At 68.8% G+C, this 53,866-nt stretch carries 60 protein-coding genes and 1 tRNA gene (2 of these 61 running past the window's edge); 24 read left to right on the top strand and 37 right to left on the bottom strand.

Annotation, left to right across the window (positions count from 1 at the left end):
* Both IC605_RS24990 and guaA read left to right on the top strand, forming a co-directional pair.
* Positions 1–957, top strand: partial view of a hypothetical protein gene (locus IC605_RS24990; protein WP_216319817.1) — the 3' portion only. It extends 555 nt beyond the left edge of the window; only the last 957 of its 1,512 coding nucleotides appear in the window; the start codon falls outside the window, past its left edge; the stop codon is at positions 955–957.
* A gap of 58 nt (positions 958–1,015) precedes the next feature.
* Positions 1,016–2,548, top strand: coding sequence for a glutamine-hydrolyzing GMP synthase (gene guaA, locus IC605_RS05035; RefSeq protein ID WP_216319814.1), 1,533 nt, complete (start codon positions 1,016–1,018; stop codon positions 2,546–2,548).
* 374 nt (positions 2,549–2,922) lie between these two features.
* On the opposite strand, the gene IC605_RS05030 is transcribed toward guaA, so the two are convergent.
* The 8 genes from IC605_RS05030 to IC605_RS04995 form a co-directional block, all read right to left on the bottom strand.
* The gene (locus tag IC605_RS05030) at positions 2,923–3,222 is read right to left on the bottom strand and encodes an antibiotic biosynthesis monooxygenase family protein (protein WP_216319811.1); all 300 of its coding nucleotides are present in this window, start codon (positions 3,220–3,222) and stop codon (positions 2,923–2,925) included.
* A gap of 456 nt (positions 3,223–3,678) precedes the next feature.
* A complete protein-coding gene (locus tag IC605_RS05025; RefSeq protein WP_216319808.1) occupies positions 3,679–3,975 on the bottom strand; it encodes a DUF1330 domain-containing protein in 297 nt (98 codons plus the stop codon).
* Between the two features lie 83 nt (positions 3,976–4,058).
* The gene (locus tag IC605_RS05020; protein WP_216319805.1) at positions 4,059–5,609 is read right to left on the bottom strand and encodes a 2-isopropylmalate synthase; all 1,551 of its coding nucleotides are present in this window, start codon (positions 5,607–5,609) and stop codon (positions 4,059–4,061) included.
* 192 nt (positions 5,610–5,801) lie between these two features.
* Positions 5,802–6,812, bottom strand: coding sequence for a ketol-acid reductoisomerase (gene ilvC, locus IC605_RS05015; protein WP_216319802.1), 1,011 nt, complete (start codon positions 6,810–6,812; stop codon positions 5,802–5,804).
* A gap of 331 nt (positions 6,813–7,143) precedes the next feature.
* Positions 7,144–7,761, bottom strand: a complete 618-nt coding sequence (gene ilvN / locus IC605_RS05010; RefSeq protein WP_216319798.1) for an acetolactate synthase small subunit — start codon at positions 7,759–7,761, stop codon at positions 7,144–7,146.
* Positions 7,758–9,479 carry a biosynthetic-type acetolactate synthase large subunit gene (ilvB, locus tag IC605_RS05005; RefSeq protein WP_216319795.1) on the bottom strand — a complete coding sequence of 574 codons (1,722 nt, stop codon included), beginning with the start codon at positions 9,477–9,479 and terminating at the stop codon, positions 7,758–7,760. The genes ilvN and ilvB overlap by 4 nt, the downstream gene beginning before the upstream one ends.
* Positions 9,480–9,867: 388 nt before the next feature.
* Positions 9,868–10,383, bottom strand: a complete 516-nt coding sequence (locus tag IC605_RS05000; RefSeq protein WP_216319793.1) for a hypothetical protein — start codon at positions 10,381–10,383, stop codon at positions 9,868–9,870.
* Positions 10,384–10,503: 120 nt separating this feature from the next.
* Entirely contained in the window at positions 10,504–12,312 is a 1,809-nt protein-coding gene (locus IC605_RS04995; protein WP_216319790.1) for a DEAD/DEAH box RNA helicase, read from the bottom strand.
* A 218-nt stretch (positions 12,313–12,530) separates the two neighbouring features.
* Between IC605_RS04995 and IC605_RS04990 the strand changes: the two genes are divergently transcribed.
* Positions 12,531–12,929, top strand: a complete 399-nt coding sequence (locus IC605_RS04990) for a hypothetical protein (protein WP_216319787.1) — start codon at positions 12,531–12,533, stop codon at positions 12,927–12,929.
* A 3-nt stretch (positions 12,930–12,932) separates the two neighbouring features.
* Here the strand turns inward: IC605_RS04990 and IC605_RS04985 are convergent, their stop codons facing one another.
* The gene (locus tag IC605_RS04985; protein WP_216319786.1) at positions 12,933–13,901 is read right to left on the bottom strand and encodes an RluA family pseudouridine synthase; all 969 of its coding nucleotides are present in this window, start codon (positions 13,899–13,901) and stop codon (positions 12,933–12,935) included.
* Positions 13,902–14,069: 168 nt separating this feature from the next.
* On the opposite strand from IC605_RS04985, the gene tatA reads away from it, so the two are divergent.
* The 3 genes from tatA to IC605_RS04970 all read left to right on the top strand — a co-directional run bounded on the left by tatA (position 14,070) and on the right by IC605_RS04970 (position 15,674).
* A complete protein-coding gene (gene tatA / locus IC605_RS04980) occupies positions 14,070–14,351 on the top strand; it encodes a twin-arginine translocase TatA/TatE family subunit (protein ID WP_216319785.1) in 282 nt (93 codons plus the stop codon).
* Between the two features lie 61 nt (positions 14,352–14,412).
* Positions 14,413–15,006 carry an RNA polymerase sigma factor gene (locus IC605_RS04975; RefSeq protein WP_216319784.1) on the top strand — a complete coding sequence of 198 codons (594 nt, stop codon included), beginning with the start codon at positions 14,413–14,415 and terminating at the stop codon, positions 15,004–15,006.
* Positions 15,003–15,674 (top strand): anti-sigma factor, encoded by a 672-nt coding sequence (locus tag IC605_RS04970; RefSeq protein ID WP_216319783.1) that lies wholly within the window; start codon positions 15,003–15,005, stop codon positions 15,672–15,674. Before IC605_RS04975 ends, IC605_RS04970 begins: the two co-directional genes overlap by 4 nt.
* Before the next feature lie 61 nt (positions 15,675–15,735).
* On the opposite strand, the gene IC605_RS04965 is transcribed toward IC605_RS04970, so the two are convergent.
* Together IC605_RS04965 and prfA are read right to left on the bottom strand one after the other, a co-directional pair.
* Positions 15,736–16,239, bottom strand: coding sequence for an NUDIX hydrolase (locus IC605_RS04965; protein ID WP_102127072.1), 504 nt, complete (start codon positions 16,237–16,239; stop codon positions 15,736–15,738).
* On the bottom strand, positions 16,226–17,347 hold the full coding sequence (gene prfA / locus IC605_RS04960) for a peptide chain release factor 1 (RefSeq protein WP_343216507.1): 1,122 nt from the start codon (positions 17,345–17,347) through the stop codon (positions 16,226–16,228). Before prfA ends, IC605_RS04965 begins: the two co-directional genes overlap by 14 nt.
* A gap of 158 nt (positions 17,348–17,505) precedes the next feature.
* Here prfA and IC605_RS04955 point away from each other — a divergent pair, with 158 nt between their 5' ends.
* The gene (locus IC605_RS04955; protein WP_216319782.1) at positions 17,506–18,468 is read left to right on the top strand and encodes a homoserine dehydrogenase; all 963 of its coding nucleotides are present in this window, start codon (positions 17,506–17,508) and stop codon (positions 18,466–18,468) included.
* A gap of 417 nt (positions 18,469–18,885) precedes the next feature.
* On the opposite strand, the gene IC605_RS04950 is transcribed toward IC605_RS04955, so the two are convergent.
* Both IC605_RS04950 and IC605_RS04945 read right to left on the bottom strand, forming a co-directional pair.
* Entirely contained in the window at positions 18,886–20,334 is a 1,449-nt protein-coding gene (locus IC605_RS04950) for a glycoside hydrolase family 13 protein (protein WP_216319781.1), read from the bottom strand.
* Positions 20,335–20,392: 58 nt separating this feature from the next.
* A complete protein-coding gene (locus tag IC605_RS04945) occupies positions 20,393–21,691 on the bottom strand; it encodes an HD domain-containing protein (protein WP_216319780.1) in 1,299 nt (432 codons plus the stop codon).
* A gap of 95 nt (positions 21,692–21,786) precedes the next feature.
* Between IC605_RS04945 and IC605_RS04940 the strand changes: the two genes are divergently transcribed.
* Positions 21,787–21,861, top strand: a tRNA-Ala gene (locus IC605_RS04940).
* 458 nt (positions 21,862–22,319) lie between these two features.
* Here the strand turns inward: IC605_RS04940 and IC605_RS04935 are convergent.
* Positions 22,320–23,540, bottom strand: a complete 1,221-nt coding sequence (locus tag IC605_RS04935; RefSeq protein ID WP_216319776.1) for a tyrosine-type recombinase/integrase — start codon at positions 23,538–23,540, stop codon at positions 22,320–22,322.
* A gap of 4 nt (positions 23,541–23,544) precedes the next feature.
* Complete coding sequence (locus tag IC605_RS04930) at positions 23,545–23,751, bottom strand: helix-turn-helix domain-containing protein (protein WP_246580382.1); 207 nt, start codon at positions 23,749–23,751, stop codon at positions 23,545–23,547.
* A gap of 128 nt (positions 23,752–23,879) precedes the next feature.
* Here IC605_RS04930 and IC605_RS04925 point away from each other — a divergent pair, with 128 nt between their 5' ends.
* From IC605_RS04925 to IC605_RS04915, 3 genes are read left to right on the top strand one after another with little or no spacing between them, the layout of a single operon-like run.
* Positions 23,880–24,326 carry a hypothetical protein gene (locus IC605_RS04925; RefSeq protein ID WP_216319769.1) on the top strand — a complete coding sequence of 149 codons (447 nt, stop codon included), beginning with the start codon at positions 23,880–23,882 and terminating at the stop codon, positions 24,324–24,326.
* Positions 24,323–24,622: a hypothetical protein gene (locus IC605_RS04920; protein ID WP_216319766.1), complete on the top strand. Its 300-nt coding sequence runs from the start codon at positions 24,323–24,325 to the stop codon at positions 24,620–24,622. The genes IC605_RS04925 and IC605_RS04920 overlap by 4 nt, the downstream gene beginning before the upstream one ends.
* An 11-nt stretch (positions 24,623–24,633) precedes the next feature.
* The gene (locus tag IC605_RS04915) at positions 24,634–24,969 is read left to right on the top strand and encodes a hypothetical protein (protein ID WP_216319764.1); all 336 of its coding nucleotides are present in this window, start codon (positions 24,634–24,636) and stop codon (positions 24,967–24,969) included.
* A 47-nt stretch (positions 24,970–25,016) separates the two neighbouring features.
* Here IC605_RS04915 and IC605_RS04910 read toward each other — a convergent pair whose 3' ends face one another.
* Positions 25,017–25,373 (bottom strand): hypothetical protein, encoded by a 357-nt coding sequence (locus tag IC605_RS04910; RefSeq protein ID WP_216319761.1) that lies wholly within the window; start codon positions 25,371–25,373, stop codon positions 25,017–25,019.
* A gap of 99 nt (positions 25,374–25,472) precedes the next feature.
* On the opposite strand from IC605_RS04910, the gene IC605_RS04905 reads away from it, so the two are divergent.
* Positions 25,473–25,898: a hypothetical protein gene (locus tag IC605_RS04905; protein ID WP_216319758.1), complete on the top strand. Its 426-nt coding sequence runs from the start codon at positions 25,473–25,475 to the stop codon at positions 25,896–25,898.
* Positions 25,899–26,195: 297 nt separating this feature from the next.
* Here IC605_RS04905 and IC605_RS04900 read toward each other — a convergent pair whose 3' ends face one another.
* The 10 genes from IC605_RS04900 to IC605_RS04855 all read right to left on the bottom strand — a co-directional run bounded on the left by IC605_RS04900 (position 26,196) and on the right by IC605_RS04855 (position 32,672).
* A complete protein-coding gene (locus IC605_RS04900; RefSeq protein ID WP_216319755.1) occupies positions 26,196–26,552 on the bottom strand; it encodes a terminase small subunit in 357 nt (118 codons plus the stop codon).
* A gap of 224 nt (positions 26,553–26,776) precedes the next feature.
* Positions 26,777–27,460 (bottom strand): hypothetical protein, encoded by a 684-nt coding sequence (locus IC605_RS04895; RefSeq protein WP_216319753.1) that lies wholly within the window; start codon positions 27,458–27,460, stop codon positions 26,777–26,779.
* Positions 27,457–27,663 (bottom strand): hypothetical protein, encoded by a 207-nt coding sequence (locus IC605_RS04890; RefSeq protein WP_216319751.1) that lies wholly within the window; start codon positions 27,661–27,663, stop codon positions 27,457–27,459. The genes IC605_RS04895 and IC605_RS04890 overlap by 4 nt, the downstream gene beginning before the upstream one ends.
* Before the next feature lie 68 nt (positions 27,664–27,731).
* On the bottom strand, positions 27,732–27,962 hold the full coding sequence (locus IC605_RS04885; RefSeq protein WP_216319748.1) for a helix-turn-helix domain-containing protein: 231 nt from the start codon (positions 27,960–27,962) through the stop codon (positions 27,732–27,734).
* On the bottom strand, positions 27,959–28,225 hold the full coding sequence (locus IC605_RS04880) for a hypothetical protein (protein WP_216319745.1): 267 nt from the start codon (positions 28,223–28,225) through the stop codon (positions 27,959–27,961). The genes IC605_RS04885 and IC605_RS04880 overlap by 4 nt, the downstream gene beginning before the upstream one ends.
* Positions 28,222–28,611 (bottom strand): hypothetical protein, encoded by a 390-nt coding sequence (locus IC605_RS04875; protein ID WP_216319742.1) that lies wholly within the window; start codon positions 28,609–28,611, stop codon positions 28,222–28,224. Before IC605_RS04875 ends, IC605_RS04880 begins: the two co-directional genes overlap by 4 nt.
* On the bottom strand, positions 28,608–31,388 hold the full coding sequence (locus IC605_RS04870) for a DNA primase family protein (protein ID WP_216319740.1): 2,781 nt from the start codon (positions 31,386–31,388) through the stop codon (positions 28,608–28,610). The genes IC605_RS04875 and IC605_RS04870 overlap by 4 nt, the downstream gene beginning before the upstream one ends.
* Positions 31,385–31,741: a hypothetical protein gene (locus tag IC605_RS04865; protein ID WP_216319738.1), complete on the bottom strand. Its 357-nt coding sequence runs from the start codon at positions 31,739–31,741 to the stop codon at positions 31,385–31,387. The genes IC605_RS04870 and IC605_RS04865 overlap by 4 nt, the downstream gene beginning before the upstream one ends.
* On the bottom strand, positions 31,741–31,962 hold the full coding sequence (locus IC605_RS04860) for a helix-turn-helix domain-containing protein (RefSeq protein WP_216319736.1): 222 nt from the start codon (positions 31,960–31,962) through the stop codon (positions 31,741–31,743). Before IC605_RS04860 ends, IC605_RS04865 begins: the two co-directional genes overlap by 1 nt.
* A gap of 65 nt (positions 31,963–32,027) precedes the next feature.
* Positions 32,028–32,672 (bottom strand): hypothetical protein, encoded by a 645-nt coding sequence (locus IC605_RS04855; RefSeq protein WP_216319734.1) that lies wholly within the window; start codon positions 32,670–32,672, stop codon positions 32,028–32,030.
* 349 nt (positions 32,673–33,021) lie between these two features.
* On the opposite strand from IC605_RS04855, the gene IC605_RS25535 reads away from it, so the two are divergent.
* Both IC605_RS25535 and IC605_RS04845 read left to right on the top strand, forming a co-directional pair.
* Positions 33,022–33,672, top strand: a complete 651-nt coding sequence (locus IC605_RS25535) for an HNH endonuclease signature motif containing protein (protein ID WP_216319732.1) — start codon at positions 33,022–33,024, stop codon at positions 33,670–33,672.
* Positions 33,669–35,489, top strand: a complete 1,821-nt coding sequence (locus IC605_RS04845; protein ID WP_216319731.1) for a glycoside hydrolase family 13 protein — start codon at positions 33,669–33,671, stop codon at positions 35,487–35,489. Before IC605_RS25535 ends, IC605_RS04845 begins: the two co-directional genes overlap by 4 nt.
* Before the next feature lie 6 nt (positions 35,490–35,495).
* Here IC605_RS04845 and IC605_RS04840 read toward each other — a convergent pair whose 3' ends face one another.
* Positions 35,496–36,101: a TetR/AcrR family transcriptional regulator gene (locus IC605_RS04840; RefSeq protein ID WP_216319729.1), complete on the bottom strand. Its 606-nt coding sequence runs from the start codon at positions 36,099–36,101 to the stop codon at positions 35,496–35,498.
* A gap of 147 nt (positions 36,102–36,248) precedes the next feature.
* Between IC605_RS04840 and paaA the strand changes: the two genes are divergently transcribed.
* From paaA to IC605_RS04815, 5 genes are all read left to right on the top strand, one after another.
* Positions 36,249–37,211, top strand: coding sequence for a 1,2-phenylacetyl-CoA epoxidase subunit PaaA (gene paaA, locus IC605_RS04835; protein ID WP_216319726.1), 963 nt, complete (start codon positions 36,249–36,251; stop codon positions 37,209–37,211).
* A 68-nt stretch (positions 37,212–37,279) separates the two neighbouring features.
* Complete coding sequence (locus tag IC605_RS04830; protein WP_216319723.1) at positions 37,280–37,915, top strand: phenylacetic acid degradation protein; 636 nt, start codon at positions 37,280–37,282, stop codon at positions 37,913–37,915.
* Positions 37,912–38,721 (top strand): 1,2-phenylacetyl-CoA epoxidase subunit PaaC, encoded by an 810-nt coding sequence (paaC, locus tag IC605_RS04825; RefSeq protein ID WP_216319719.1) that lies wholly within the window; start codon positions 37,912–37,914, stop codon positions 38,719–38,721. Before IC605_RS04830 ends, paaC begins: the two co-directional genes overlap by 4 nt.
* Positions 38,722–38,725: 4 nt before the next feature.
* A complete protein-coding gene (gene paaD, locus IC605_RS04820) occupies positions 38,726–39,220 on the top strand; it encodes a 1,2-phenylacetyl-CoA epoxidase subunit PaaD (RefSeq protein ID WP_216319717.1) in 495 nt (164 codons plus the stop codon).
* Between the two features lie 39 nt (positions 39,221–39,259).
* Positions 39,260–39,643 (top strand): hypothetical protein, encoded by a 384-nt coding sequence (locus tag IC605_RS04815; RefSeq protein ID WP_216319714.1) that lies wholly within the window; start codon positions 39,260–39,262, stop codon positions 39,641–39,643.
* An 85-nt stretch (positions 39,644–39,728) separates the two neighbouring features.
* On the opposite strand, the gene map is transcribed toward IC605_RS04815, so the two are convergent.
* Positions 39,729–40,472 (bottom strand): type I methionyl aminopeptidase, encoded by a 744-nt coding sequence (gene map / locus IC605_RS04810; protein ID WP_216319712.1) that lies wholly within the window; start codon positions 40,470–40,472, stop codon positions 39,729–39,731.
* 345 nt (positions 40,473–40,817) lie between these two features.
* Here map and paaZ point away from each other — a divergent pair, with 345 nt between their 5' ends.
* The 4 genes from paaZ to IC605_RS04790 are packed head-to-tail and all read left to right on the top strand — an operon-like array spanning position 40,818 to position 45,468.
* Positions 40,818–42,890, top strand: coding sequence for a phenylacetic acid degradation bifunctional protein PaaZ (gene paaZ, locus IC605_RS04805; RefSeq protein ID WP_216319711.1), 2,073 nt, complete (start codon positions 40,818–40,820; stop codon positions 42,888–42,890).
* A 19-nt stretch (positions 42,891–42,909) separates the two neighbouring features.
* Positions 42,910–44,190 carry an AMP-binding protein gene (locus IC605_RS04800; RefSeq protein WP_216319710.1) on the top strand — a complete coding sequence of 427 codons (1,281 nt, stop codon included), beginning with the start codon at positions 42,910–42,912 and terminating at the stop codon, positions 44,188–44,190.
* Complete coding sequence (locus tag IC605_RS04795; RefSeq protein WP_216319709.1) at positions 44,187–45,011, top strand: enoyl-CoA hydratase/isomerase family protein; 825 nt, start codon at positions 44,187–44,189, stop codon at positions 45,009–45,011. The genes IC605_RS04800 and IC605_RS04795 overlap by 4 nt, the downstream gene beginning before the upstream one ends.
* Before the next feature lie 46 nt (positions 45,012–45,057).
* The gene (locus IC605_RS04790; protein ID WP_216319708.1) at positions 45,058–45,468 is read left to right on the top strand and encodes an META domain-containing protein; all 411 of its coding nucleotides are present in this window, start codon (positions 45,058–45,060) and stop codon (positions 45,466–45,468) included.
* Here the strand turns inward: IC605_RS04790 and IC605_RS04785 are convergent.
* From IC605_RS04785 to pyrR, 4 genes are all read right to left on the bottom strand, one after another.
* Complete coding sequence (locus IC605_RS04785) at positions 45,465–46,316, bottom strand: metallophosphoesterase (RefSeq protein ID WP_343216506.1); 852 nt, start codon at positions 46,314–46,316, stop codon at positions 45,465–45,467. The two genes, IC605_RS04790 and IC605_RS04785, sit on opposite strands and share 4 nt — an antisense overlap.
* Complete coding sequence (locus tag IC605_RS04780) at positions 46,313–47,569, bottom strand: dihydroorotase (protein WP_216319706.1); 1,257 nt, start codon at positions 47,567–47,569, stop codon at positions 46,313–46,315. Before IC605_RS04780 ends, IC605_RS04785 begins: the two co-directional genes overlap by 4 nt.
* Before the next feature lie 187 nt (positions 47,570–47,756).
* Positions 47,757–48,695, bottom strand: a complete 939-nt coding sequence (locus IC605_RS04775) for an aspartate carbamoyltransferase catalytic subunit (RefSeq protein ID WP_216319704.1) — start codon at positions 48,693–48,695, stop codon at positions 47,757–47,759.
* Positions 48,692–49,240 carry a bifunctional pyr operon transcriptional regulator/uracil phosphoribosyltransferase PyrR gene (gene pyrR / locus IC605_RS04770; RefSeq protein ID WP_216319701.1) on the bottom strand — a complete coding sequence of 183 codons (549 nt, stop codon included), beginning with the start codon at positions 49,238–49,240 and terminating at the stop codon, positions 48,692–48,694. The genes IC605_RS04775 and pyrR overlap by 4 nt, the downstream gene beginning before the upstream one ends.
* Before the next feature lie 313 nt (positions 49,241–49,553).
* Here pyrR and IC605_RS04765 point away from each other — a divergent pair, with 313 nt between their 5' ends.
* Positions 49,554–50,066, top strand: coding sequence for an Hsp20/alpha crystallin family protein (locus tag IC605_RS04765; RefSeq protein ID WP_216319698.1), 513 nt, complete (start codon positions 49,554–49,556; stop codon positions 50,064–50,066).
* 77 nt (positions 50,067–50,143) lie between these two features.
* Here the strand turns inward: IC605_RS04765 and IC605_RS04760 are convergent, their stop codons facing one another.
* From IC605_RS04760 to IC605_RS04740, 5 genes are all read right to left on the bottom strand, one after another.
* Positions 50,144–50,971: an ATP-binding cassette domain-containing protein gene (locus tag IC605_RS04760; RefSeq protein WP_216319695.1), complete on the bottom strand. Its 828-nt coding sequence runs from the start codon at positions 50,969–50,971 to the stop codon at positions 50,144–50,146.
* A 2-nt stretch (positions 50,972–50,973) separates the two neighbouring features.
* Positions 50,974–51,969, bottom strand: a complete 996-nt coding sequence (locus IC605_RS04755; RefSeq protein ID WP_216319692.1) for an ABC transporter permease — start codon at positions 51,967–51,969, stop codon at positions 50,974–50,976.
* Between the two features lie 93 nt (positions 51,970–52,062).
* Positions 52,063–53,085, bottom strand: a complete 1,023-nt coding sequence (locus IC605_RS04750; protein ID WP_216319689.1) for a sugar ABC transporter substrate-binding protein — start codon at positions 53,083–53,085, stop codon at positions 52,063–52,065.
* 87 nt (positions 53,086–53,172) lie between these two features.
* Complete coding sequence (locus IC605_RS24430; protein ID WP_216319686.1) at positions 53,173–53,670, bottom strand: ureidoglycolate lyase; 498 nt, start codon at positions 53,668–53,670, stop codon at positions 53,173–53,175.
* Positions 53,667–53,866: the 3' portion of a LacI family DNA-binding transcriptional regulator gene (locus tag IC605_RS04740; protein ID WP_216319683.1), read on the bottom strand. 829 nt of this gene lie beyond the right edge of the window; only the last 200 of its 1,029 coding nucleotides appear in the window; its start codon lies off the right edge, out of view; its stop codon occupies positions 53,667–53,669. The genes IC605_RS24430 and IC605_RS04740 overlap by 4 nt, the downstream gene beginning before the upstream one ends.

The raw sequence follows: 53,866 nt of genomic DNA, 5'->3' as shown, positions 1-53,866 counted from the left end.
GCCCACGTCCACGACGGCACGCCCATCGTGCTGGGTCAGGTGGACCCGGGTGAGGCGACGCCGGAGGAGCCGGGACCGTCCGGCCGCAAGGGGGGCCAGAGCGCGTGGCGGCTGCCGAATCTTCATCGGTCGTCCGGGGCGGAGGTCGCCCCACGGGAGTCCGGTCCGGCGGACGGCCCCGCCGCCGTTCGGGTGCCGGTGGTCGAGCCCGTGGCGCCCGAGGTCCCCAGGGTGGTCCGGGTGGCTGCCCGGGGTGAGGAAGCGGCCCGCGAGGTCGTCACGGCGCCGCCCCTGGTGGACATTCAGCTCGGGGAGGCCGACCTGGAGGCGCTGGCCGCCGATCAGCAGGACCTGGCGTCCGTGCGCGAGAGCCTGCGCGAGACGGCGGGGCTGCCCCCCGAGCCCGACTCGCTCATCGCCGCCGCGATCCGCCACCAGGCGGAGGGGCATACCCGCCCGGCCGCGAGCGGGGGCGCCACGCCCCGGCGCGTGGTGGACAAGCCCATCCGCATCGGCTGGGAGGACGACCACTCGTGGCGGGTGGTCCGGGCCGGGCAGAACCCGTCCTCCCGGGCCCGGGGCGCGCCGCGCTGGCTGGGCCCCGCCCTGGCGCTGGCGGCCCTGCTGCTGCTCGTGGTGCTGGTGTGGGCGCTGCTCGCCGCCCGGGCCTCCCGCGCTGAGGTCGCTGCTCCCCAGGCGCAATTGGCGCAGGCCTGCTGCGACGTGCGCTTCACCGTGCGCGGCGGGGCGGGCGTGCCCGTGCGCCTGAGCGTCGTGGCGGCCCCCGGGGGCTCGGGCGTGCCGTCCGGGGCTCACGTCGGCACCGTTCCCGGCCCGGTGCGGCTGCCCGGCCCCGGCACCTACACCCTGCGCGTCGCCGCGGAGGGCTACGCGCCCAGCACGGTCACGGTCACCGCCCCGACCTCGCAGCCCATCGCCATCGACCTCGGGTTCTGAGGGTGGGTCCTGCTGGCCCGGGCCGCGCTCCCCGGGCCCCCGTGAGAGAATCGCGGGCGTGAGCGTCGTCATCCTCGACTTCGGCAGCCAGTTCACGCGCCTGATCACGCGGCGTTTTCGTGAACTCGGCGCATACAGCGTGATCCTCCCCGGCACGGCCACTCTTGAGCGCATCCGGCAGGAAAACCCCCAGGGGATCGTCTTGTCGGGGGGCCCGAGCAGCGTGTACGACCCCGGGGCGCCTCACCCCGCCCCCGGCGTCCTCGACCTCCCCGTGCCCATCCTCGGCGTGTGCTACGGGATGCAGTTCCTCGCCCACGAGGCGGGCGGCGAGGTGCAGCGGGTGGGCAAGCGCGAGTACGGCAAGGCCGACCTGACCCGGTACGGCGGGGGGCTCTTCCGGGGTATCCAGGGCGAGTTCGTCGCCTGGATGAGCCACAGCGACTCGGTGACGCGGCTGCCGGGGGGCTACGAGGTCGTCGCCGAGACGGAGGACACCCCCGTCGCCGCCATCGAAAACCCCGTCGCCCGGCGCTACGGGGTGCAGTTCCACCCGGAGGTCGTCCACACGCCCAAGGGCGGGCAACTGCTGGCGAACTTTCTGGAGATTTGCGGGGTGGCCCGCGACTGGACCGCCGAGCACATCGTCGACGATCTCGTGGAGGGGGTGCGGGCGCAGGTCGGGGACGGGCGGGTCCTCCTCGCCATCAGCGGCGGCGTGGATTCGAGCACGCTGGGGCTGCTCCTGGCGCGGGCCGTCGGCGAGCGCCTCACCGCCGTCTTCATCGACCACGGCCTGCTGCGGCTGGGCGAGCGCGAGCAGGTGGAGGCGGCCCTGAAACCCCTCGGCGTCAACCTCATCACGGTGGATGCCCGCGCCGAGTTCCTGGGCCACCTGGAGGGCGTCGCCGACCCCGAGGAGAAGCGCAAGATCATCGGGCGCGAGTTCATCCGGGCCTTCGAGCGCGAGGCGCGGGAGCACGGCCCCTTCGACTTCCTCGCCCAGGGCACCCTCTACCCGGACGTGATCGAGTCGGCGGGCGGCCTGGCGGCCGACAAGCACGGCGCCGCCAACATCAAGAGCCACCACAACGTCGGCGGCCTGCCCGAAGACCTCCAGTTCAAGCTGGTCGAGCCCTTCCGGACGCTGTTCAAGGACGAGGTGCGGGAGATCGCGCGGCTGCTGGGCCTCCCCGACGCGATCCGGATGCGTCACCCCTTCCCCGGCCCCGGCCTCGCCATCCGCTGCCTGGGGGCCATCACCGAGGAGAAGCTCGACATCCTGGGGCGGGTGGACGATATCTTCATCTCGGGGCTGCGCGAGTTCGGCCTCTACGACGGCTGCTCGCAGGCCCTCGCCATCCTGACGCCGATCCAGTCGGTCGGGGTGATGGGCGACGGCCGCACCTACTCCTACACCGCCGCTCTGCGCGCCGTGACCACCGACGACTTCATGACCGCCGAGTGGGCGCGGCTGCCCTACGACTTCCTGGCGACGATGAGTAGCCGCATCGTCAATCAGGTCCACGAGGTCAACCGCGTGGTCTACGACATCACCGGCAAGCCGCCCGCCACCATCGAGTGGGAGTGAGGGGCCGGGAGCGGACGAGCCATGCGAAACCCGCAGCCCGTGGGCTGTCCACTGGAGGAGCTGTAGGACGGGAACGGCCTCGTCGGCCAGACGTGTGAGGGCCCCGTGGGAGCCGAGGCCGTCCGGGCTCTGCTCGGGCGGGGGCCGGTCCGCTTCGCGGTGGGTCGCGCCCGATGCCTGTTTCGTCTTCTGGAAAGAGGAAGTCCAGTCCCGGCTGATCGAGCCGTCCGTGGCTGAGGCGGGTGTGGACCTCGGAGGTTGGCCGGGTGGGTGTGGCCTCCTCGCCTCAGTCTGGCTGTCCGAGACCATTCCCGCCGTGCTTCTCCAGAAATGGCGCCGCTGGGGGCTGTCCAAGGGCGAGCCTCCGACAGTTTTTAAGCCAGCACCTCCACGAAATGCTCCACCGTCGGGAAGGGGTCGTAGAAGTGGTGCAGCAGCGAGCGCCATTCTTGATATTCTGCACTCCCGCGAAAGCCGACCGTGTGGTCCTCCAGCGTCTCCCACCACACGAGCAGGGCGTATTTATGGTCGTCTTCGAGGCACCGCCGCAGCTCGTGGCGGACGTAACCCTTCATGCCCGAGATGAGGGGCTGAGCTTGGCGGAAGGCGGCCTCGAACTCCCCGGTCTGACCGGGGCGGATGGTAAGGAGGGCGATTTCAAGGATAGGGGTCATTCTCTTACACCGTCCATGAGGACCGCAATGCCGAGCAAGATCGGCAGAGGGGTGAATAGGGAGGAGGTAAAACGCATTGAAACCCGAAACTTATGTATTCATCGAGTTGTAAGGCTTTGTGCGGAGCACTGAAGAGTATGAGCACCAAGGCAAACCCGCTCCATCTGAACAGCCGGCGCCTCCACCGTAGCCGTTGAGGAGTCGCGCGGTTCACGAATTGAAACCCCAGGATGGTTGTGAGCGCCGTAGCGGGAGCCGCGCCGAAATACCACAACGGCAAGGCTGTGATTCCACCCGCTAACGATATTCCATCCCACAAGAGCGCTACCACAACAAACAGCAACAGCCCGATTTTGAACCGAAGCCACATCCCTACACAGAAAAGACAGAAGGCGGGGTTTCCCCACCGTTTGCGCGCCGCCTTATGTGCGCCAGCGTTGAACTGACCGGGCGGTGCTAGGAGGGCACGTCCACGCCGTGGACCAGAACGAGGTGACCGCTCGCCATCTGCTGCCGCAAGGGGCGAAGGCGCGCGTACTCCTCGGACTCGTACCAGCCGCGGGCCTGTTCGGCGGAGGGAAAAGCGAGGACGACCACCCGCTCCGGCGCCGTGCCCTCCAGCGCCTCGGGCTGGCCGCCCCGCACGAGAAACTGGCCGCCGTAGGGTTCGAGGGTCGCGGGCACCTGCTGTGAATAGGTGGGATAGCCTTCCGGGTCCTGCACGTCGATCAGGCCGATGATGTAGACGCTCACGCTTCCTCCTGAATTTTCAGCCGTGTGCTCTCCTTGCAGAGCAGAAGGCGGAGTTGCCCCCGCCCCCCGCTGTTCGCCCCTGCTTATACCGTCGTCTGGCTCACCTGACGGCTCTTGCCCACGCCCGCGACGATCTGGTTGATCACCCGCAGCCACGCCCGCGCCGACGCCTCCACCACGTCCGGCGCGACGCCCGTGCCGTGAATGCTCATCTCGCCGTAGCGCGTGTTCACGCTGACCTCGCCCAGCGCCTCGGCGCCCTTGGTGACGGCCTGCACCCGGTAGATTTCCAGCTCGGGCTTGATGCCCGTGACCCCGTTGAGCGCGTTGAAGACGGCCTCGACCGCCCCGTCGCCGCTCGCCGTCCCCTCGCGTGGGCCGTCCGGGGTGGTCAGGCGCACGAAGGCGAGGGGCTGCATGTCGGTGCCGCTCGTGACCTGGAAGCGTTCGAGCACGAAGGTCTGCGGCACGTCGGTGCGGCTTTCGACGAGGGCGCGCAGGTCGTCGGCGTAGATCTGGCCCTTGCGGTCGGCGAGGTCCTTGAAGCGGGCGAAGAGGTCCTTCACACGCTCTTCCGGCACCTCATATCCCAGGTCGGTCAGCGCCTTGCGGAAAGCGGCGCGGCCCGAGTGCTTGCCCATGACGAGGACGGCGGCCTCGCGGCCCACCAGCTCCGCGTTCATGATCTCGTAGGTCTCGCGGGCCTTGATCACCCCGTCCTGGTGGATGCCCGACTCGTGCGCGAAGGCGTTGTCGCCCACAATGGCCTTGTTGGGCTGCACCGGCATCCCGCTCAGGCGGCTCACCATCCGGGAGGCGCGGTACAGCTCGCGGGTGCGGATGCCCGTCGCGAAGCCGTACACGTCCCCCCGGGTGTGGAAGGCCATCACGATCTCCTCCAGCGAGGCATTCCCCGCCCGCTCGCCGATCCCGTTCACCGTGCACTCGATCTGCCGCGCCCCCCCCTGCGCCGCCGCGACCGAGTTGGCGACCGCCATCCCCAGGTCGTCGTGACAATGGGCGGAGAGGATGACGTGCCCCGGCAATTCGCCCTTCAGGTACGCGAACAGGGCGCGCATTTCCTCGGGGGTCGTGTAGCCCACCGTGTCGGGCACGTTGATCGTCGTGGCGCCCTCGGCCACCACCGCCCGGAAGATGCGGGCCAGGAACTCGGGCTCGCTGCGGGTGGCGTCCTCCGCGCTGAATTCCACGTCGTCCACGAAGGAGCGGGCCAGGCGCACGGCTTCCACCGCGCGTTCGATCACCGCGCCCGGCTCCAGGTTCAGCTTCTTCGCCATGTGGATCGGGCTGGTGGCGATGAAGGTGTGGATGCGGGGGCGCTCGGCCAACTCCACCCCCTTCGCCGCCGCTTCGATGTCCGCCCGGTTCGCCCGCGCCAGCCCGGCGATGATCGGCCCCCGGACCTCACGTGCAATCCGGCTGACCCCTTCCAGGTCGCCGGGGGAGGCGATGGGGAAGCCCGCCTCGATCACGTCCACGCCCAATCGGGCGAGCTGGTGGGCGATCTCCAGCTTCTGCGTGTGGTTCAGCGCCACGCCGGGTGACTGCTCGCCGTCGCGCAGGGTGGTGTCGAAGATGCGAATGGGTTGGGGCTGGTGCTCTTGCTGGGTCATATCGCGGGCTCCTGTGGGGTGAGGGGGCGGGACAAAGAAAAACCCCGGAGGGCGGTTCCTCCGGGGGATTCGGCGAACTCCTTCGCGCCGCTCACTCCACCGGAGGAACGCCAAGAAGAAGCAGGCCGAACGCTTTCATAGGGGGCATCGTAAGGGGGAGCACGCTGCGGGGAAGCGCAGGTGTCTAGACCCTCAGACCTCCAGCTCCTTCTTGCTGATGAAGGGCATCTGGTCGCGCAGCTCCTTGCCCACCACTTCCAGCGTATGGTCGCGCATCTTGCTCCGCTGCTCGTTCATGTACGGGAAGCCGCTTTCGGCGTCCTGAATGAAGCTCTGCGCAAACTTGCCGGACTGGATATCGCCCAGCACGTCCTTCATCGTCGCCTTCGTCTCGTCCGTGATGATGCGCGGGCCGGTCACGTAGTCGCCGAACTCGGCGGTGTTGGAAATCGAGTGGCGCATCCCCTCGAAGCCCTTCTCGTAGATCAGGTCCACGATGAGCTTGACCTCGTGCAGCGTCTCGAAGTAGGCAATTTCCGGCTGGTAGCCCGCCTCCACCAGCGTCTCGAAGCCCGCCTGGATCAGGTGCGTCACGCCGCCGCAGAGGACCGACTGCTCCCCGAAGAGGTCCGTCTCCGTCTCCTCCTTGAAGGTCGTCTCCAGCACGCCCGCCCGGGTGCCGCCGATGCCACGGGCGTAGGCCAGCGCGATCTCGCGGGCCTGCCCGGTCGCGTCCTGCCCCACCGCGAAGATGCTCGGCATCCCCGCCCCGTCCACGTACACGCGGCGCAACATGTGGCCGGGGCCCTTGGGAGCGACGAGGAACACGTCCACGCCCGCAGGTGGCTTGATGCGCCCGAAGTGGATATTGAAGCCGTGCCCGAAGGCGAGCGCCTTGCCGTCCGTCAGGTTGGGCGCGATGCTCTCCTCGTAGACCTTCGGCTGCGTCTCGTCGGGGATCAGCAGCATCACCACGTCCGCCTCGCGCGTCGCGTCCTCGATGCTGGTCACGCGCAACCCCGCCTGCTCAGCCTTGATGCGGCTGCCCGACCCCTCCCGCAGGCCGACGACCACGTTCAGGCCGCTGTCCCGCAGGTTCTGCGCGTGCGCGTGCGCCTGTGAGCCGTAGCCGATGATGGCGATGAGCTTGTCCTCGATGGGGGAGAGGGAAACGTCGCGGTCGTAGTACATTTTTGCGGCCATTCGGGGATTCTCCTACAGAGTGTGAGGTGAGGGGGAATGTGGGCTAGGGGAGGCCCCGGGAGTAGAGTTCGTCGTGTGCATGACGTTGACGCACCAACAGTCAAGCTGTGTGTCGTTCTAGAAGTAGAGGCCCTATCACAGCATCGTGCTTTCGTGGACTGGGCGGAACGCTTCGGGGTGGACGTAGAGGCGTTGGCAAACGAGGGCTGTGGGTGCTGCGTGGATATTTACACGTTCTTCGCTACGCCCGCCTCTGCCGCAGCCCTGGAGGCTAACCTCGGAGCGGTGGGAACTGGAGTCGAATACTTGACCGACTCAGCCTGATGTACCCCTAGAACAGATTCGGCACCCCGCCCGCCTGCGTCTCGCGCGCCTCGGTAGCCTCCACCACAGGTCTCAGCGCCTCCGTCTCCCCCTCGTGGTAGACGTGGCTGGGAATGTCGGCGTTCGAGCCGCGCGTGAGGGCCACCCGCCCCGTCCGCATCGTCTCCAGGATGCCGAAGGGGCGCATCTGCTCGATAAAGGCGGTGATCTTGCCCTCGTCGCCCGTCACCTCGAAGGTCAGGGCGTGGCGGCCCACGTCCACGATGCGGGCGCGGAAGTCCTCGGCGATCTGGCGCACTTCCACCCGGCTCTCCGGCGTGATGGCGACCTTCACGAGCACGAGTTCGCGGTCCACGAACTTCTCCAGGCTGTGGTCGATGATTTTGACGACATCGTGCAGCTTCTCAAGCTGGCGCATCGCCTGTTCCACCACGCCCCGGTCGCCCGTCACCACGAAGGTCATGCGGCTGAGGCCGGGGTGTTCGGTGGAGCCCACACTGAGGCTCTTAATGTTGTAGCCGCGCCGCCCGAAGAGCGAGGTAATGCGGGTCAGCACGCGCGGCTCGTCACGCACGAGGGCGGAGACGAGGTGATCTTTTTGGGTGGAATCGTAGGGGGCGGTCATGCGTTCTTCGCCTCCTCGGCGGCATCGTTACGTTCGATCCCGGGCGTGGGCGCGCGCGGCGGTTCCGTCTCGATCATCTCGCTCAGGGAGGCCCCGGCGGGCACCATCGGGAAGACGCCGTGTTCGTTGGGCACCACGATCTCCAGCAGCGAACTCTTGGGGTCGTTCAGCCACGCGTCGATGGCCTCTGGCAGTTCCTCGGCGCAGTCGGCGCGGTAGGCGGGCACCCCGTAGGCGTCGGCGAGCTTGAGGAAGTCGGGGTTGGAGTCGCCGAGGTAGACCTCCGAGTAGCGGCGCTCGTGGAAGAGTTCCTGCCACTGGCGGACCATTCCCAGGAAGGAGTTGTTGATGATGCAGATTTTGACGTTCCGCACGTCGTACTTCTTCAGGGTGGCGAGTTCCTGGGCGGTCATCTGGAAGCCGCCGTCTCCGGCAACCACGATGCTCCGCACGCCGGGTTCCGCCATCCCTGCCCCGATGGCCGCCGGGAAGCCGAAGCCCATTGTGCCCAGGCCGCCCGAGTTGATCCAGCGCCGAGGTTTCTCGAAGCGGGCGAGCTGCGCGGCGAGCATCTGGTGCTGGCCCACATCGGAGGAGAGGATGTCGTCGGGGCGCAGGCGGTCCACCACGGCCTTCACCGCGTACCCGGCGCCCCAGTGGTCGGGGTCCTGGGTGCGGGTCTTCCACTCGGCGACCCTTTCCCGCCACTCGGGCAGGTCGAGCTTCTGCGCCCCTTCCGCGAGAAGCTGGGCGGCCACCCGCGCGTCCCCCCGCACCGGAACATGCGTCCGCACGATCTTGCCGATCTCGGCGGCGTCGAGGTCCACGTGAATGATCGAGGCGTTCGGCGCGAAGCCGTTCACCCGGCCCGTCACCCGGTCGTCGAAGCGGAGCCCGATGCCGAGAAGCACGTCCGCCTCGGAGATGGCCCGGTTCGCCGCAACCGAGCCGTGCATCCCCGGCATCCCCAGCCAGAGGGGGTCGGAGGACGGAAAGGAACCCAGCCCCATCAGCGTCGTAATGACGGGAATGTCCCAGGCGCGGGCGAGGGCGGTGATCTCCGCCGCCGCGTCCAGCGAGCCGCCGCCGACCATGATGACGGGCTTTTTCGCGCTTTGGAGGAGTTCGCGGGCCTTCTCGATGGCCTCAGGCTTGGGCGCGGGAATCTCGGGCCGGGCGTGTGGGACGGCGATCTCCCCGTGGTAAGGCGCGAGCTGGATGTCCTTGGGAATGTCCACGAGCACGGGACCGGGCCGCCCGCTGCGCGCGATGCGGATGGCCTCGGCGATCACGCGGGGCAGCTCCTCCACGTCGCGCACGACGTAGTTGTGCTTCGTGACGGGCAGGGTGATGCCGGTGATGTCCGCCTCCTGAAAGGCGTCCGTGCCCATCAGGTGCCGCGCGACGTTGCCCGTGATCGCCAGGATGGGCACCGAGTCGAGCATCGCGTCGGCGAGCCCGGTCACGAGGTTGGTCGCCCCCGGTCCTGAGGTGGCGATACACACGCCGATCTCGCCCGTCGCCTTGGCCCAGCCCTCCGCCGCGTGGATGGCGCCCTGCTCGTGTCGCGCGAGGACGTGCCGCACTTCGGGGTAGAAGGTCAGCGCGTCGTACACGGGCATGATCGCCCCGCCGGGGTAGCCGAAGACCGTGCTGATGCCGTGCCCGGCCAGGGTGGACCAGAGGGCCTTGGCGCCCGTCAAATCCGTCTGCGTCATGCATTCCTCCTCAGGGTCCCGCTCACCGCTTCTCCAGAAAGACGCGCGCCACGCTCACCCGAAGGCGGCGCGGCGCGAAGTGACAGCCCGTTTCGGGCGGCCTTCCATTGTCCCTGCTCTCCCCTGATCCCCATGCCTGGTCACTCCTTTGTTCCCATTGAAAAACCCCCGCCCTGTGGTCGGCGGGGGGTGGCACGCGCTCGCGCTCAGCAGCCATCAACCCCCGGCGCCAAGAAGTACCACCACGAGAATGCGGCTCATGGGTTCACCCTACGGCGTGATCAGGTGGAGGATCAAGGCGCGTCTAGATGAGGAGGGTGGTACGGGAGGGGGAACAAACGGGCGTTAGGAGAGGAGAGAGGGGCTCGCTGGTGAACCGTGCAGGACCTTACTTCGTTCGGGCCAGCGTGCAGGTGCGCTCATCTTTGAGGTCGCCCGTCGTCACGTATTTCTCAATCGCGTCATCCTTATCCTTAAACAGGGTGTCGGGGGATATTCCCTGACGGTAGAGCCCCACTTGCGCAACATTGAGCTGCGCGTTAGGTGTGCGTACAACACAAGCATATGCCATACTAAAGCCAAGGACATTCTTGGTCTGAATAGCTGCCACGAACTCAGGTTCAGAGTCCAGAGGGTCATAAAAGAAATAATCCCCTGTTGTACTTGCTGCTACATTGCGTGAAGAAGTTTTGAACGCCACACTGCTGCCAAGACGCTCTGGTGTTCCAACCAGCAACGTCAGGGGCAGTGTGATGCGGCCATCAGCATCGGGCGGAACAGTCATGGTCCATTCCTGACCCTGAGCCAGAATGGGGGTCGTAAGGGTGGCATTGCTGGCTGCCGGTGCGCACCCTACCAAAAGCCCAAAGGCAAGAGCTGGCGCAATCAAGGTAAATAAGTTCACCGCATAAAGATAACGTCTGTATTCGATGGGTTGAGTGAAATTCTTTGCTATGCCACTGCAACCCGGAAGTGAAAGTACGAAGCCCCCGCGCTTGACGGGGGCATCATCTGACATCTGGCTTTATCGCCCGCTCGGTACGAACTCGCGGTCGGCGAAGTCCTCGCGGCGACGCTCACCGCCCTGGTTGGCGCCGTCACGCTCGCGGCTCCAGCGGCCTTGACCGCCACGGTTGCCCTGATAGCCGCCCTGACCGCCGTCGCGGTTGCCGTAGCCGCCGCGCCCGCCACCCTGGTAACCACCCTGGCGTCCGCCACGGGAGCCACCCTCGTCGCGGTAGCCGCGTCCGCCGCCGTAACCGCCGCCCTGACGACCCTCGCGGGCAGGCTGCTCGAACAGTTCGGGGAGTTCCTCGGCGACTTCCACGCCGACCTCGCCGTCGAGGGGAGAAGCGGCGAGCAGCTTCTCGACGTACTCGCTGGGCACGTCCGCCACCGCGCCGCCGCGCCACTGGCGCACTCGGCCCAGGCGGCGGGTGTCCACGTCGCTGCCCCGGGCGAGCAGGGCCACCGCGCGGGCCACGCTCAGGCGCTCGCCGTGCAGGATCAGGGTGGTCAGCCCCTCCTCACCGCTCAGCAGGCTGGCGGCCTTGACGGGCTCGCTCACGCCGCTGACCTTGGCGAGTGCGCGGGTCAGCGCCTCCAGGCCGAGTTCGCTGAAGAGGCGTTCGGCCTCTGCCTGGAAGCTCGTCGCCACCTCGGGGTCCACCTTGCGGATGAGGTCGGCGGCGGACTTGGCGCTCGCGGCCTGCACTTCCCTGGGGGTGGGCAGGGGACGCTCGACGAACTGCACGCCCGTGCGGTACTCCAGGCCCCGCAGCTCGCGGCCGTCGCGGTCGCCGTACATCACGATGGCGGTGCCGGTGCGGCCCGCGCGCCCGGTGCGGCCCGAGCGGTGGATGTAGCTCTCGTGGTCCTGCGGCAGGTGGTACTGCACCACGAGGTCCACCTCCGGAATGTCCAGCCCGCGCGCCGCCACGTCGGTGGCGACGAGCACGCCCACCCGGCCCGCGCGGAAGGCGCCCAGCGCCCGCTCACGCTGGCTCTGCGCCAGGTCGCCGTGCAGCGCCTCGGACTCGATGCCGCGGTGGATCAGCTCGTTCGCCAGCTCGTCCGCCTCGCGCTTGGTGCGGGTGAAGACGATGGCCTTCTCGGGGTTGTAGACGGTGAGCAGGTCGGCCAGCACGCGGGTGCGGGTGCGGCCCACCTTCACCTTGAGGTGCTCGACGCTCTGGGCGGCCTGGCTGCGGCCCTCGCCCACGAGGTCCACGACCACGGGGTCCTTGAGGTACTTGCGCGAGATGCGGCGGATGTCGTCGTTCAGCGTGGCGCTGAAGAGCATGGTCTGGCGCGTCTCGGGCGTCGCCTGGAGGATCGTCTCGATGGCGTCCGCGAAGCCCACGCTCAGCATCTCGTCGGCCTCGTCGAGCACGGCGTACTCCACCCGGCTCAGGTCGATGTTGCCGCGCTCCAGGTGGTCGATCAGGCGCCCGGGGGTGCCCACGATCACGTCCACGCCCCGGCGCAGCGCACCTTCCTGCGGGCCGTAGGCGGCGCCGCCGTACACGGTCGCGGTCACGAGGTCGCCGCCGCTCTTGGCGAACTCCTCGGCGACCTGCTTGGCGAGTTCGCGGGTGGGGGCGAGCACCAGGGCACGGGGCGCGCGGCCCCGCTCGCGGCTGGGTTCGAGGTTCTGGATGATGGGCAGCGCGTAGGCGAGCGTCTTGCCCGTGCCCGTGCGGGCGCGACCGATCAGGTCCTTGCCCGCCAGCGCGTGGGGCAGACTCTCGGTCTGAATAGGGGTGGCTTCGGTGATGCCGCGCCCTTGCAGACGCGCCGCGAGTTCGGGCGCGATCAGTTGATCAAAGTTCATTTGTGGTCCTTTCGGGAAAGCACGACCCCAGTGACCAGCAAACGCCTTGACTCGGCATCCGTCATGTCCTGAAAGTGGGGGCACCTTCCAGCCGCCGGGCACATCCCGAGCGGCGCACGAAGAGAAAGTGTACACGGTACGCTTGGAAATATCAAGTGGGGGAGGGCGTGCCCTACGAGGAAAACTGCGACTGGGTCTGTCGCTGGTAGCGTTGAGCTATGGCTCCCAAGCTCAACCCTCGCATGAGTCAAGCTGCCGCTGATCTCGGTCTGCCTGACCTCGGGGATCACCAGGACTGGGGGATTGAGTTCGCTGACCCGGAGCGCCTGCCAGAGTTCGTCGCGTACTACCGGGAGCACCAAGCCGGGTTCGGCGAGTGGGCGCAGGAGTATTACCTGGGTGAACTGCTTCTGGAGTCGGCCAACGATGCGCTCCGCGATGGAGGCCAACCCCGTTCTTTAATCGAAGAAGCCGTGTCCTTGATTGCCGCACGGCGCGAGCACGAACCGACTCAATTTCTGCTTGAGTATTGGACCAACATGGATTCGCTCGAGTGGATCGACGGAGAGGCACATTACCCCATTGCTCGTGTTCTCCGGCAGGCGTTGGGGACGTAGGTTTCACTTGGGTGGCGTCTCCAACTCCGCAGGCACCATCCCCCCCAACGTCACCCACGCGTTCAGCATGTCGTCGGGCACAGGCGCATGGAGGTTCAGCCCCTCGCCCGTAACGGGATGGGGCAGGGTCAGGAAATGCGCGTGCAGCGCGTGCCGCCCGATCACGGCACTCTCCCGCCCATACACCGGGTCGCCCAGAATCGGACTGCCCAGGTGCGCGAGATGGACGCGAATCTGGTGGGTGCGGCCCGTGCGCGGCTGGGCGCGGACGAGGGTGAGGGTGCGCCCGTGCCCGTCCCCGTGCGCGGCGAGCGGGGTGAACATAGTCTGTGCTTCGCGGGGGCTCACGCCGCCGACAGTCATGCGTTGCCTCGCGGTGGGATGGCGGCCAATCGGGGCGTCCACCCGCACTGGCCCCTCGGCCCTCCACGTCCCAGCGGCAATCGCCAGGTACGTCTTACGGGTGTCACGGTCCTTGAAGGCGGCGGCAAGCCGCGCGTGCGCCTGCACGGTCTTGGCGACGACGATCACGCCGCTGGTGTCCTTGTCGAGGCGGTGGACGATGCCGGGGCGGTAGCCGTCCGGGCCCAGGGCGCCCTCCTGCTCGGGGAGAGTCATGCGGCCCAGCAGCGCGTTGACGAGGGTGCCGCTGGAGACGCCGGGCGCCGGGTGAGTCACCATGCCGGGCGGCTTGTTCACGGCGATGAGGGCAGGGTCCTCGTACAGCACGTCGAGGGGCACGTCCTCGGGCGAGACGGTGGCGTCCGGGGGAGGGGGGACCTGTACGGTCAGCGCCTCGCCCCCCTTCAATTTCAGGCTGGCTTTCTGGACGATCACGCCCTCCACCGTCACATGCCTCCCCCCGATCCACCCGGCGACCTGTGAGCGGCTCTGGCCCGTCAGTTCCGCAAGCACCGTGTCCAGACGGCCCAGCGAGGCGGTGAGGTGGAGGGAACTCGGGCGGTCGGTCACGGCGGGCAGTGTAGCGCCGCGCTGAGCGAGTCTTGAGGAAGGGGAGGCGGGCAATCCGAACCGGGGCGGGCGGCATATGACCGGGTGAGGGCACAGACGGCTCTGGCCCGCAGACTAACCCCACGCCTCCTCTTCCGGCACCGCCGGTCGCCCCCAGGGAGAACCCCCATGCCCAACATCGGCCCCGGTGAATTGCTCGTCGTCCTCCTGATCGCGCTGCTCGTCTTCGGGCCGCGCAAGCTGCCGGAACTCGGCAAGAGCCTCGGCCACGGCCTGCGCGAGTTCCGCAAATCCACGGGCGCAGTGACGGACGAACTTCGCCGCGGCCTTGAGACCACCCCCGACGTGCCCGCGCCGGTCCCCGTCCTGTCTCCTGCGAGCGCGGCGGCGACAAGGCCTCCGGGCCCCGAGACCGCCGCTGCCGCACAGCAGGACGCCCGGCGGTCCTGACTCCCGGCCCAGTCGAGTCGGGACGTGCCGCCCCCACGCCTGTTAGGCTGAGCTTCACCCCATGACCCCATCCCCCCCGCCCGCCGACGACGCCTCCGACGAGGCCCTTATGCAGAGGGTGGCGGGTGGGCACGAGGACGCCCTGCAAGAACTCCACCGCCGCCACGCCCGGCTGCTCTACGCCCTCGGCCACCGGATGCTGCGTCAGCGCGAGGACGTGGAGACGTGCGTGCAAGACGCCTTCATGAATGCCTGGCGCCACGCGGCCCGCTTCGACCCCTCGCGGGCGAGCGTCAAGACGTGGCTGGTGAGTATCGCCCACCACCGCTTCCTCCAGGAGTTGCGTGACCGGCCCGACACGGCGCTCGAACTCGAAGACTGGGACGCGCCTGTCGCGGCGCCCGATCCCCTGGGCCGTATCCTGGCGGGCCGCGCCGTGCAGGCCCTCGATCCCTCCCAGCGAGAACTCGTCGAACTGGCCTACTACCGGGGCCACTCCCACTCCGAACTCGCCACGCTGACGGGGTTGCCGGTGGGCACGGTCAAATCCCGCCTGCGCGCGGCGCTCGACCGGATGCGCCGTCACCTCGGCGGCAAGGCCCAACCCGACCCCTCGCCCTCACCGGACGCCCTGGAAGGAGGTGAGCACCCGTGACCAGCCCCGACCGCGACCAGCTCACCGCCTACGCCCTGGGCATCCTGCCCCCCGAGGAGGAGGCCCGCGTCCGCGCCGCGCTGGAGGCCGACCCCGAGTTGCGCGCCGGGGTGGACGCCGACCGGGAAGCCCTCGCCGCCCTGGCCGAGGTGTTGCCGCAGGAGCCGCTGCCCGACGGGGCGGAGGAACGGTTGATGGCCCGCCTCGCCCGGGAGAGGGCGGCGACGGCGGCCCCGGGGGTGTCCACCCCTCCACCCTCTCCCGCCCGCAGGCCGAACCGGACCTGGCTCCCTCTCGCCGCCCTGGGGCTCGCGGCGGCCCTCGCGCTCGTCTTCGTCCTGTGGCCGGAGGGTGACCCGCTGCGGCGCTACGCGAACACGCCGGGGGCGACCGTTCAGCGGCTGGAGGCGAACGGGGGCGACCTCGGGCAACTCGTGCGCCTGCCGGACGGCCGGGCGTACGTGTACCTGGCGCGGCCCGCCGAGGCCGGGCGGGTCTACCAGATGTGGCAGATTCGGGGCGGCGTCCCCGTCTCGCTGGGGGTATTCGAGGGACAGGGCTTCCTGCTCACGGGGCTCACGCCCGGCGCGACGGTTGCCGTCAGCGTCGAGCCCCCCGGCGGCAGCCCCCAGCCCACGACGACGCCGATTCTGGTGCGGCAACTCTGACTCGTACGAACGACACGGCCCGCCCGGACGCAGGAAGGTCCGGGCGGGTCGCTTCTCCGTCTCAGCGCGACGACGTTTCCGACTTCAGAGGCGGCACACGCAACCCCCCGCGCCCGTCCCAGCCCTTGAAGGCGTAGAAGCGGCCCGGCTCGCCCGTGCGCAGGTAGTCGCTCAGCGGCTCGCGCATGGGGGGCGACTCCAGCCTTTCGAGCGCCTCGTCGGGCGTGCAAAACCGCGCCTCCACGATGAAGCCGTCGGGGTCGGCGGGGTTGAGCAGCCCCTCCCAGGTCGCCTCGAAGGCGACGGCGATGGCCCGCTCGCCCCGGCGTTCGTCCTCGATGTGGACCGTGTACGCCATGTGCTTGATCCCGGTGAGCTTGAGGCCCGTCTCCTCGGCGATCTCTCGGTAGAGGGCCTCGAGCAGCGTCTCGCCCGACTCCACCACCCCGCCCGGCAGCGTGTAGCGCACCCGCCCGAGGCCCTGCCAGTCGTTCCCTACAAGGAGCACCCGCCCGAAGCGGTCGCGCAGCACCCCGGCGGCGACGAGAAGGTCACGCCGCCCCATATTGCCCGCCCCCGTCCGCGCCGCCCATCTCCAGCAGTTGCCGCTCGCGCTCGTCTCTCGCCAGGGCCGCCACGACGGGAGCGAGTCCCCCCGCCATCACGCCCTCCAGCGCGAAGTTCTTGACCTCGCCCTCCAGGCGGTGATCCGTCACCCGGTTTTGCGGGTAGTTGTAGGTGCGAATCTTCTCACTGCGTTCGCCCGTCCCGACCTGGGAGGCCCGCGTCTGGCGTTCCTGCTCCTCACGCGCGGCCCGCTCCCGCTCGGCGAGGCGCGAGGCGAGGACGAGGAGGGCCTTCTCACGGTTCTTGATCTGGCTTCTGCCGTCCTGGCACACGACCACGATCTCGTCCGGGGTCCCGGCGCGGTACACGGCGCGCACGGCGGAGTCGGTCGTGTTCACCCCCTGCCCGCCCGCCCCCTGGGAGCGGAACACGTCGATCCGCACCTCCGAGAGGTCGAGCTGCACCTCCCCCTGCTCGGCCTCGGGCAGCACGGCAACCGTCACCGTGCTCGTGTGGATGCGGCCCTGGGATTCGGTTGCGGGCACGCGCTGGACTCGGTGGACGCCCCGCTCCCACTTGAAGGCGCGGAAGGCGAAATCGCCCGTCACCTCGGCGACCACCTTGCTCGCGCCGCCCAGATCGCTCTCGGAGGCGTCGAGGACGTTGAGCTTCAGGCCGAGCCCTTCGGCGTAGCGGGTATACATCCGCAGCAGATCGACCGCGAAGAGGCCCGCCTCCGCCCCCCCCGCCCCCGCTCGCAATTCCAGGATCACGTCCTTGGCATCGTCGGGGTCGGTGGGGAGGAGCAGCACCTCCAGCTCGGCGTCGATCTCGGCGAGGCGGCCCGTCAGGGTCTCGACCTCGCCCGCCGCCAGCTCGCGCATGTCGGGGTCGGTGAGGAGGTCACGGGCACCTTCGAGGTCGCCGAGCACCGTCTCCCGCTCGCGGTGGAGGGTGACGAGCGGCAGGAGTTCGCGGTGGCGGCGGGTCAGGCGGGTGTATTCCCGACCGTCGGAGAGGGCCGCCGGGTCGCCCAGCGCCCGCTCGACCATGCCGAATTCGGAGGCCAGCTCCTCCAGGCGGCCTCCACGTCTGGCGTCCCTCACCACGGCGGACGCGACCAGAGAAAAAACGGGGTGGACACAGGCATCATGAACCCAGTCTAGCGCCCGCCCCGGCTAGACGACCGGAAGGCCCCCCCAATTTCCGCCTCGGTCTAACCCGCCCCCCGCCCGCCGCCGCGCCCGACGTTACATTCCGGGGGATGAGAACCGTCACGGTGGGCGTGCTGGGCTGCGGCACGGTGGGACAGGACGTGCTGCACCTCCTGAAGCGCCGCAAGGACATCTTCGACAACCTCGGCGTGCGGGTCGAGGTGGCGGGCGTGCTCGTGCGCGACACCGCCAGGGCGCGCACTGTTCCCGACGGCACACCGCTCACCACCGACCCCACCTTCCTTCAGGAGTGCGGCGTGGTGATCGAGGCGCTGGGGGGCATCGACTCCCCCCTCGCGCTGCTGCGGCCCTACCTGCGCTCGGACCGCCCGGTCATCACCGCCAACAAGGCCCTCCTCGCCGAGCGGTGGGAGGAACTGCGCGAGCATGCCCTAGACGGTCGTCTCTACTACGAGGCCAGTGTGATGGCGGGCACCCCGGTCATCGGCCCGATGAGCACCGTGTTGCGGGCGAGCACCTTCGTGCGGCTCCAGGCCGTGCTGAACGGCACCTGCAACTACATCCTCACCCAGATGGAGGGGGGCAAGACGTACGCGCAGGCGCTGGAGGAGGCCCAGGCGCTCGGCTACGCGGAGGACCCCCCCACCCTCGACGTCGGCGGCTTCGACACCGCCCACAAGCTCACGGTGCTCGCCCGCTTCTGCGCCGACGGGAACTTCCCCTACGAGGCCGTGCAGGTCCAGGGCATCGAGGGCGTGACGCTGGAGGAGGTGGCCGGGGCGCGGGCGGCGGGGCAGCGGATCAAGCTCGTCGCCGAACTCGCGCGGGATGGGGAGGGCTGGCACGCGCGTGTCGCCCCGCAGCGTCTCCCCGAGACCCATCCCCTCTGCACGGCGGGGGCGAACCGCAACGCGCTCGTGTACGAGGGGGAGGAGAGTGGCACCCTGATCTTCGCGGGAGGTGGGGCGGGGGGGATGGTCACCGCCTCGGCGATGGTGGGGGACCTGCTGGACTGGCTGATCGGGTTTCCGGGGCATGTGCCGCTGCATTGAGGAGGGTGAGGTCTTGAGGGGCGGGGCAACTTGCCACGGTTGGCCCCCACCCCCCAGCCCCCTCCCCCCCGAGGGGGCTGGGGGAGCGGCGCTGCGCTGGGCAAGGGCACACGGGTGGCGCGGGTGGTCGGGTTCTTCTGAACGCAAGGTCTGATCTTGTCGCGTCCCATCGGCTCGCCCACCGTCTCGCTGCGCGAGCAAGGCGGGGCCGTGGGCCTGGGGCATTTAGTCACTTCCAGGGGTGGGGCGTCCGGAGAGACGTTTTGAATAGCGCGAAGGCTTGAGCTTTTTTCTCCCTCTCCCCTTGCGGGAGAGGGTCGGGGTGAGGGGGCCCGCCCGCGACCCCAACGCCCCACCCAACCCCCGGCCCCAAAACGTCCTCCCAGTCGCTCGCAGCGGCATTCCCCCTACTTTCTGCTACACCCGGACCAGCACCACCGCTCCGCGCCCCGGAACCTCCACCTCGGTCTCCCCGCCCAGCTCGAAGGTTCGTCCGCTCAGCACGTCCCGGTAGGTGCCCGGCTGCACGCCCACCAGGGGAAGGCGGGCGCAGTCCTCGGCGCAGTTGAGGGCGACGTGGGCGTTTCCATCCCGGTGCCTGCGCGCGAAGGCGAGGTGGTCGCCCTGCGCGTGGGTGACCTCGAAGGTGCCGCGCCGCAGGGCCGCCGAAGCGTGGCGGGCGGCGGTGAGGGTGCGGGTGAGGTCGAGGGTCTGGCGGTCCCAGCTCTCCTCGCCCTGCCAGGGGAAGGCGCGGCGGCAGTCGGGGTCGGGGCCGCCGTGGAGGCCCACCTCGTCGCCGTAGTAGATGCAGGGGGCCCCCAGGTAGGTCATCTGGAAGACGGTGGCGAGGCGGTAGGCCGTCGCGTCCCCGCCCACCGCCGTCACGTAGCGGGCCGTGTCGTGCGAGTCCAGCAGGTTGAGCTGCGCGGCCACGATGTCGGGGTGGTAGAGGCGGGTCACCTCGGTCATGCGGCGGGCGAATCCGGCGGCGTCCATCGGCTCGACGCGGCCCGTGCCGCTGCGCTCGTTCATGGGGTGGTCAAGCGTGCGCCCGCCGAAAAAGGCGAGGCAGGGGCGGGTGAAGTGGTAGTTCATCACCGCGTCGAACTGGTCCCCGGCGAGCCAGCGGTGCGCGTCACCCCAGAGTTCGCCCACGATGTAGGCCTCGGGGTTGACCGCCTTGACCCGGCGGCGGAACTCGCGCCAGAACTCGTCGTCGTCGATCTCGTTGGGCACGTCGAGGCGCCAGCCGTCGATGCCGAAGCGCGTCCAGTGCTCGGCCACGTCCCACAGGAATTCGCGCACGGCGGGGTTATCGGTGTTGAACTTGGGCAGCGCCCGGTTGCCCCACCACGCGTGGTAGTTCGCGGGCTTCCTCTGGTGGTAGGCGTGGAGAGGCCAGCTCTCGACATGGAACCAGTCGCGGTACGCGCTCGCCTCGCCCTGCTCCAACAGATCGTTGAACTGGAAAAAGCCCCGGCTCGCGTGGTTGAACACGCCGTCGAGCACCACCCGGATACCCCGGGCGTGCGCCTCGCCCAGGAGGTGGCGCAGCGCCTCGTCACCGCCCAGCATGGGGTCTACCCGGAAATAGTCGTGGGTGTGGTAGCGGTGGTTCGAGGCCGACTGGAAGACCGGGCAGAAGTAGATCGCGTTGACGCCGAGCGCCCCGAGGTGGTCGAGGTGTTCGGCCACGCCCCACAGATCGCCGCCCATGTACCCGTGAAGCTGCGGCGGGCTGCCCCACGGCTGGAGACTCAGGCCCCGGACGCGGCCGCTGCGCGCGAAGCGGTCGGGGAAAATCTGGTAGAAAACGGCGTCCTTGACCCACTCGGGCGTGACGGAGGGCGACTCGGGGCGGCTCATCGCAGGGCAGGATAACGAGCGGGGCCGTACCGAAACGTCACAGGGAGGCGGGGCAAGATTAACCCTTTCCGGCCCGGGAGAGCACCAGCGCCCGCGCCTCACCGGGGGTGCGCACCTCGCCCAGCGCCTGCGCCTCCGCCACCTCCCGCAGCGCCCGACCGACGGCGGGACCCGGCCCGATCCCCAGCAGCGTCATCACGTCCTCGCCCGTCAGGAGGGGCGGGGGCGCGGCGGGCTGCTCCTCCAGCGCCGCGAGCACCCGGTCCATCTCTTCCGCATAGGCGTGCCGGATCGCGGGGTGGCTGTCGGGCCCCCGCGCCGCCTCGCGGTCGGCGAGCATCAGGCGCAGCAGGTCGGGCAACAGCGCCCGGCGACGGTGGACGAAGCGCCGGGCCTCGCGCTCCCCCGCCGGAAGCGGGGCCATGTGCGCCCGCACGAGGGCCGAAGCCCGCTCCACCTGCGCCGAGGGTAACCGCAGCCTCGTGAGAATCTGCCCGGTCAGCGCCGCGCCGATCTTGTCGTGCTCGTAGAAGGTGGTGCGGCCCGACCTCGGATTGGTGCCCCGCGCGCGCGGCTTGCCGACGTCGTGGAGGAGGGTGGCCCAGCGCAGGGTCAGGTCGGCGTCTGGAAAGCGCGCGAGGAGCTGGTGCAGCGCCTCTACGCCATGCCCGAACACGTCGAGGTGGTGAAAGCCGCCCTGCATCACGCCGATGCCCTCCCGCAGCTCGGGGATCGTCAGGGCGAGGAGGCCGAGGTCTTCCAGGCGCAGGAGGCCGCGCGCCGCGTCGGGGTGACCGAGGAGGGCGTGCATCTCCTCGCGCACCCGCTCGGGGGCGGGCATGGGGAGCCCTCCCGCCGCCAGCTCCGCCGCGACCGCCCGCACCTTGCCTTCCGTCGCCGCCTCCAGCCGGAAGGCCAGGGTGACCTCGAAGCGCGCGGCCCGCCACGCCCGCAACGGGTCCGCGCGCAGGTTCGCCGCCGAGACCATCCGCAGCCGCCGCGAGCGCAGGTCGGCCCGCCCGCCCGAGGGGTCGAGAACGTCTTGCCTCCCCGTTAGCGCGAGCGCGTTCACCGTGAAGTCGCGCCGCAGCAGGTCGTCCGTCACGTCCCCCGGCAGCGGCACGAAGTCGTGCTGCACCCCGTTCCCGGCGTGGACGCGCCAGTACCCGCGCTCCTCGTCGAGCGGGAAGGCCGAGCCTGCCAGCGCCGCCGCCAGCGCCCGCGCCGCGCCTTCCGGGTCGGGGGCGGCCCAGTCGAAATCTTTGGGCTCAACGCCGCGCAGCCAGTCGCGCGCCGCCCCCCCGACCAGCAGGGCACCCGGCGGAAAGGGGGGGAGGGGAGGGCGGCGGCGGAACATGGGGGACATGGTAGCGGGGCCACCTCGCCCTCGCGGCCCGGCGTGTTGGCCTATGCCTTGCCTCACCCTTTGGGCTCTGCTAGCCTGGTGGCGCTGGGGATTTAGCTCAGCGGGAGAGCATCCGCTTTGCAAGCGGAGGGTCTGGGGTTCGAATCCCCAAATCTCCACCAGTCGAAAGGCCGCGCCAGGAGCGCGGTTTTTCTTTTTGATCTTTTGACCTTCCGACATCCAACTTGGGGTCTATGACCAACCCGTGACCAACGTGCTCACTGTAGACGCGTGCCGCTCGCCTCTGCGGTTCCTGAATCGCGGGGTTTCAAGCCTTCCGAGTCTTGCAGGTATGCCTCCCCGCCCCAAGTGTAAATTTGAGCCCTACCCACCCAGACCGGAGGAAGGTCGCCCGGCTCATCAAGGGTCAGGACAACTTCGACGTCTCCCTGCCGCCTTATGCGACTGGCAACATTCAGGGGGTCACCAAATGCTTCGAAGTGCCACCCACTCCAGGGGTCTGCTGCCCACGGCCTCCCCTGAAAATAGCGGCCTTCCAGAACCACTCCTAGAACGCTGATCGAGCAAAACACTTGTGAGCCTGGCAGAGAGTCTTCCACTCCAGGATTTTAAGATGAGGTCAGTTCAATGACCGCGCCCGTATGGTTGTCAGCTCACTAAGGTTCACCGCCCACTCTTCATGCTCGCTCTGGTACACCGTCCGGTACACGTCCGCCGTGAAGGACGGGCGCGAGTGCCCCAGCTTCTCGCTGACCACCTCCAAGGGCACGCCACGGCGCAGCATCAGGGAAGCGTGCGTGTGGCGCAGGCCGTGTACCGTGACGGGCCTGATCTTCGCCTGTTCGCAGAGCTGCGCGAGGTAGCGGCCCAGGTTTTCCGGGTTCAGCCGTACGCCTGAGATGCCTGTGAAGACGTACCCGGTGTCTTCCCAGAGGCGCTTCCTCTGATACGTCTTCGCGTGCCCCTTGACCGGCCCGGCGCTCAACGCCTCGCGCTCGAAGGCTTGCAGGGCGGTCTGACGGCGCAGGCAGGCCAGCCCTTCGCCGGAGAGGTGCACGCGTCGCGCGCTTTTCGCGGTCTTGGGCGTGCTGACCTGAACCTCGCCGTTGATCGACACGAGATTTTCCCGGATGTGGACCATGCCCTTCTCCATGTCAACGTGCTCCCAACGCAGCCCGCACGCCTCGCCCCGGCGCAGGCCGGTGTGAAGCATGAACTCGAAGATCAGCCCCCAGCGGCTTGCCTGAAGCACGGGCAGCAGCGCCGCCACCTCTTCCGCCGTCAGGGCCTTCTCGACCGGCGCGGCCTCCCGGCGTACAGGGGTGGGTCGTACCACGGCGGTCGGGTCGCGCATGACGAGTTCCAGCCGTAGCGCCTCGGCAAAGGCCCCGTGCAAAACGTTGTGCACCTGGCGCTGCATGGAGTCGCCCAGCCCCTCGCCCGTGAGGTGGGTATACAGCGCTCGCAAGTCGGCGGGGCGCACGTCCTGAAGCCGCTTCCGGCCCAGTTGTGGCTTGATGTGCAACTCGACCAGCTTCTCATAGTTGTGCCGCGTCTTCGCGGCCAGGCCCGCTTCCTTGCCCTTCCGCCACCGCTCTAGCCACTCGCCCAGCGTCACGCGGTCCGGTGCCGCCACCCCGCCGCGCAGGTGGTCCGCCTGAGCCGTGGTCATGGCTTGAAATGCCGCCTTCTCGGTCGCTGCGGTCCCGCTCTTGCGGATCGGCGTCCCATCGGGCTTGATGCCCACCGTGATTCGCCAGCGGTACTTCCCGCTGGGCAACTCGTCGATGCTGCCGCGCCCGTTCCCGGCCTTGCGATCCTGCGCCTTCGCTCGCGCCACAGCCTCAACCTTCCTTCTTAGGTACGGCCACGAGTTCCAGACCCAATGCGTCAAGGATGCGCTGCCAGTTGTCCGGCACCTTCCCTACCTGTCCGCTGAGCAGCCGAGTGACGTTCGGTCGCTCGATCCCCGTCGCCTCGGCGAGCTGCTGGTGCGTGAGCCCCTGCGCCTTCATGGCCTCCCGCGCGCCCTGCCGTACCTTTTCGTTCATCCCGGTCATGGTATCACCCCTTGACACATGGTATCATATTTTTATACCATAACAAGACCAGAAAGGGACGCCTCAACCGCCAAGTTTCCGCGTCCCATCTGAGTTCAGCTCCAGCAGGAAGTGAACGTATGACACAGTACGCCAGCAGCACCGCCAAAGCTCCTCGCCCCAAGACCCGCACCTGGGCCACCGTGACGACCTACACCGCGCACGGCGAACACTGGGGCACCGCCCGGCACACCGTCACCCTGACCCGGGACGCGGCAGGCACCATGACCGCCGAAGTCAACGGGCAACCCGCCCCGCTCGCCCGCGCCGTGGGCATCCTCCAGGGTGCCGACACCGCCACCCTGACGCATGAGGCGTACCTGGGCGAGCCTGCCCCCATCGGGAAGCGCCGGGCGTGCGAGCTGCACCGCCTCATGGGCCAGATGGGCGTGCCCAGCCACGAGCACTACGGGTTCGCGGGAGCGGCGCTCGACCGCCCCGTCTACAGCCTCGCGGCCCTGACGGAAGCGGAAGCTCGCGCGGTGTCGCGCTTCCTGTGTGCCACTCATGGGAGGGCTGCCGTATGAGGGCAGTCCCCCTTCAGGGCACCTGCGCCCACTGCGAGAAGCCGGGCACGCTGTACTACCGCCGGGGTGAGTACAGCGATTACTTCTGCACCGAGCATCGCGCCGGATACGCGCTGACCTGCGCCGCCGGGGACGACCTCAAAACACTTCTCACGGAGGCCTGCCGCGCCTGGCTTGAGCAGTGGGGCCACCTGGAATACACACAGATTCACGCGCTCGATGAGGTCAGCAGCCTGGCCGAAGACGTGATGCAGGCCGCGCTCGACGAACGGAAGGAAACGGGGGGAACGGCATGATGGGGAACTCTTTGACCACACCGCCCCCACGGCCGGAGCGGTGTGATGCGTGCGGCAAGCCGGACGCCCTGCCCACGATCTACCGCCCCGGAGGGCTGGAATACCTCTGCCCGGCTTGCACCTCCCGCGCGGCCCTGCGTGACTCGGCAGGCGCACACCTACACGCGCTGCTCTGGCCCGCCGTGGAGACGTGGGCGCAGCACTGGCACGCGGCGGGGCTGAAGCCCGGTGACTTGGCCGCGCTGCTGGACCTCGAAGGCGGGTATTGGCATCCCCTCGGCGCTCTTGCCCGTGAGGGCGGCGCAGAGGACGCTGTGCGGGAGATGCTGGAGCCCAAGCGGGATTAACCATCCCAGTAGGTGAAAGAGCGGGCTGAGGCCCGCTCTTTTCGTCTTCAGCGTTCGTCCTCTTTCATGATGCTGGCAGCGGCAGCACGTGCTAGGGCCTCAATCTGCCGCTCAACATCGACCACATGCTCGGCCGCGTTGGGAGTGGGGTTGCCGTACTTCTCGATCAGCCGGTTGAGCGAAGCGCGGCGCTCGTCGCACCGCTGGCGAGTGACGGTGACGACAGGGGCAGGCTTTGAAGGCACACTCAGGAGTGCCCGCGCGATGCGGGCGCGGGCCTCGGGAGAGTTAATGTCGCTGCCGTCGCTCATGGAGACGGAGACGACACGCACCTCGGGCGCCTGAGTGCGCTTCTTTCTCGGGGTAGGATCGGTCGGTGCGAGCTGCTCGGCAAGCTTTCCCATAGTCCCTCCCTGTGCGCGCCGCTCTGGGCTTGCAGCGTACCGCCGAGGGGGGCACTCGGTCGGTGAAGGTATCTCGTGCGGCGCCTGTAAACTCCTGCCATGACGACCTCGACAGGCAAGCCCACGGTTGACGATCTCCTCTCCACCCTGCGGTTCAGCGAACCCGCCGACTGGCTGCACTTCGAGCGTGACCGCTCGCACACCTACAGCCTGGATCCCGCGCTCACACTGCACGAGGAACGAGAGGATGCCTTTCACGCGAGCTGGCTCTCGAACTTCCCCGATCCCAGTGGAACCAAGGTTATGGTGACGGTCCGCTACGGCGGCAGCCTGATCGGGGAGTTCGTCTTCGTGGAGGTGGACGGCGGGCGGGCCACCCTGCCCCTGCCCTCGCAGGGCAGCCTCCTCACCATCACCTACTTGCAACGCCGCATCGGGGAAATTATTAACCACAGCGCAGGGCGGCCCGAGAGCTACGCTGAAGCATTGGACAAGCTGGGCGTCCACATGATTTCAGGCGGGTAAGACGGGGGCAGGTCGCAGGCCAGGGGGAACTGAAAGTTGCAGCAGCTCATCAGGACGGCTTTTTTCGCGGGACACCGGACGTCCGCGCTGTGCTGACGCTACACGCTGTCAGGGCCGCCCGCGAGATACTGGCCGTCCTCGACACCTACGGGCAGGGCCGGCAGGCGGGGGCAGGGGCAGCCGCATAAGCCCAACCCCCAAGCGCAGCACGTGGCCCCACGTCCTCCGGTGAGGGAGGACGTGGGGCCGCCTTTGCATGCTGTCAAAAGACAACACTCAGATGACAATTGCTAACGCTTAGGCAAGGTCGAGCAACTGGCGCAGGTGCTTGAGCAGGAGGGGCGCAAGAGGGCCAGTTGCCCCCCTCTCCGCAGCCGCCAACGCCTCAGCGGGAGGGAGCACGCGCCCATACCGGGTGAAGATGATGCCCACGTGCCCCGGCAGGCAGGCTGTGGGCGTGCGGGCTGCCTCGACAGCCTTCCTCACCTCAGGGTGGTGCAGGAGTCGCCAGCCAGTCGTGCGCTCGTTTTTGGGCGAGTAGCCCGCCGCCCGGGCCGCTCGGGTGGCGTTGCCTGTGGCAAGGTACTCGCGGAGGAAGTGCTGTTGTTTGGGCGAGAGCGGGCGCGTGCTGTTGGCGAGGGTGCGAGCAGGCATCAGGCTACCCCGTACTTCTTGGCGAGCATCCGCCGCGTCTCTGGCTTCAGGCTTGCCCAGTAGGCCGCCGCCCGGGTGTGCTGTTGATGGGGGCTCAGCCGTCGCCACGCTTCCGGGGCGCAGTCAGGCGGGCGCTGTGCGTTGGTCCGCTGTACCTGTCTCGCTGCTCTGGCCTGCTGCTGCGCGGGCCTCTCGCCTACTCCCCGGTAGAACATCACCACGGCTCACCCCCCCATCCGGGCGAGGGTAGGCCACGCCGAGAGGGTCAGCAGCTCCGGCCCAGCGGACGGCACCCGCCGGGCGAGGCTAACCAGAAGGCGCGCGTCCTGGGCGTCCACCTCTCCGGCGAAGGCCTCGACGGCGGCCATGACCTGACGCCGCACCTCGCCCACGGGGGCGGCGCGAGTCTGGGCGAGCACGTCGGCGGCCTGCTGAGTGGTGAACTCGCCCAGGCTCACCGCACCGTCACGCAGGGCGAGGGCGAGGCGGCGCTGCGCTGCGGCGTGCTCGCCCGTCAGGCCCTCCAGCCGGGGCAACACGTCCGCGAGGTAGCGCTCGACCTCATCGGCGAGAGCGCTGTGTTCCGCTTCCAGGCGGGCCACCTCGGCCCGCGCCCCCCGCGCCAGCGCCACGGTGTCCGCGTGACGGTGGGCGGCCTCTAGCTCCTCGACCAAGGCGCGAGCGTTCGCCACGTCCTGAAGGTGTTGTTCCAGCATCCCGCGCGCTGCGTCCCACCTGGTCTGCTGCTTCACCACGTCGGCGAAGGTCGCGCGCTCGGCACGGGCCTCTCGGCGTAGGCGCTCCAGTTCGGCAGTCTGCTGGGCAAGGTTGGCTTCCAGTTTGCCGGTGTCGCCGTCGAGGCTCGCCGCGTCGATGCGGGCTTGGGCGAGCTGCTCGGCGAGGGTCACAGCTTGCCCTCACTGCGAGCCTTCTCGATAGCCCGGTCTACGGCTTCCTCTAGCTCGCCCTGCCGAGCGCGGGCCTGCTCGGCGCGCTGCGCTTCCTCCTCAGCCTGGAAGCGGGCGCGGTCACCCGGGTTCAACTCGGGCTGGTGGCCCGCCAGCACGTCACGGCGCATAGCTTCGGCGAAGGTCAGGTCATCGTCTGGCATAGGGCGAGGGTACGCAGAGCGGCTGGAACGCTGCGGACGTTCCGGCCCCTCCAGACATTCCGGTCCGACTAGCCCAGCGCCTCAACCCAGCGCAAGGGCAGGCCGTGACGCGAGCCCAGGTCGGCAAGGGCCGCAGCGGGCACCAGCCGCGCTCCACAGCGCCCCGTCGGCTGGACATAGGGCAGGGTGCCCCGGTCGAGCCACGTCTTCACGCGCCGCTCGCTGAAGCCGAGCACCCGTGCCACCTGTCCGACCTTGAGCAGCGAGGGGACGCCCGGAGGGACGACCGGGGAAGTCATGTCGCGCCCCCGAATGTCTCCCAGGCCTCGTCGAGGGCCTCCTCGACCGCGTGCCCCTCGGCAAGGCGGAAGTAATGGACCGCGCCGCGCTTCTCCACATGGGCCAACCCCCGGCTGACCAGATCGTCGAGGGCGGCGCGCAGGGTGGCACGGCCCGGCATCTCGCCTTGCCCGAGCAGTCGCTCCTCGATGCCCGTGACCCGCTGCTCGGCGAGGGAGAGACACAGCAGGACGCGCCCCGCTGGGTAGCGCCTGCCCGTCACGCCCTCACCTGCCAGCCCTGCCCGCTGTGCGCCCCGCAGCCGTGGTGAGACGGGGTCAGGACCAGCGCGGTGGGGCTGCCGTCTGCCCAGCCGTGAGCGGCCCGGCCCAGCGGACACATCCCGTCCCCATAGGCGTCCGGCCCCTGCCAGCGGGCGCAGCAGCCGCAGTGTCCGGGCTCAGCCGCGAGGCGGTCCACGTCAAGGCGCCCGTCAGGGAGGCGGCCCTCCTCGACCTGGCGCAGCAGTGCGGCCCGGTGCTCGCGCATCGCCTCGACCAGCTCGCGGGGCGGACGCGCGTCTGCGGAGGGGCGCAGCTTCCCCTCTGCCGTGACCGCGAGGCTGACGCCGTGGCGTACCAGTTCCCGGCGCAGCTCGACCAGCCTCACAGCTCATCCTCCCAGCCCGCAGCGCTTGACACTTTGACACTTTTGACGCCTGTTCCCAATTCTTCTAAGGAGTCATTTTTTAAGGGGGGGCTCTCCCGAGAAGAATTGGGAATTGACCCCGAAAGTGTCAAAGTGTCAAAGTCCCCACCGGCGCCCGCGCTGCCCCAGCCGGGGAACAGGCGTGCAGTTTTCAGCCTCCACACACGGTTTTTTCCGTTGCTGCCCTTGTGCAGGCCCACGGCAGCGCAGGCCGCATACCACGCGCGCTGCCCCACAGGCCGGGCGCCCTCGGCTTCACACCACTTCTCGTACTCCTGCCGGAACTCGGCCGTTCCTACGCCCAGGCTGAGGGAAGAGAGGTCACGGCTGGCCCAGAACTCGCGCAGGGGGTCGACATCTGCCCAGAAGCCCGCCGTGGCGTCTGCCGTGACTGGCGCGCGGTACACGTTCCTCTCCCGAAGAACCCTGCCGAGCCCCTCAACGGCCCAGGGCGTGAAGCCCTGCACAAGTGCTGAGGTCGGGTCCTGGCGCATCGCCTCGATGCGCGCCCCGCCCAGAAGGCGCGGCAGACCTGGCACCTCCAGCGGGTGCAGGAACGGCAGGGCAAGTACGCGATCTTTCAGAGCCTCGTCGTATGCCTCGACCCGGGGCGCATCGTTCGCCACCATCAGCAGGACGTGACGCGGAGCCGCTGTGAACGGCTCGCTGAACAGGAAGCGCACAGGCAGGCGGTCCCCGCCGCTGAGGGTCTTCAGCAGCTCGGCGTCCAGCCGCGCGTTCCCCGCCTCGGCGCAGAAGGCCGCCCGCTTGCCCCACACGGCCGCCCCCAGGCGCTCCCGCGCGCTGTCCGCAGCGAACAGTTTTGTATCGAGGCTTGCCGCCATGTCGCCCAGCACCGTCCCCAGCAACTCGGCGAAGGTGCTCTTCCCGGTCCCCTTCGGCCCGTAGAGCCACGGCAACAGCCGCAGCGTGCTTGAACCGCTGAGGACGTACCCGGCCACGTCCTGAAGCGTCCGGGCCAGCTCGGCGTCCCCCCCGGTGATCCGGTCGAGCACCTCCTGCCACACACCCCGGTCGGCGTCGGCGTGGTACTCGACCGGGGAGAGCGTCAGCATGTGATCCTCGCGGCGGTGCTCGCGCATCTGCCCGTGATCCCACACGCCGTTCTGGAAGCCCAGCACCCAGGGGCGGGGCTCGAAGAGGGCGTGATCCACCATCAGCAGCGGGCGGGCGTTCTCCAGCACCGCCTTCTGCTTGCTGCGGCTCTCGACGGCTTTTTGCGCCCGCACATGCCGCCAGGCCGCCCGCTCCATCGCCTGAATGTCCATCTCGCGCGAGCCCTTGAAGGGCGCCAACACACCGCGCAGGGCGAACAGCCGCGCGACCTCCGGCCCCATGATCCCGCTGAGCTTCTGCGAGAGCCCCTGGGCCATCAGGTCGCCTTCGCCGTCCCCCTTGCGCCCGGCGCCCATGCGCCACTGCCGCCCGTCGAAGGCAAGCCACCCGCCCAGCTTGCCCGTGTACCGGAGGTCACCCCCGGCCAACTCGGCGAGGCGGTAGGCGTGGGCGGTGTCGGTATCCGGGGCAGTCACCGGCCAGCGGTTCAGGCCCAGCAGGTCCAACATTTGCCGGTCGCTGTACTCGGCCCGGTCCTCAGCTACCCAGTGTTCCGCTTCGGGGATGTCCGCAGCCTGGGGCAGCTCACCCAGGTTCATCCCCCCGGCGAGCTTCTCAACCCGCTCGGCGTCCTTCCGCCTGGGCAGGTCCGGCACCGTGAACCCGACCTCTCGCAGGTAGGGCAGCCCGCGCCGGGCCTCCGCGCCGCCCGTCTCGACGTTCTCAGCCCAGCGGTCAACTTCTTCCGCCCACTCCTGCACCGTGCGCGAGCCGTCAGCGCACCACCGGGTGAAGACTTCAGGCGTCTTCAGCCCCTCGACCATCCCAGCGAGGTCGCCCGCTCGCTGCCCCATGTTCAGGAAGGCGGCCAGTGCATCGTGCCGGGCGGCTGGGGCGTGCTCGCGCGCAGCCTCTAGCAGCAGGGGCACCGCTTCGGGCAGCAGGTCCCCGCTGCTCCCCGCTGCGGGCGCAGCAGCAGGCATGGTGGGCCGGGCGCGCTCAGCGTGCTCCTGGGCCAGGGCGCACAGCCGCTCGGCGGGGTTGGGCGTGATCCACTCGCCCAGCTCGTCTACCGGGATGGGCTGGCCTTCGTCCGTCTCAAGGTAGGTGCGCCCCAGGTAGGGCCGCTCCCCCTTGAGGGCGCGGCTGTAAGGCGTGATGATCCACCGGCCCCGGGCATCGTCGCCCATCGGGTACGTCTCGACCTTCGGCAGCTCAGCGTGGTGTGCAATCTCGCGCAGCGCGGCCCGCATGACGCCATAAGGCAGGCGCTCGTCTGCCCAGAGCCAGATGTGCCAACCCTTGCCGCTGCGACTGCGCTCCGGGTAGGCGTTCAGGTTCAGCCCGGCGCACGTCTCCAGCACAGCCCGACGCGCGTCGTCGAGTCCCTTGCCGGGGAAGTCCTTCCCGTCAAGGTCAATCGCGCCCACAAGCGTCCCGTCTTCGTACCCGGGCAGGTAGCCCAGGGCGTTCCCCGCGACCTTACCCTTTGCGCCCAGGTGCGTGTCGAGCGCCTGGAGGGTGACCGGGGCGCCTTCCTTCGTCTCGACCTTCTTCTTCCCGGTCTGCGGGTCGCGCCCCAGCACCCGCCCATGCTTCACGGGATTGGGTGGGAAGAACCGGGCGAATGTCTCGACCGTCTCGACGTGAGACCCGCTCATGCCGACGCTCCCCGCGCCGCCCCTCCGCGCCACTGGGCCGCGAGTGCCTCGGCCTCCCGCTTGGCCTCCATCAACCCAGCACGGTCGAAGGCGGCGGCCTTGCAGCGGATTCCCGACGACACGAACGCCACAGCGACAAAGAGCGGGCGGGGGTCACCCTCGCCGAGCAGGTCGCACTCGCCCTCGATGTAGGGCCGGGTGTAGCTGCGCGCCTGGGGGTTCTTCTTGAAGTAGGCGCGGTCGAGTGCCTGGGCCTGCTTTGCCCCTTTCAGGACGCTGCACCCCCCTGATACGCTGTCCCCAGCGCCCGCCCGCGCTGCCTGCCCCCCGCCGTCCTGCACACGGCGGGGCATCAGTTTGCCCCCGTGCTCTGGGCTGCGGTGTACGCCTCCAGCGCCTCTCGGGAGATGCGGATGACCTTCGCGCCGATCTTCACGGCACGTAGCCGCCCGGCGCGAATCTCTTTGTAGACCAGCGAGGGGTGTACGCCTAGGTAGGCGGCAGCGTCGGGAACGCTGAGGTAGGCGGCAATAGGCGAGGATGCGCCCCGTTCTTCATGGTTGATCGTGGTCAAGGGAAAGCACCTTCCAACTTCACCCACCGAGGGGGTGGGGCAGAACTTCAGCCGGAGCGAAGCTCTTAGTTGGTCGGCGCGTTCGGTTGGATTTGGGGCCGGTGCTCGATGGGGCGCGGCCTCTTCAGGCGGGCGGGTCGCTCAGGCGAGATGGGCCGCGCTGTCAGCCGCTCTAGCTCGGCTTCCACCCGCCGTGCCTCTGCCTGGGACTCAGCACCCGTTAGGCCAGCCTCTAGCCCTTCCTGGCGCTTCAAAGCTCGCCACAGGTGCCGGTGCTGTCGCCTGTGGAAGAGGTCGAAGGCGAAGGCATTCAGGAGTGCCCTCGCCTGGGTCTCATCGATAGCGCCCAGGCGGTCGGCCAGTTCTGCCGTTGAGACCTCGCGCCCGCGTTGGAGTTGGACCGCATACCAGCGGATCACGGCAGCATTACGGGCGCGCTGCTCAGCTAGAACCTGCGCCGCTTCCCGCTCCATGTCTTCCCACTCGTTTTCTGTGCAGCGTGGTCGCCATCCGCTCAGCCCAGCCGCTACCGGGTGCAGGTCCAACGCCCAGACCCACCGGCCAAGAGATTCTTCGCTGAGTCGGTCGCTGCGCCACTCGCGCTCCAGCTTGCGGCGCAGGTGCTTCTCACGGGGCTCGCCCGCTCCAAAATCGGAGTACCCGTCAGCTAACTGCCGACGGCGCTTCCGAATACTGGCGCGAACCTGCATGTATCAAAAGATAACACAAGAACCTCTCGCTATCTACCGCGATGTGAGCGCACCGGGGCATGACCAACGTGACCAACCCGTGACCAACTCACCTGTACACGTCTATTATCTAGCGCGTATGAGACGGGGTGGGGAAGAGGTAGAAAGGCTCGCCCAGAGGGCCAAATTCAGAAGACCCGTGCTTATGCGTTGCCATGCGTAAAAAACGGTTGGGCCAGTTTGCAAGCGGAGGGTCTGGGGTTCGAATCCCCAAATCTCCACCAGTCGAAAGGCCGCGCCAGGAGCGCGGTTTTTCTTTTGTTTGGTGGAGGGGCGCAGCTTTGCGACCGCCCGAAAAGTAAGATGGACCATGCTTCAAAGGTGTCTGTACTGCGGAGGGGAGTTCGATGCTCCCCCACAAGAAGTTGATAGAGGTAACGGCAAGTTCTGCTCCACGGCTTGTTCGGCCAGGCATCAATGGCGCGACCGGCAAGAGAAGGAGCCGAACTGTAGCTGTGCCTTCTGTGGTACGCCGCTTTACCGCATCAAATCCAAACAACTAGCCAGCAGAAGCGGGCTGATCTTCTGCGACAGGAAAGGTAAGGAGAGGGCGCAGACCCGGGCAGTCAAACTGTTGGAAGTAGGCTGCTACAAGGATGGGAGAGGCAGTCACCGGAGCATTGCCCTGAGAGACCGTGAGGCCAAATGCGAACTTTGCGGTTACGATGCCGTTCCCGAGGTGTTGGAGGTTCATCACGTGGACCGCGACCGCAGTAACAACCACCCCAGCAATCTGCAACTCCTGTGCCCAACTTGTCACACGGTTCAGCACTTCATCACCAGGACGGGGAAGTCCACTCCCAGGCGGGTTTCCTCGCTCCGGTGCGGCGAGTGCGCTCGGAGGTGGGATCGGCGCCTCTCCTGCCGCCCCGGTGTTGACGCTCCCCCGAACCGAACGCCAGGCCACAGCCGCCCGACCACACCGCCGGGGCAAGCCCACCGAACCCAGGAGACGACATGACCGACGCCCTTTGGGCCCAGCCCCACCACGACGGCTCGCCGCTGTACGTTCCCGAACCCAGTCCCCGCCTCGGGGGCCGGGCCGACGTCTTCCTGCGGGTGCCGCACGCCTCGGACGTGAAGAGCGCCTGGGTGCGTGTCCTCGTGGACGGCGAGCCCGAGCTGGTGCGCGCCACCGTGGACCGGAGGGACGGGCAGGGCACCTGGCTGCGCGTCAGCCTCCCCGTCGGCAACCCGGTGGTGAGCTACCGCTGGCTCCTCGACGGCGGCCCGCACCACTACCAGTGGCTGAACGGCAGCGGGCTGCACGGTCACGACGTCGCCGACGCCGCCGACTTCCGGCTGAGCACGTCCGACCCGCCCGCCCCGTGGGCGACGGGCACGATGTACCAGATTTTCCCGGACCGTTTCGCCAAGTCGCAGGACCGCCCCGCCCCCGCCTGGGCCCAACCCGCCGCCTGGGACGACCCGGTGATCGGCGAGGGGCCCGACACGCCGCGCCAGCTCTACGGCGGGGACCTGGACGGCATCACCGCGCACCTCGACCACATCGCGTCGCTGGGGGTGGGGACGATCTACCTGACGCCCTTCTTCCCCGCCGAGTCGAACCACCGCTACAACGCCTCGACCTTCAGCCGCGTCGATCCCCTCCTCGGCGGCGACGAGGCGATGGCGAGGCTCGCCGACGCCGCACACGCTCGGGGCCTCCGCCTGATGGGCGACCTTACGACCAACCACTGCGGGGACACGCACGAGTGGTTCCAGGCCGCGCTGGCCGATCCCCGCTCCCCGGAGAGGGAGTTTTTCTTCTTCACCGACTATCCCGGCCGCTACGACGCGTGGTGGGGGATGCGGGAGATGCCGATCTTCGACCACCGCAGCCCCGAGCTGCGCCGCCGCCTCTACGACGGCCCGGACTCCGTTGTCGCGCGCTGGCTCGGACCGCACGCGCTGGACGCCTGGCGGATCGACGTCGCCAACATGACGGGGATTCACGGGGAGATCGACCTCAGCCGCAGGGTCGCCACCACCATCCGCCGCACGATGGCGGGGGTGACGCCCGAGTCTTTCCTTCAGGCCGAGTCCAACCACGACGCGGGGCGCGACCTTCTCGGGGACGGCTACCAGGGCACCATGAACTACGCGGCGTTCACGCGCCCGCTGTGGCAGTGGCTCCTCCCGCCGCAGGCCCGGCCCTACGAGCACGGCAAGTACCCGCTGCTGCCCAACCTCCCCGGCCCTCTCGTCGTGGGGGCGATGCGCTCCCTCTCCGGGGTCACCCCCTGGCAGGCCACCCTGCACGCGATGAACCTGATCGGCTCGCACGACACGCACCGGGTCGCGTCCCTCCTCGGGGACGAGCGGCTGGTGGACGTGGCCTTCGGGATGCTCGCCGCCTACCCCGGCGTGCCGATGATCTATTCCGGCGACGAGATCGGCCTGAGGGCGATGGGACCGGAATATGCCCGCCTCCCGATGCCGTGGGAACATCCGGAGCGGTGGGACGAACGGAGGCTCGCCCTGACCCGCGCCCTGTTCACCACCCGTGCCGGGAGCGTCGCCCTCCAGCGCGGCGGCCTGAGGTGGCTGTCGGTTGCCGACGACGCGCTGACCTTCCTGCGCGAGGCGCCCGGCGAGACCGTCCTCGTCCATGCCGCGCGTGCGGACCATTCCTCCGTCCGGCTCCCGGCGCAGGTCGTGGGGTCCGAACTCGCGGGGCTCGCCGGGACCGCCGACCTCCGGGCCGAGACGGACGGGTGGGTCACGCTGCCCAGTAAGGGACCGGCCTTCGGGATGTGGCGGCTTCAGGGCGTCTAGGAGCCGCTAGCCTTCGTCCGCACGCACCTCGATGCCCCGCAGCAGCAGCGCGGCGAAGGTCTGCGCCACCTCCTGCGGGCCGAGGCTTCCCTCGGGCTTGAACCAGTTGGGGAGCCAGTTCGCCCCCGAGAGCGCGAGGACGGCGGTCAGCTTGACATCGGTGTCCGGCACGAACTGCCCCGCCCCCACCCCCTCCCGGATGATGTCGCGGAACACCCGCTCCACCGCGTCGCGCCGCGCCTTGACCTGCGCCTGCCGCTCGGGGGGCAGTTGCCGCCACTCGCTGAACAGCACCGTCGCGTATTCCAAATTACGGGTGACGACCTCCGTGTACGCCGTCAGCGCGGAACGCAGCCGCTCGGAGGGGGAGAGGGACGCCTCCCCGGCCGGGCGCAGCGCCTCGTCGAACTCGTCGGCGATACGGGTGACGATGCCCCACAGCAGCTCCTCCTTGCCCTCGATGTGCGAGTAGAGGCTGCCCGCCTTGATGCCCAGCGCAGCGGCGATGTCGCGCATGGAGGTGGAGCGGTACCCGACCTCCGAGAACAGCCGGGCCGCCGTGCGGTAAATCTGCTCCTTGCGTTCGGAGGAAGGGCCGGGGGCCGTCGTCATCTCCCGCGCAGGGTAGCAGGTGGGACGGGCCCGACAGGTACCGGGCAGACGGATTTGACGCCGCCCCTCCACTTTCCTATAATTGCCTAACTACTGTTAGTTTGACACCCGCAAGCCGCCCTCGCCGCCCCAGCCAGGAGGATTCCCATGACGACGAACATGGACAGTGCCATGACGGAGACCGCCGAGCAGCACGCCGCCTTCGAGGCCCGAATCCAGCGCGGCGAGAAGATCGAGCCCGGCGACTGGATGCCTGCCGAGTACCGCCGCCAACTGATCCGCATGATCTCCCAACACGCCCACTCCGAGGTCGTGGGGATGCTGCCGGAGGGCGAGTGGATCACCCGCGCGCCCTCTCTTAAGCGCAAGACCATCCTGATCGCCAAGGTGCAGGACGAGGCGGGGCACGGCCAGTACCTCTACCACGCCGCCGAGACGCTGGGCGCGACCCGCGAGGAGATGTTGGACGCCCTGCTGAGCGGCAAGGCGAAGTATTCGAGCATCTTCAACTACCCCACCCACACCTGGGCCGACGTGGGCATGATCGGCTGGCTGGTGGACGGGGCGGCGATCAAGAACCAGACGATGCTCGCCGGGTGCTCCTACGGGCCCTACTCGCGGGCGATGGTCCGCATCTGCTCGGAGGAGACCTTCCACCACAAGCAGGGCAAGGAGATGATCGTCACCTACGCGCAGGGCACGCCCGAGCAGCGGCGGATGGCGCAGGACGCCCTGAACCGCTGGTGGTGGCCCGCCCTGATGATGCTCGGCCCGCACGACGCCGACAGCACGAACACGGGCGCTCTGGCAAAGTGGGGCATCAAGCTCAAGACGAACGACGAGGTGCGGCAGGAGTTCATCAACGAGCACGTCCCCGAGTTGCTGGAGGCGGGCCTGACCATCCCCGACCCCGACCTGCACCAGGACGCGGACGGCAACTGGCGGCACGGGCCGATCAACTGGGACGAGTTCTGGGCGGTCATCAAGGGCCAGCAGGGGCTGAACAAAGAGCGCCTCGGTGCCCGCCAGAAGGCCCACGAGGACGGCGCCTGGGTGCGCGAGGCCATGCAGGCGTACGCGGCGCGGCAGGTGGCGCAGGCGGCGGACTGAACGGGATGGGGACCGCGAGGAGACACTAGGCTGTCCCTCGCGGTCCACCTTTCAGAGAGGTGAACGAGATGACCACACCCCACCCCGACACCCAATGGCCCCGCTGGGAGGTCTTCAAGCAGGACGCGCCGAACCGGCCCTGGCAGGCGGTGGGGAGCGTCCACGCGGGAGACCCCGACCACGCCCTACTCACCGCCCGTAACGTCTTCGCGCGCCGTCCCTCCGCCGTGAGTCTCTGGACGGTGCGCGAATCCGATATTCTGACGGCCACCGCGGAAGAAGTTGCGGCCCGGCCCGAGGTGCTGGAAACCCCCGGCGAGGCGGGCACTTACCACCTGGGCCTCAAGCGGACGCACAAACGTTCTATGACCTTCGTCGATCTGGTGGGCACGCTGGAGGCGAGTGGCCCCGGCGACGCGCTGCGGCAGGCGCGGGAGGCACACCCGGACGCGCTGACCTGGCTCGTCTTCCCCGAATCCGTCGTGGTCCGCACGAGCGACGATCCGGGCACCGTGGAGAGCTGGTTCGCCCCCGCCAAGGACAAGACGTACAAGCAGCAGCAGTATTACGGGGTGATCGGGCGGCACGTCGGCGAACTCAAGCGCGAGGGCAAGATGCCGGGGCGCGTGAACGAGGAACCCCACGTCGGCGACCATAAGGTCTACGACCACCCGCATGACAGGGCGCCGAAGGTGCAGCGATGACAGGGAATGGTCAGCCATCAGCCCTGAGCAGTCAGCAGGAGACGCTCACGCCCGAGCTTCGGGCCGTGTTGATCCGCAAGCTCACCGCCCTCGCCGACGACGAGATCATCCTGGCGCACCGAGACGGCGAGTGGACCGGGCACGCGCCGATCCTCGAAGAGGACATCGCCCTCGCCAACATCGCGCAGGACGAGTTGGGGCACGCCTCGCTTTACCTCGACCTGCGGGGCAGGCTCGACGGCTCCGACCCCGACCGCCTCGCCTTCTTCCGGGACGCGGGCGAGTTCACGAACGTCCGCCTCGTGGAACTGCCGAAGGGGGACTGGGCCTTCACGATGCTGCGCCAATTCCTCTTCGACGCCTACGAGGCGCTGTGGCTGGACGCGGCGCGGGGAAGCACCTACGCCCCGCTCGCCGAGGTCGCCGCAAAGGCCGTGCGCGAGGAGAGGTTCCACCTCCAGCACGCCGCCCTGTGGGTGGAACGCCTCGCCCTCGGCACCGAGGAGAGCCGCCGCCGCACGCAGAACGCGCTGGATGAGCTGTGGCCCCACGTCGCCCAACTGTTCGCCCCGGTGCCCGGTGAGGCGGAGCTGGTGGCCGCCGGAATCGTCCCCGACCTGGGGGAAGTCTGCACCCGCTGGGAGGGCTTCGTGGTGCCTCACCTCACTGGGAAGTGTGGCCTTCTCCTGCCGATGACCCTGGCCGATGCGGCGGAAGGGCGGGACGTGCACACCGAACACCTCGCCCCCCTCCTCGCCGAGATGCAGGGCGTGGCGCGGCAGCACGCGAACGCGGAGGTGTGGTGATCCCATGACCGCCCCCCACGTCACCCCCGAGCAGGTCTGGAGTGCCCTCGCCGCCGTGCCCGACCCCGAGATTCCCGTCGTGTCCGTCACCGATATGGGCATGGTGCGGGACGTGGCAGTGGACGGCGGGCGGGTGACGGTCACCTTCACCCCCACCTTCTCCGGCTGTCCCGCGCTGCATGTCATCCGCGAGTCCATCGGCGAGGCGGTGCGGGCCCTCGGCGTGCCCGACGTGGAGGTCCGCAGTACCCTCACGCCCCCCTGGACGACGGACTGGATTCAGCCGGACGCCCGCGAGCGGCTGCGCCAGTACGGCATCGCGCCCCCCGCCCCCGCCGGAGACACCCCCCTCATCACCCTCGACCCCGAACCCACCCGCTGCCCCCGCTGCGGCTCGCTGAACGTGAGGATGACGGCCAGCTTCGGCCCGACGTTGTGCAAGCGCCTGTACGTGTGCGAAAGCTGCAAGGAGCCGTTCGAGGGGTTTAAGAGTGTGTGATTGTGGCGGCTTGTCTTCTGGCTGTTGTGGTGAGGATTTATGTCGGCGCTAATCAACTTGTTTTCAGACGAAAAGACCGATCTTGTTTGGAAAGACTCCAGTGGGGCATTTGACTTAATAGTGGAACATCTTCTCGCCCGGAGGGTTGGGAGTTCAGAGCTTGTTTTATACCTAGAAGAACATAGATACAACTTCTATTTGGACTTCGACGAATTGCCGACCTCCGCGATAGTCGAGTTTCGACAGGCAGTATACGATCTCTTCTGCCAAATCGATGCTGGTGCTATATCTGAGGTAAATCGGCGGTACATGTTGATTTCTTTGGGGCATCTCCTCAAGCTTGCTCAGCTTGCACTGCATTTACGTGATGCGGTTTCAATTCCCTCGCTTATAGAGCCGGATGCCATAGAGGGAAGCGCGTGATCACCCCCTCGCCCCCTCCGTCTTCCGCCCCGCCTCCTACGTCCACGGCACCCAGCACGCCGCCGCCGTTTAAAAGCGTGTGACTTCAGGCCGTCAAAATCAGCGGCGCACCCTTGGTGATCATGATGGTGTGTTCAAAGTGGGCGGCGATGCCCCCGTCCGTCGTGGAGATCGTCCAGCCGTCCCGCAGGGTTTTGGTGCGCCAGTTTCGGCCAGTGGAAACCATTGGCTCGATGGCGATCACCAGCCCCTCGTGCAAGGGTTTCTGGAGCGCCGGGTGGTAGAAGTTGGGCACCTCCGGCTTTTCGTGAATGGCCCGGCCCACCCCGTGTCCCTGCAACTCGCGCAGCAGGGTGAAGCCACGTCGCGCCACTTCCGTTTCAATCGCCCTGCCGATGCCGTTCAGGGGACGGCCCGCGCGGGCGGCTTTCATGGCCTGGGCGAATGCGGCTTCGGCACAGGCGATCAGACGGGTGGCGACGGGCGACACGGGAGGCACGGCGACCGTCACCGCCGCATCGGCGACGTAGCCTCCCACATTCGGCGTGACATCGATGCACACCACGTCGCCCGCCGCGAGAGGCCGATGCGTCGGCAGGCCATGAACGATGTCCTCGTTCACGCTGACGAACACGTTCACGGGAGCGTTGTACTCGGCACGGGGAGCGGAAAAGGCGCCATACTGGGCAAAAATCTCGCCAGCCAGCGTGTCCAGATCGGCAGGGGTGATGCCGGGTGCCACGGCGGCCTTGAGCGCCTCAAGCGTTCTGGCGACCACTTTCCCGGCCAGCCTCATGCCTTCCAGGTCACGCTCGTTGCTGATCGTCATACACGATTCTAGGCCAATACCAAGGAGCCCCATGACGACCCTCCCTCCTCCCGCCGGCGCATTGGGGCACCTTTGCGACTTCCAAGACCTGCCCAACTGGGAGCAGGCTGTTCGGGAAGTGCAAGAAGCAATGTTCAATTTGCTTCCTGGGCATAGGATTACTGGAACTGCTGAGTTTGGGCCAGGAAACGAGTACGACTTTTTCAGTGACCCGCCGCTTGAGCTTCGGCAAGCCAGGAAATTTCAAGAAGCTATAACGAGCTGGGCCAGATCAAGGGGCTACGATTTTTGCCCCTGTTATCTGCAAATACATATCCGAAACCTCGCTAAGTCCCAGGAGTCGCCATGACCACCCTCCCCACCCCCGACATCCTCCGCCCCGCCTCCTACGTGTACGGCACCTGGCACGCCAATGCCGACGGGCAGGCGCTCGTGGATGCCGTGTATGGCCGTCCCGTGGCCGTCATCTCCTCCGAGGGGGTGGACTTCGGCGAGGCGCTGCGCTACGGGCGCGAGGTGGGCGGCCCGGCGATCCGGCGGCTGACCTTCCACGCGCGGGCGCGGGCGCTGCGTGCGCTGGCGTCGTACCTGCTGGAGCGCAAGGAGGACTACTACACCCTCAACCTGCTGACGGGCGCGACCCGGCGCGACGGCTGGGTGGACATCGAGGGCGGGATCGGGACCTTATTTAGCTACGCGAGCATGGCCCGGCGCGACCTGCCCGACGAACGCTTCCTGCCCGACGGCCAGGTGGAGCGGCTGGGCAAAGGCGGGACCTTCGTGGGCCGCCACATCCTCGTGCCGCGCGACGGGGTGGCGGTGCAGATCAACGCCTACAACTTCCCGGTGTGGGGGATGCTGGAAAAGCTCGCGCAGGCGTTCGTCGGCGGGATGCCCAGCTTTGTCAAGCCCGCGCCGCAGACGGCCTACCTCACCGAGCGGGTGGTGCGCGACATCATTGCCTCGGGGCTGCTGCCGGAGGGGGCCCTGCAACTCGTGACGGGGGAGCCCGGCGACCTCCTCGACCACCTGGAGGAGCAGGACCTTGTGGCCTTCACGGGCTCGGCGGCGACCGCGGCGAAGCTCAGGGTCCACCCCACCATCGTCGCCCGCAACGTGCCCTTCAACACCGAGGCCGACAGCCTCAACGCCTCCGTGCTGGGCCTGACCGTGAAGGCCGGAGACCCCGAGTTTGCCCTCTACGTCAAGGAGGTGGCGCGCGAGATCACCAGCAAGGCCGGGCAGAAATGCACCGCGATCCGCCGCGCCATCGTCCCGCGTCACCGGGTGGAGGAGGTCGTGGAGGCCCTGCGCCGCGAACTCGGCAAGGTGACCCTGGGCGACCCCGCCCGCGACGACGTGCGGATGGGGGCCCTCGTGAGCACCGAACAGCGCGAGCGGGTGCGGGGGACCCTGGACGCCCTGCAACGGGAGGCCCGCCTGGTGATCGGTGGTGAGGAGCGCGAGCTGCTGGGCGGCGACCGCGAGAAGGGCGCCTTCCTCGACCCCACCGTGCTGCTGTGCGAGTCGCCCCTCACGGCGCGCGGCCCGCACGAGCTGGAGGCGTTCGGCCCGGTCGCCACCCTGCTCCCCTACGACACGCTGGAGGACGCCGCCCGCCTCGCCCGGATGGGGAAGGGGTCGCTGGTCGGGAGCATCGTCACGCACGACCGTACCGAGGCCACCGAACTCGTCCTGGGGATGGCGAGCACGCACGGTCGCCTCCTCGTCCTGAACCGCGAGAACGCGGGGGAGAGCACCGGGCACGGCTCGCCACTCCCTCAACTCCTGCACGGCGGCCCCGGACGGGCGGGTGGCGGCGCGGAGCTGGCGGGCCTCTCAGGGGTCAAGCACCACATGAACAAGGTCGCCGTGCAGGCCGATCCCACCACCCTCACCGCCGTCACGCGCGAGTACGTGCCGGGGGCGGAGGTGCGCGAGGACGTGGTTCACCCCTTCCGCAAGACCTTCGAGGAATTGCGGGTCGGTGACAGCCTCCTCACCCCGCGCCGCACGGTGACCGAGGCGGACGTGAGCGCCTTCGCGGGCCTCTCCGGCGACCGCTTCTACGCGCACACGGACGAGATCGGGGCGCGGGAGAGCCTGTTCGGGCGGCGGGTGGCGCACGGGTACTTCGTGCTGAGCGCGGCGGCGGGGCTGTTCGTGGACCCGGGGGTGGGGCCGGTGCTGGCGAACTACGGTCTGGAGGGGCTGCGGTTTACCGAGCCCGTAGGCTTCGGCGACACCATCCGCGCCCGCCTGACCGTGCAGAGCAAGACGGCGAAGGACCCCAAACCGGGCGAGCCCGCCACCGGGGTCGTGAAGTGGCGGGTGGACGTGACCAACCAGAACGAGGTGCTCGTGGCGACGTACTCGATCCTGACGCTCGTGGCGCAGGAGACGAGGGCGGATGCCTGACCCGACGGTACACTCAACCATGTTCAACCCATCTGCGGAGGCGATGCCGCTTCCCGTCCTGCGCGCCCTGCAACTGGAGCGTTTGCAAGCCACCGTCGCCCACCTGAATGAGCGTGTACCCGCCTACCGGGAGAAGTTCGCCCAGGCCGAGGTGACTCCGGACGACTTGAAGACGTTGGACGACCTGCGCCGCTTCCCCTTCACCCGCAAGAGCGACCTGCGGGACGGCTACCCCTTCGGCCTGTGCTCGGTCCCCCGCTCGGAGTTGCGCCGCGTCCACGCCTCCAGCGGCACGAGCGGCAAGCCCACCGTTGTTGGATACGACGAGAACGATCTGGACGTGTTCGCCGAGGTGGTCGCCCGCAGCCTGTACGCGGCGGGGGCGCGGCCCGGGATGCTCTTCCACAACGCCTACGGCTACGGCCTCTTCACGGGCGGGCTGGGGACGCACGCGGGCGGCGAGCGGCTGGGGTTGGGCGTCATTCCAGTGTCAGGCGGCGGCACCGAGCGGCAGGTGCAGATCATTGAGGACCTGGAGCCCGAGGTGATCGCCTGCACGCCGAGCTACGCGCTAGTTCTGGCCGACGCGCTGGCCCGGCGGGGCCACACCCCGGAGACCCTCAGCCTGAAATATGCCGTGCTGGGCGCCGAACCCTGGTCGGAGACGATGCGCCAGGAAGTCCAGGCCCGCCTAGGTGTGAAGGCCACCAACATCTACGGCTTGTCGGAGATTATCGGCCCGGGGGTGAGCAACGAGGACGCGGAGGAGCAGCGGGGCAGCTATCTCTGGGAGGACCACTTCTACCCGGAAATTGTCGATCCCGAAACCGGCGAGGTCCTGCCCGACGGCGAGTACGGCGTCCTCGTCCTCACGTCCATGACTCGCACCGCCCTGCCTCTGCTGCGCTACTGGACGGGCGACATCACCTGCCTGCTGCCCGGCGAGAACACGACGGGCCGCACGGTGCGCCGCATGGACGCCATCCGGGGCCGCAGCGACGACATGATCATCCTGCGCGGGGTGAACGTGTACCCCACCCAGATCGAGGCCGTGCTGGCGCATCTTTCCGAACTTAGCCCGCATTACCAACTCGTGCTCTCCCGCGGCGGCGGCATGGATGAACTGCTGCTGAAGGTGGAAAGTACGCGCCTGGACGGGTCGCTCGGCCAGGAAATCGTGCGGCTCGTCAAGACGCAGGTGGGCGTGTCCATCGGCTGCGAACTGTGCGAGCCCGGCACCCTCCCCCGCAGCGAGGGGGGCAAACTGCGGCGCGTGGTGGACCTGCGGGTGGTCCGTTGAGCGCGCCCGACCTCACGCCCTACCGGGAACGGTTCGCGTCCCTGAAGTTCCAGGCTCACCCGGGCGGCATCCTCGAACTCATCCTGTCGAACGAGAAGACGCTCAATTCCGCCGACGCCACCATGCACCGCGACCTCGCCTACGTGTGGCGCGAGGTGGACCTCGACCCCGGGGTGCGCTGCGTGGTCGTGCGCGGGGAGGGCCGGGGCTTTTCCTCGGGCGGGGACCTCGGCTTGGTGGCGGAGATGGCCCAATCGTGGGAGACGCGCGCCCGGGTCCATAAGGAGGCGCGCGATCTCGTCTACAACATCGTCAACTGCTCCAAACCCGTGGTGAGCGCCATTCACGGGCCCTGTGTGGGGGCCGGGCTCGCCGTCGCCCTGCTCGCGGACATCAGCCTCGCGGCGCCGAATGCGCGGATTCTCGACGGTCACACGCGGCTGGGGGTCGCCGCCGGAGATCACGCGGTTATCATCTGGCCGCTGCTGTGCGGCCTGAACAGGGCCAAGTATTACCTGCTGCTCAACGAGCCGCTGAGTGGGGCGGAGGCGGAGCGAATCGGGCTGGTGAGCCTGTGCGTGCCGGAAGAGGAACTGCTGGACCGCGCCTTCGGGATTGCCCTGCGCCTGTCGCAGGGAAGCCAGACCGCCGTGCGCTGGACGAAGGAGGCGCTGAACAACTGGCTGCGGCTGGCAGGGCCGAGTTTCGACGCCTCGCTGGCGCTGGAGTTCCTGGGCTTCTCGGGACCGGACGTGCACGAGGGCGTGGCGTCCTTACGGGAGAAGCGTTCGCCGAACTTCCCTGACGCGGGCGACGGGTAAAGCCAGGCTGTCAGAACCTCATCACCCGCTTCCCCCACGCTGAGGTATGCGTCCCCTGCTCCTCCTTCTGACCCTGACGGCACTAGGCCCGACCGCACGGGCGGCCACATCCGCCCCGCTGAGCGGCACCTGGCAACTCACGAATGTGCAGGGCTTCGGCAGTGGCCGTGTATCTCCAGGCACGGCCTATCTCGTGATCAACGGCGACACGGCTCAGGGCCGCTTCGGGTGCGGGGGCTTCGCCGGGTCCACCCGGGCCGCCGCCAGCCGGGTCGAGATCAATGTCCGTGCCCTCACGCCCGCGCCCGGTGAACGCTGTCCCTTCGTCATCCCGGAGGCGTTCCTCGGGGCGCTGAACGGCGCGGAGCAGTACGTCCTGAGCGAGGGAGCGGGGCAACTCATGCTGTTTTCCAGGACGACCCGGCTGACCTTCGAGCGCCCGGGCGCCCAACGCTAAGCCTCCAGGCCCTCGCCTCCACCGGGCACGAAATCGAAGACGACCACCTCAGGGCCGCAGTTCAGGCGGAAGGGAAGGGTCGTCACGCCGAGCCCGCGTGAGACGAAACCGGGCGCCGGACCCCGCACGAAACCGGAGGCGAACCGTCGCCCGAAGCGGCTGGAGGTGACGAGGGGGCCGATCAGCGGCAGGCACACCTGTCCCCCGTGCGTGTGGCCGCAGAGGGTCAGGCCGACGCGCCCGGGCACCTCGGGCAGGAGGTCGGGGGTGTGGCTCATCAGGAGGACGGCACCCCCGGCCGGGGCGCGGGCCAGGGCCGCCCCCAGGTCCACCCTTCCCCACCGCAGATCGTCCACACCCGCCAGGAAGAGGTCGTCCCGCAGCGTCGTCCCCTCGTTGCAGAGGAGGCGGACGTCCGAGCGGCGCAGGTCCGCCCCGAAGGCGTCGCGCGCCGCCCCCGGCGACCGGCCCCCGCGGTGGGCCGTGCGGCGGAAGTGGGCGTGATCGTGGTTGCCCCACACGCCCCAGACCCCCAGGGGCGCACGCAGCCGGGCGAGTTCCCCGAACAGGGGCTCCAGGGGTGCCACCCCTCGCTTATCCACGAAGTCCCCGGTGACGAGTACCACGTCGGGCCGCAGGGCCAGCGCCGCGTCCACCCACGCCCGCACCGACCCACGCCCGATGTAGGCCCCGTAATGCAGGTCCGAGAGCTGGACGACCCGCAGAGGCTTACGCAGGCCGGTCAATTCGCGTCGGTGGGAGTTGACCTCGAAGGTGTACGCCTGGGCGAGCGCGGCTCCGGCGAGCGCACTCAGGCCCAGGCCCACCGTCCAGGCCGCCCGTCTCACCCCTCCCGTCTGAACGCCACCTTCCCGCCCACCACCGTCAGCGTCGGCCAGCCCTTCAGCGTCTCGCCCGCCCAGGGGGTGAACTTCGCCTTGCTCCGGAACTCGGCGGGGTTGACCTCGCGCTCGGTCTCCAGGTTCAGCACCACGAGGTCGGCGGGGGCGCCCTCCTCCAACGTCGGTTCGGGCCAGCCCATCACCCGGGCGGGGGCGGCGGTCATCAGGTCGAGCAGCTTTTCGAGCCCCAGCCGTTCTCCAAAGCGCGTCCACATCAGCGGGAAGGCGATCTCGATGTACGCGATGCCGGAGGGCGCACTCAGGAGGTCGCGCTCCTTCTCCGCCCGCGTGTGTGGCGCGTGGTCGGTGGCGAGGCAGTCCACCGTGCCGTCGAGCAGCCCTTCGAGGAGGTGATCCGCGTCCGCCTGGGTCCGCAGCGGCGGGGCGACCTTGTAGATCGCATCGAAGCTCCGCAGCGCCTCGTCCGTCAGCGTCAGGTGGTGTGGGCAGACCTCGCAGGTGACGGGCAGGCCGCGCCCCTTCGCCTCCCGCACGAGGTCGAGCGCGCGGGCCGTCGAGAGGTGCTGGACGTGCAGCCGCGCCCCCGTCTGCGCCACGATCTCCAGGTCACGCGCGACGCGGGCCGCCTCTGCCGCCGCCGGGTTGCCAGGGAGGCCCAGTTCCTCGGAGACCGGGCCCTCGTTCATCACCCCGTCCGCGCGCAACGAGGCGTCCTCCGCGTGGACGCTCACAACCATGCCGAGCGAGCGGGCGTACTCCAGCCCCAGCCGCAGCACGCGGGCGTTCTCGTTCGTCCGCCCGTCGTCGGTGAACATGACGGCCCCCGCCTCCTTGAGGTAGGTCAGCTCGGCGAGCTGTTCGCCCTGCTGCCCCTTCGTCAGCGCGGCGGCAGGCTTCAAACGCGCGAGGCCCAGCCCGTCCGCCCGCTCGATCAATGCCTGCACGATGGCCGGGTCGTCCACGACCGGGGACGTGTTCGGCATGGACACGACCGTCCCGTATCCGCCCGCCGCCGCCGCCGCGAGCCCAGAGGCGAGGTCTTCCTTCTCCGTCTGCCCCGGCTCGCGCAGGTGGGCGTGCAGTTCGATGAGGGCGGGCGCGACCGTGCCCCCCCGCCCGTCGATCACTTCCCCGACTTCGCCGAGATTCCAGCCCTGGATGACACCGTTCTCGACGGTGACGCTTTCGAGTTGGTCGGAGCCGGGACGTTTGATGTTGGTGATGGTGAGTTGTGTCATTTCAGTCCCTTGAATCAAGCGGAGGCATTTGCTTTTGTACTCCTCCCCCTAGAGGGGGGAGGCCGGGAGGGGGTGACCGCAAGTGACCCGCAGCGCGCTCTGTACAAGAGACAGGGCATCTTGGCTTCGTCTTCGCTGGTCACACGCCCCCTCACCCCGGCCCTCTCCCGCAAGGGGAGAGGGAGAACTATTCCCGCCCCACCAGCAGGTGATACAGCACGCTCATTCTGACCGCCTGCCCGTTCTCCACCTGCCGCACGATGCGGCTGCGCGGGCCGTCGGCGGTGTCCGAGCTGATCTCCAGGTCGCGGTTCATGGGGCCGGGGTGCAGGGCGATGGCGCCGCTCTCGGCCTCGGCCATGAGGCGTTCGTTCACCTGATACGTGTCGGCGTACTCCTGAAGGCTGGCGAGGTACCCGGCGTCCATCCTCTCCTGCTGGAGCCGCAGGGCCATGACGGCGTGCGCGCCCCGGACGGCCTCGCGGGGGTCGGTCGTCAGCGTCACGCCGGGCAGGCGGGCGAGGTCGGGAGGAAGCAGGGTCGCCGGACCGCACAGCACGACCCTCGCTCCCAGCCGCGGCAGCAGTTCCGCGTTGCTGCGCGCCACCCGCGAGTGCCGCACGTCCCCGATGATGGCGACCGTCAGGCCCTCCAGGGTGCCGAACTCCTGCCGCACGGTGTAGGCGTCGAGGAGGGCCTGGGTGGGGTGCGCCCGCCGCCCGTCCCCCGCGTTGATGACGGGTTTGCCGGAATAGCGTGCGACGAGATGCGCCGCCCCCGCCGCGTGGTGCCGCACGACGTAGGCGTCCACCTTGTAGGCGGTCAGCACCTCCACCGTATCGCGCAGGGATTCACCTTTGGAGAGGCTGCTCGCCCCTGCCGCGAAACTCACCACGTCCGCGCTCATCCGCCGGGCGGCCAGCTCGAAGGAGACGCGTGTGCGGGTGGAGTTCTCGAAAAAGGCCGTGCAGACCGTCAGCCCTTGCAGCGCCGGGACCTTCTTCACCGGGCGGTCGAGGACCTGACCCATCGTGTCCGCGTTGTCGAGAAGGGCCGTCAGCCGCTCGCGGGACCAGCCCTGGAAGTCGAGCAGGTGCCGGGGGCGGGAGAGGGTGGAGGCCGTCATCGCAGCGTCTCCACGTCGTGCAACTCCACGAGGTCCACCCCGTCCGTCTCGGTGAGCCGCACCTTGACGACCTCCGTGCGGGCGGTCGGGAGATTCTTACCCACATAGTCGGCGCGGATGGGCAGCTCGCGGTGCCCCCGGTCCACGAGGACGGCGAGCTGGATGCCTTCGGGCCTGCCCAGGTCGATCAATGCGTCGAGCGCCGCGCGAACGGTGCGGCCCGTGTACAGCACGTCGTCCACCAGAATCACCCTTCTGCGGGCGAGGTCGAAGGGCACCTGCGTCTCGCGGATGATGGGCTGCCGGGCAATCTCCGTCAGGTCGTCGCGGTAGAGGGTGATGTCGAGCCTGCCGGTGGGCACGTCCACCCCCTCCAGCTCGCTCAGTTTCGCGGCGAGTCGGTCCGCGAGCGGGATGCCCCGCGTGTGAATCCCGATCAGGGCCAGGTTCTCGGCCCCCCGGTTGCGCTCCACGATCTCGTGCGCGATGCGGGTCAGTGCCCGGCGCACCTCGTCGGCGGTGAGGATGGTGGCCTTCGGCGTCATGCCTGCCCTCGGCCATAGAAAACGCCGCCCAGCGCGTGCTGTCGGCCCATCAAACCCTGTTGCATCTTCGCTCCTTCTCCTGCCTCACGGGGCCGCTGAGAAAGGCCGGGGGGCGGACCAGCCGCCCTTTGCCTCGGGGAGTGTACACCGGGGCGAGGCGGGTGGGGAGGGGACGACCAGAGCTCAGCCTTACCGCCCCCTTAAAGACGCACTAAACTTGACACGTTGGCACTCAGGTTTTAAGCTATAGGCAGTTGAGCGGGAGGCGATGCAGGAGCTGCCGAGCCGCTTCCAGTCACAGGAGGTAACGACCTTGATGCGTTTTGACCCTTTTCGTGAGATCGAGGAACTGACCCAGCGGATGGACCGTGCGTTCGGCGGCGGCGTGAGCGGCCAGGTGGCCCGGCTTGCCCCGCCCGTGGACGTGCACGAGGACGAGGGGGGCCTTGAACTCACCCTCGACCTGCCCGGCGTGCAGCCCGGCGACATCCAGATCGAGGCCGAGAACCAGACGCTGACCGTGCAGGCGAGGCGCACCTACACCCGGGGCGAGGGCCGCACCGCCCACCGCGTCGAGCGCGCCTACGGGACCTTCTCGCGCACCTTCAGCGTGCCCGCGAAGTACGACCTCACCAAGGTCGAGGCCGACTTCGACCACGGCACCCTGACCCTGACCGTGCCCCGCAGCGAGGCCGCCCAGAAGCGCACCGTGCAGGTTCGCAGCGGTGGGCAACTCAACGCGCCCAGGACCGTAGACGTTGGGCAGGGCGATTCGGACACGCCCGCGACCGAGATGCAGAACGCCGAGAGCACCCAGGGCGCATAAGCCTCTTCCAAACGAAACTCCCGCCGGGGATCGCCTCGGCGGGAGTTTGCGTTTCGCTGACGGCTGAGAGCTGACCGCTACGCCAGCACGTCCGGCGAGAGCTTGGAGGGTTCCAGCGCCCCCGTCATCACCGACACGGTGTCCGCCATGCTGAGCCTGCGCGGGTTGACCACGGCGGCGCGGCGCCCCAGCCGCTGGATGTGAATACGGTCGGCGATCTCGAAGACGTGGGGCATGTTGTGGCTGATGATGATGACGGGCAGCCCCTTGTCGCGCACCCGGCGGATCAGGTCGAGCACCATGTTGCCCTCCTTGACCCCCAGCGCGGCGGTCGGCTCGTCCATGATGACGACGTGCCGGGCGAAGGCCGCGCTGCGGGCCACCGCCACCCCCTGCCGCTGGCCGCCCGATAAGGTCTCGACGGGCTGGGTCATCGAGCGGATGGAGAACTGGAGGGTCTTCATGTGCTCGGTCGCCTCGGTCAGCATCCGCTTCTTGTCGATCAAGCGCAGCATCCGCCCGAGTGAGCCGCCCCGGTACAGCTCGCGGCCCAGGAAGAGGTTCTCGGCGATGGTCATGGCGGGCGCGACGGCGAGGTCCTGATAGACCGTCTCGATGCCCTGCCGCCGCGCGTCGATGGGGCTGCGAAAGTGCACGGGCTGGCCGTCGAGGAAAATCTGGCCGCTGTCGGGCACCACGGCCCCCGAGAGCGCCTTGATCAGGCTCGACTTGCCCGCCCCGTTGTCACCGATCACGGCGAGGATCTCGCCCTGCCGCAACTCGAAGTCCACGCCGTCGAGGGCCGTGACGTGGCCGTAGCGTTTGACGAGTTGCCGCGCCTCGAAGACGGTGGGAACGGGAGGGCTGAGCGGCACGGCGCCCGCCTGTGAGGGAGAGGTCTGCATGGTCACGCCTTCCTCCGGGAGAGCTGGTCCACGGCGACCGCCAGGATGGTGAGCAGGCCGGTGATGATGTACTGGTACACCGAGGGCACGCCCATCAGGGTCAGGCCGTTGGTGAACACGCCGACGATCAGGGCCCCCAGCAGCGTGCCGATGATCGCGCCCCGCCCGCCGAAGAGGGAGGTGCCGCCCAGCACGACGGCGGTGATCGACGCCAGCGCCTCGGTCTGCCCGGCGTTGGGGTCGCCCACCCCCGTGCGCGCGGTCAGCAGCAGCGCGGCGATCCCGTAGGTCAGCCCCGCCAGCGTGTACACCATCACGAGCACCCGCGTGGTGGGGATGCCCGTCAGCCGCGCGGCCTCGGGGTTGTTGCCCACCGCGTAGAGGTGACGGCCCGGCGAGGTCTGCGTCAGGATGACGTGGGTGAGCAGGTACAGCGCCAGCATCAACAGGGTGCCGTAGGTCCAGGTCGTGGTCCCGATCTGGAAGGTGGAGCCGAAGAAGGTCAGCGGCGCGGGCAGGTTCGAGACCGTCTCCGAGCGCGAGTACACCTGCGTCACCCCGAACACGATGCCGAACATCCCCAGCGTCACGATGAAGGGAGGCAAGCGCAGCCGTGTGATCAGGAGGCCGTTGATCCACCCGATGAAGGTGGTGGCGAGCAGCCCCAGCCCAATGGCGAGGAAGGGGTTCAGGCCCGAGTTCACCGCCAGCCGGGTCATCACGACGCCGCCGAGCGCCATCATCACGCCCGCCGCGAGGTCGATGCCCGAGGTCAGGATGATCAATGTCTGCCCGATGGCGAGCACCGCCACGTACGAGACCTGCTGGAAGATCAGGGAGAAGTTCTGCGGGCTCAGGAAGCGGTCGGACTGGGTGGAGAAGAAGATGACGGCGAGCAGCAGCGCGAGCAGCGGTCCCAGGATGGCGATGTTGGGGATGCGCTCCCGCAGGGAGAGGCGGTCGGGGGCCTTGGCAAGGGGGGCAGGAGGGGTGGTCATGCGCCGGGTCTTCCTTTGCGGGTGAGAACGGGGGAAGGCCAGCCTGGAGCGGACCTTCCCCGTGGGTCTGGGGCGCGCCTCAGGCGCCGGGGCTCACTTGCCCCAGCAGTTGGCGAGGCCGTACTGCACGCTCTGGCTGGGCACGCCGGACACCGCCTTGGCGGCGATCAGGTTCACGCCGGTGTCGGTGTAGCCGCTCTTGACCTTCTTGCCGGACTTGGCGAAGTCCACCCCCGCCGCCACGCCGAGGGCCGCCATCTTCAGCGGGTACTGCTGGCTCGTCGCCGCGAAGACGCCGCTTTGCACCCCGCGCACGCCGTTGCAGCCGCCGTCCACCGAGACGATCATCACGGCCTTGTCCTTGCCCGCGTTCTTCAGCGCCTGGTGGGCGCCGTACCCGGCGGGCTCGTTGATGGTGTACACGAGGTTGATGTCGGGGTTCTTCTGGAGGCAGTTTTCCATCGCCGTCTGCCCCTTGGCCTGATCCCCGAAGGAATCCTGCGCGCACACCACCACGCCGCCGACCACGTTGGCCGGGGTCTGGGCGGTGATCGCCTGGCCCGAGCTGTCCTTGATCCCCAGCCCCGCCAGGAAGCCGTTGTGCCGGGCGATGCCCACCGGGTGGCCGGGGAAGAGGTCGAGGGTGGCGATCTTCAGCGGCTTGCCCCCCATCGCGGCCTTCGCGTAGCGCCCGATCAGGACCCCCGCCTGGAAGTTGTTCGTGGCGAACAGGGCGTCCGACGCGCTGGCGGGGTCGGTGGGCGAGTCGAGCGCGATGACCTGCACGCCCTGGGCCTGGGCCTTTTTGATGGCCGGGATGATCGCCTTGGAGTCCGACGGGGTGATCAGGATGGTCTTGGCGCCCGCCGCGACCATGTTCTCGATGGCGGTGACCTGCGAAGCGTTGTCGTTGTCGGCCTTGCCCGCCGCCGTCATCAGCCGGGCCCCGAGGCGCTTGGCCTCGGCCTGGGCGCCCTCTTTCATCTTCACGAAAAAGGGGTTGGTGTCCGTCTTCGTGATCAGCCCGATCACCGGCTGATTCCCCTGCGCGAGCGCGAGTCCGAGGACGGTGGTGGCGGCGAGGGCGGCGGTCACGAGCTTGGTGGGGGTGCGCATGGTCTTCTCCTGGGGTGAGTGAAGGGGCGGAGGGCCGGGGGCGGACAGAAGCGGTGTCAGAGAGGACACCGGGGGCAGGGACCGGGGTCAGGGGCTCGGCACGGCGCGGGCCTCCAGGCGGTGCGGGGGAATGTCCAGGGTCTCGATGTCGTGCTCCGGCGTCTCGGCGCGCAGCACGAGCAGGAAGGTGGCGGTGGGGGTGATGGGATAGGGCGCCCAGTGCCAGGTGCCGGGATGCAGCAGCACGCCCTGGCCCGGCCCGATCACGAAGGCGCGCAGGCCCACCGGGTCGGCCTCGCCGGGCGCCCCGACCACGAACAGGCTGCGGCCGTCCAGGGCCAGGAAGACCTCGGGCGTGCGGACGTGGCGCTCGATCTGCGTGAGGAGGGGGTCACGTTGGTGGGCGATCAGGTGCCCGGTCACCCCACTCCCCGCCAGCCCCGCGAGGTCGCCCGTCGCGTGCCAGAAGGTGATGTCGCCCCGGTCCAGGGTGGGCTCGCCCGCCGGACGCCCGAGCACCGCGCCGAAGGGCGCAAAGGCGTCGGCCTCCAGCGGAAGGGCGGAGAGCGTCGCGGGAGGGGTCACCGGGCACCTGCCTTCTGGAGGGGCGGCGTCACCAGGGGGGCGGCCGAGTCCCGCTCGATGAAGGTGGTGTGCAGCCGGGTGGAGGTGGGCACCTCCCGGCCCTCCAGCACGCCCAGCAGGGTGTGGCAGGCGAGGGCCCCGAGGTCGTAGGCGGGCTGCGCGACCACCGTCAGGGCCGGGAGGATCGTCTGCGCCC

The organism is Deinococcus aestuarii (assembly GCF_018863415.1).
Taxonomy (GTDB): Bacteria; Deinococcota; Deinococci; order Deinococcales; family Deinococcaceae; genus Deinococcus; species Deinococcus aestuarii.
Note: the sequence above shows the minus strand (reverse complement) of the source record. Positions and strands in the feature narration are given on the sequence as shown.

What these genes read in the sequence shown, in the direction of transcription:
- IC605_RS05030 (WP_216319811.1), bottom strand. Translation starts at nt 3,222, where the DNA reads ATGACCCCTATCCTTGAAATCGCCCTCCTTACCATCCGCCCCGGTCAG.
- IC605_RS05020 (WP_216319805.1), bottom strand. Translation starts at nt 5,609, where the DNA reads ATGACCCAGCAAGAGCACCAGCCCCAACCCATTCGCATCTTCGACACC.
- ilvC (WP_216319802.1), bottom strand. Translation starts at nt 6,812, where the DNA reads ATGGCCGCAAAAATGTACTACGACCGCGACGTTTCCCTCTCCCCCATC.
- ilvN (WP_216319798.1), bottom strand. Translation starts at nt 7,761, where the DNA reads ATGACCGCCCCCTACGATTCCACCCAAAAAGATCACCTCGTCTCCGCC.
- ilvB (WP_216319795.1), bottom strand. Translation starts at nt 9,479, where the DNA reads ATGACGCAGACGGATTTGACGGGCGCCAAGGCCCTCTGGTCCACCCTG.
- IC605_RS04995 (WP_216319790.1), bottom strand. Translation starts at nt 12,312, where the DNA reads ATGAACTTTGATCAACTGATCGCGCCCGAACTCGCGGCGCGTCTGCAA.
- IC605_RS04990 (WP_216319787.1), top strand. Translation starts at nt 12,531, where the DNA reads ATGGCTCCCAAGCTCAACCCTCGCATGAGTCAAGCTGCCGCTGATCTC.
- tatA (WP_216319785.1), top strand. Translation starts at nt 14,070, where the DNA reads ATGCCCAACATCGGCCCCGGTGAATTGCTCGTCGTCCTCCTGATCGCG.
- IC605_RS04975 (WP_216319784.1), top strand. Translation starts at nt 14,413, where the DNA reads ATGACCCCATCCCCCCCGCCCGCCGACGACGCCTCCGACGAGGCCCTT.
- IC605_RS04965 (WP_102127072.1), bottom strand. Translation starts at nt 16,239, where the DNA reads ATGGGGCGGCGTGACCTTCTCGTCGCCGCCGGGGTGCTGCGCGACCGC.
- IC605_RS04955 (WP_216319782.1), top strand. Translation starts at nt 17,506, where the DNA reads ATGAGAACCGTCACGGTGGGCGTGCTGGGCTGCGGCACGGTGGGACAG.
- IC605_RS04950 (WP_216319781.1), bottom strand. Translation starts at nt 20,334, where the DNA reads ATGAGCCGCCCCGAGTCGCCCTCCGTCACGCCCGAGTGGGTCAAGGAC.
- IC605_RS04945 (WP_216319780.1), bottom strand. Translation starts at nt 21,691, where the DNA reads ATGTTCCGCCGCCGCCCTCCCCTCCCCCCCTTTCCGCCGGGTGCCCTG.
- IC605_RS04930 (WP_246580382.1), bottom strand. Translation starts at nt 23,751, where the DNA reads ATGAACGAAAAGGTACGGCAGGGCGCGCGGGAGGCCATGAAGGCGCAG.
- IC605_RS04925 (WP_216319769.1), top strand. Translation starts at nt 23,880, where the DNA reads ATGACACAGTACGCCAGCAGCACCGCCAAAGCTCCTCGCCCCAAGACC.
- IC605_RS04920 (WP_216319766.1), top strand. Translation starts at nt 24,323, where the DNA reads ATGAGGGCAGTCCCCCTTCAGGGCACCTGCGCCCACTGCGAGAAGCCG.
- IC605_RS04910 (WP_216319761.1), bottom strand. Translation starts at nt 25,373, where the DNA reads ATGGGAAAGCTTGCCGAGCAGCTCGCACCGACCGATCCTACCCCGAGA.
- IC605_RS04905 (WP_216319758.1), top strand. Translation starts at nt 25,473, where the DNA reads ATGACGACCTCGACAGGCAAGCCCACGGTTGACGATCTCCTCTCCACC.
- IC605_RS04900 (WP_216319755.1), bottom strand. Translation starts at nt 26,552, where the DNA reads ATGCCTGCTCGCACCCTCGCCAACAGCACGCGCCCGCTCTCGCCCAAA.
- IC605_RS04890 (WP_216319751.1), bottom strand. Translation starts at nt 27,663, where the DNA reads ATGCCAGACGATGACCTGACCTTCGCCGAAGCTATGCGCCGTGACGTG.
- IC605_RS04885 (WP_216319748.1), bottom strand. Translation starts at nt 27,962, where the DNA reads ATGACTTCCCCGGTCGTCCCTCCGGGCGTCCCCTCGCTGCTCAAGGTC.
- IC605_RS04870 (WP_216319740.1), bottom strand. Translation starts at nt 31,388, where the DNA reads ATGAGCGGGTCTCACGTCGAGACGGTCGAGACATTCGCCCGGTTCTTC.
- IC605_RS04865 (WP_216319738.1), bottom strand. Translation starts at nt 31,741, where the DNA reads ATGCCCCGCCGTGTGCAGGACGGCGGGGGGCAGGCAGCGCGGGCGGGC.
- IC605_RS04855 (WP_216319734.1), bottom strand. Translation starts at nt 32,672, where the DNA reads ATGCAGGTTCGCGCCAGTATTCGGAAGCGCCGTCGGCAGTTAGCTGAC.
- IC605_RS25535 (WP_216319732.1), top strand. Translation starts at nt 33,022, where the DNA reads ATGCTTCAAAGGTGTCTGTACTGCGGAGGGGAGTTCGATGCTCCCCCA.
- IC605_RS04845 (WP_216319731.1), top strand. Translation starts at nt 33,669, where the DNA reads ATGACCGACGCCCTTTGGGCCCAGCCCCACCACGACGGCTCGCCGCTG.
- IC605_RS04840 (WP_216319729.1), bottom strand. Translation starts at nt 36,101, where the DNA reads ATGACGACGGCCCCCGGCCCTTCCTCCGAACGCAAGGAGCAGATTTAC.
- paaA (WP_216319726.1), top strand. Translation starts at nt 36,249, where the DNA reads ATGACGACGAACATGGACAGTGCCATGACGGAGACCGCCGAGCAGCAC.
- IC605_RS04830 (WP_216319723.1), top strand. Translation starts at nt 37,280, where the DNA reads ATGACCACACCCCACCCCGACACCCAATGGCCCCGCTGGGAGGTCTTC.
- paaC (WP_216319719.1), top strand. Translation starts at nt 37,912, where the DNA reads ATGACAGGGAATGGTCAGCCATCAGCCCTGAGCAGTCAGCAGGAGACG.
- paaD (WP_216319717.1), top strand. Translation starts at nt 38,726, where the DNA reads ATGACCGCCCCCCACGTCACCCCCGAGCAGGTCTGGAGTGCCCTCGCC.
- IC605_RS04815 (WP_216319714.1), top strand. Translation starts at nt 39,260, where the DNA reads ATGTCGGCGCTAATCAACTTGTTTTCAGACGAAAAGACCGATCTTGTT.
- map (WP_216319712.1), bottom strand. Translation starts at nt 40,472, where the DNA reads ATGACGATCAGCAACGAGCGTGACCTGGAAGGCATGAGGCTGGCCGGG.
- paaZ (WP_216319711.1), top strand. Translation starts at nt 40,818, where the DNA reads ATGACCACCCTCCCCACCCCCGACATCCTCCGCCCCGCCTCCTACGTG.
- IC605_RS04800 (WP_216319710.1), top strand. Translation starts at nt 42,910, where the DNA reads ATGTTCAACCCATCTGCGGAGGCGATGCCGCTTCCCGTCCTGCGCGCC.
- IC605_RS04790 (WP_216319708.1), top strand. Translation starts at nt 45,058, where the DNA reads ATGCGTCCCCTGCTCCTCCTTCTGACCCTGACGGCACTAGGCCCGACC.
- IC605_RS04780 (WP_216319706.1), bottom strand. Translation starts at nt 47,569, where the DNA reads ATGACACAACTCACCATCACCAACATCAAACGTCCCGGCTCCGACCAA.
- IC605_RS04775 (WP_216319704.1), bottom strand. Translation starts at nt 48,695, where the DNA reads ATGACGGCCTCCACCCTCTCCCGCCCCCGGCACCTGCTCGACTTCCAG.
- pyrR (WP_216319701.1), bottom strand. Translation starts at nt 49,240, where the DNA reads ATGACGCCGAAGGCCACCATCCTCACCGCCGACGAGGTGCGCCGGGCA.
- IC605_RS04760 (WP_216319695.1), bottom strand. Translation starts at nt 50,971, where the DNA reads ATGCAGACCTCTCCCTCACAGGCGGGCGCCGTGCCGCTCAGCCCTCCC.
- IC605_RS04755 (WP_216319692.1), bottom strand. Translation starts at nt 51,969, where the DNA reads ATGACCACCCCTCCTGCCCCCCTTGCCAAGGCCCCCGACCGCCTCTCC.
- IC605_RS04750 (WP_216319689.1), bottom strand. Translation starts at nt 53,085, where the DNA reads ATGCGCACCCCCACCAAGCTCGTGACCGCCGCCCTCGCCGCCACCACC.